Source organism: Streptomyces sp. NPDC059866 (genome assembly GCF_042731325.1).
GTDB lineage: Bacteria > Actinomycetota > Actinomycetes > Streptomycetales > Streptomycetaceae > Streptomyces > Streptomyces flavusporus.
Genome location: NZ_JBHWJT010000049.1, coordinates 1 through 44,421 on the forward strand (window position 1 = coordinate 1; position 44,421 = coordinate 44,421).

General features: G+C 70.2%; 46 protein-coding genes and 7 pseudogenes. 31 read left to right on the top strand and 22 right to left on the bottom strand.

Going from position 1 to position 44,421, the window contains the following annotated elements; translation table 11 throughout:
- On the top strand, positions 1–246 hold a 246-nt coding region (locus tag ACFV7R_RS41400; RefSeq protein ID WP_385274182.1), incomplete at its 5' end, for a glycoside hydrolase family 75 protein.
- Between the two features lie 7 nt (positions 247–253).
- Here the strand turns inward: ACFV7R_RS41400 and ACFV7R_RS41405 are convergent.
- Positions 254–1,015 carry an SDR family NAD(P)-dependent oxidoreductase gene (locus tag ACFV7R_RS41405; RefSeq protein ID WP_385274185.1) on the bottom strand — a complete coding sequence of 254 codons (762 nt, stop codon included), beginning with the start codon at positions 1,013–1,015 and terminating at the stop codon, positions 254–256.
- 132 nt (positions 1,016–1,147) lie between these two features.
- On the opposite strand from ACFV7R_RS41405, the gene ACFV7R_RS41410 reads away from it, so the two are divergent.
- Entirely contained in the window at positions 1,148–1,786 is a 639-nt protein-coding gene (locus ACFV7R_RS41410; RefSeq protein WP_385274188.1) for a TetR/AcrR family transcriptional regulator, read from the top strand.
- Positions 1,787–1,837: 51 nt separating this feature from the next.
- Here ACFV7R_RS41410 and ACFV7R_RS41415 read toward each other — a convergent pair whose 3' ends face one another.
- From ACFV7R_RS41415 to ACFV7R_RS41435, 5 genes and pseudogenes are all read right to left on the bottom strand, one after another.
- Positions 1,838–2,248 (bottom strand): PTS-dependent dihydroxyacetone kinase phosphotransferase subunit DhaM, encoded by a 411-nt coding sequence (locus ACFV7R_RS41415; RefSeq protein ID WP_129797676.1) that lies wholly within the window; start codon positions 2,246–2,248, stop codon positions 1,838–1,840.
- The gene (gene dhaL / locus ACFV7R_RS41420) at positions 2,241–2,840 is read right to left on the bottom strand and encodes a dihydroxyacetone kinase subunit DhaL (RefSeq protein ID WP_385274191.1); all 600 of its coding nucleotides are present in this window, start codon (positions 2,838–2,840) and stop codon (positions 2,241–2,243) included. Before dhaL ends, ACFV7R_RS41415 begins: the two co-directional genes overlap by 8 nt.
- 60 nt (positions 2,841–2,900) lie before the next feature.
- A complete protein-coding gene (dhaK, locus tag ACFV7R_RS41425) occupies positions 2,901–3,893 on the bottom strand; it encodes a dihydroxyacetone kinase subunit DhaK (protein WP_385274194.1) in 993 nt (330 codons plus the stop codon).
- Between the two features lie 594 nt (positions 3,894–4,487).
- A pseudogene (locus ACFV7R_RS41430) lies at positions 4,488–4,886 on the bottom strand (transposase family protein); the annotation flags it as partial.
- 16 nt (positions 4,887–4,902) lie between these two features.
- Positions 4,903–5,337 carry a transposase gene (locus tag ACFV7R_RS41435; RefSeq protein WP_385274197.1) on the bottom strand — a complete coding sequence of 145 codons (435 nt, stop codon included), beginning with the start codon at positions 5,335–5,337 and terminating at the stop codon, positions 4,903–4,905.
- Positions 5,338–5,477: 140 nt separating this feature from the next.
- Between ACFV7R_RS41435 and ACFV7R_RS41440 the strand changes: the two genes are divergently transcribed.
- From ACFV7R_RS41440 to ACFV7R_RS41460, 5 genes and pseudogenes are all read left to right on the top strand, one after another.
- Positions 5,478–5,894 (top strand): hypothetical protein, encoded by a 417-nt coding sequence (locus ACFV7R_RS41440; protein ID WP_385274200.1) that lies wholly within the window; start codon positions 5,478–5,480, stop codon positions 5,892–5,894.
- Between the two features lie 9 nt (positions 5,895–5,903).
- Positions 5,904–6,008, top strand: a pseudogene (locus ACFV7R_RS41445) (MerR family DNA-binding transcriptional regulator); the annotation flags it as partial.
- An 82-nt stretch (positions 6,009–6,090) separates the two neighbouring features.
- Positions 6,091–6,357, top strand: a complete 267-nt coding sequence (locus ACFV7R_RS41450; RefSeq protein ID WP_385274309.1) for a MerR family DNA-binding protein — start codon at positions 6,091–6,093, stop codon at positions 6,355–6,357.
- Positions 6,358–6,398: 41 nt separating this feature from the next.
- On the top strand, positions 6,399–6,701 hold the full coding sequence (locus tag ACFV7R_RS41455) for a DUF427 domain-containing protein (RefSeq protein WP_385274203.1): 303 nt from the start codon (positions 6,399–6,401) through the stop codon (positions 6,699–6,701).
- Positions 6,698–7,270, top strand: coding sequence for an SRPBCC family protein (locus ACFV7R_RS41460; RefSeq protein WP_385274206.1), 573 nt, complete (start codon positions 6,698–6,700; stop codon positions 7,268–7,270). The genes ACFV7R_RS41455 and ACFV7R_RS41460 overlap by 4 nt, the downstream gene beginning before the upstream one ends.
- Before the next feature lie 12 nt (positions 7,271–7,282).
- Here the strand turns inward: ACFV7R_RS41460 and ACFV7R_RS41465 are convergent, their stop codons facing one another.
- Entirely contained in the window at positions 7,283–7,882 is a 600-nt protein-coding gene (locus ACFV7R_RS41465; protein ID WP_385274209.1) for a TetR/AcrR family transcriptional regulator, read from the bottom strand.
- A gap of 139 nt (positions 7,883–8,021) precedes the next feature.
- Between ACFV7R_RS41465 and ACFV7R_RS41470 the strand changes: the two genes are divergently transcribed.
- The 8 genes from ACFV7R_RS41470 to ACFV7R_RS41505 all read left to right on the top strand — a co-directional run bounded on the left by ACFV7R_RS41470 (position 8,022) and on the right by ACFV7R_RS41505 (position 14,606).
- Positions 8,022–8,669, top strand: a complete 648-nt coding sequence (locus ACFV7R_RS41470) for a peroxiredoxin-like family protein (protein WP_385274212.1) — start codon at positions 8,022–8,024, stop codon at positions 8,667–8,669.
- 68 nt (positions 8,670–8,737) lie between these two features.
- Positions 8,738–9,178: a MauE/DoxX family redox-associated membrane protein gene (locus tag ACFV7R_RS41475; protein WP_385274215.1), complete on the top strand. Its 441-nt coding sequence runs from the start codon at positions 8,738–8,740 to the stop codon at positions 9,176–9,178.
- Positions 9,175–10,746: a radical SAM protein gene (locus tag ACFV7R_RS41480; RefSeq protein ID WP_385274218.1), complete on the top strand. Its 1,572-nt coding sequence runs from the start codon at positions 9,175–9,177 to the stop codon at positions 10,744–10,746. The genes ACFV7R_RS41475 and ACFV7R_RS41480 overlap by 4 nt, the downstream gene beginning before the upstream one ends.
- Positions 10,743–11,531, top strand: coding sequence for a methyltransferase domain-containing protein (locus ACFV7R_RS41485; RefSeq protein WP_385274221.1), 789 nt, complete (start codon positions 10,743–10,745; stop codon positions 11,529–11,531). The genes ACFV7R_RS41480 and ACFV7R_RS41485 overlap by 4 nt, the downstream gene beginning before the upstream one ends.
- Before the next feature lie 111 nt (positions 11,532–11,642).
- Positions 11,643–12,128: a hypothetical protein gene (locus ACFV7R_RS41490; protein WP_385274224.1), complete on the top strand. Its 486-nt coding sequence runs from the start codon at positions 11,643–11,645 to the stop codon at positions 12,126–12,128.
- A gap of 86 nt (positions 12,129–12,214) precedes the next feature.
- Positions 12,215–13,033: a Crp/Fnr family transcriptional regulator gene (locus ACFV7R_RS41495; RefSeq protein WP_385274227.1), complete on the top strand. Its 819-nt coding sequence runs from the start codon at positions 12,215–12,217 to the stop codon at positions 13,031–13,033.
- A 98-nt stretch (positions 13,034–13,131) separates the two neighbouring features.
- Positions 13,132–13,713 carry a redoxin domain-containing protein gene (locus ACFV7R_RS41500; protein WP_385274230.1) on the top strand — a complete coding sequence of 194 codons (582 nt, stop codon included), beginning with the start codon at positions 13,132–13,134 and terminating at the stop codon, positions 13,711–13,713.
- Positions 13,714–13,718: 5 nt separating this feature from the next.
- Positions 13,719–14,606: a cytochrome c biogenesis CcdA family protein gene (locus ACFV7R_RS41505; RefSeq protein ID WP_385274233.1), complete on the top strand. Its 888-nt coding sequence runs from the start codon at positions 13,719–13,721 to the stop codon at positions 14,604–14,606.
- 105 nt (positions 14,607–14,711) lie between these two features.
- On the opposite strand, the gene ACFV7R_RS41510 is transcribed toward ACFV7R_RS41505, so the two are convergent.
- The gene (locus ACFV7R_RS41510; RefSeq protein ID WP_385274236.1) at positions 14,712–15,170 is read right to left on the bottom strand and encodes a CBS domain-containing protein; all 459 of its coding nucleotides are present in this window, start codon (positions 15,168–15,170) and stop codon (positions 14,712–14,714) included.
- The gene (locus ACFV7R_RS41515; protein WP_385274239.1) at positions 15,157–16,392 is read right to left on the bottom strand and encodes a cation:proton antiporter; all 1,236 of its coding nucleotides are present in this window, start codon (positions 16,390–16,392) and stop codon (positions 15,157–15,159) included. Before ACFV7R_RS41515 ends, ACFV7R_RS41510 begins: the two co-directional genes overlap by 14 nt.
- A 307-nt stretch (positions 16,393–16,699) precedes the next feature.
- Between ACFV7R_RS41515 and ACFV7R_RS41520 the strand changes: the two genes are divergently transcribed.
- Entirely contained in the window at positions 16,700–17,116 is a 417-nt protein-coding gene (locus ACFV7R_RS41520; RefSeq protein ID WP_385274242.1) for an STAS domain-containing protein, read from the top strand.
- Between the two features lie 9 nt (positions 17,117–17,125).
- Here the strand turns inward: ACFV7R_RS41520 and ACFV7R_RS41525 are convergent.
- Both ACFV7R_RS41525 and ACFV7R_RS41530 read right to left on the bottom strand, forming a co-directional pair.
- A pseudogene (locus ACFV7R_RS41525) lies at positions 17,126–17,580 on the bottom strand (CBS domain-containing protein).
- A gap of 120 nt (positions 17,581–17,700) precedes the next feature.
- On the bottom strand, positions 17,701–18,114 hold the full coding sequence (locus tag ACFV7R_RS41530) for a hypothetical protein (protein WP_385274245.1): 414 nt from the start codon (positions 18,112–18,114) through the stop codon (positions 17,701–17,703).
- A gap of 104 nt (positions 18,115–18,218) precedes the next feature.
- On the opposite strand from ACFV7R_RS41530, the gene ACFV7R_RS41535 reads away from it, so the two are divergent.
- Positions 18,219–18,530 (top strand): hypothetical protein, encoded by a 312-nt coding sequence (locus ACFV7R_RS41535; protein ID WP_385274248.1) that lies wholly within the window; start codon positions 18,219–18,221, stop codon positions 18,528–18,530.
- Between the two features lie 67 nt (positions 18,531–18,597).
- Here ACFV7R_RS41535 and ACFV7R_RS41540 read toward each other — a convergent pair whose 3' ends face one another.
- Entirely contained in the window at positions 18,598–19,320 is a 723-nt protein-coding gene (locus ACFV7R_RS41540; RefSeq protein WP_385274251.1) for a potassium channel family protein, read from the bottom strand.
- Entirely contained in the window at positions 19,313–20,692 is a 1,380-nt protein-coding gene (locus ACFV7R_RS41545; protein ID WP_385274253.1) for a TrkH family potassium uptake protein, read from the bottom strand. Before ACFV7R_RS41545 ends, ACFV7R_RS41540 begins: the two co-directional genes overlap by 8 nt.
- Positions 20,693–21,223: 531 nt before the next feature.
- On the opposite strand from ACFV7R_RS41545, the pseudogene ACFV7R_RS41550 reads away from it, so the two are divergent.
- Positions 21,224–21,703 (top strand): annotated as a pseudogene (locus ACFV7R_RS41550) (IS110 family transposase); the annotation flags it as partial.
- 1,068 nt (positions 21,704–22,771) lie between these two features.
- Positions 22,772–23,461: a DUF899 family protein gene (locus ACFV7R_RS41555; RefSeq protein ID WP_385274255.1), complete on the top strand. Its 690-nt coding sequence runs from the start codon at positions 22,772–22,774 to the stop codon at positions 23,459–23,461.
- Positions 23,462–23,552: 91 nt separating this feature from the next.
- Here the strand turns inward: ACFV7R_RS41555 and ACFV7R_RS41560 are convergent, their stop codons facing one another.
- The 3 genes and pseudogenes from ACFV7R_RS41560 to ACFV7R_RS41570 all read right to left on the bottom strand — a co-directional run.
- On the bottom strand, positions 23,553–25,271 hold the full coding sequence (locus ACFV7R_RS41560) for a VanW family protein (RefSeq protein WP_385274257.1): 1,719 nt from the start codon (positions 25,269–25,271) through the stop codon (positions 23,553–23,555).
- A 237-nt stretch (positions 25,272–25,508) separates the two neighbouring features.
- Complete coding sequence (locus ACFV7R_RS41565) at positions 25,509–25,901, bottom strand: nuclear transport factor 2 family protein (protein WP_385274260.1); 393 nt, start codon at positions 25,899–25,901, stop codon at positions 25,509–25,511.
- A 116-nt stretch (positions 25,902–26,017) separates the two neighbouring features.
- Positions 26,018–26,966: pseudogene (locus ACFV7R_RS41570) on the bottom strand (hemin ABC transporter substrate-binding protein); the annotation flags it as partial.
- Here ACFV7R_RS41570 and ACFV7R_RS41575 point away from each other — a divergent pair.
- A complete protein-coding gene (locus tag ACFV7R_RS41575; RefSeq protein ID WP_385274263.1) occupies positions 26,939–27,487 on the top strand; it encodes a YncE family protein in 549 nt (182 codons plus the stop codon). The pseudogene ACFV7R_RS41570 and the gene ACFV7R_RS41575 overlap by 28 nt on opposite strands.
- 129 nt (positions 27,488–27,616) lie before the next feature.
- Positions 27,617–28,609 carry a hypothetical protein gene (locus ACFV7R_RS41580; RefSeq protein WP_385274265.1) on the top strand — a complete coding sequence of 331 codons (993 nt, stop codon included), beginning with the start codon at positions 27,617–27,619 and terminating at the stop codon, positions 28,607–28,609.
- Positions 28,610–28,779: 170 nt separating this feature from the next.
- Here ACFV7R_RS41580 and ACFV7R_RS41585 read toward each other — a convergent pair whose 3' ends face one another.
- Complete coding sequence (locus ACFV7R_RS41585; RefSeq protein ID WP_385274268.1) at positions 28,780–29,310, bottom strand: DUF6069 family protein; 531 nt, start codon at positions 29,308–29,310, stop codon at positions 28,780–28,782.
- A 200-nt stretch (positions 29,311–29,510) separates the two neighbouring features.
- Here ACFV7R_RS41585 and ACFV7R_RS41590 point away from each other — a divergent pair, with 200 nt between their 5' ends.
- From ACFV7R_RS41590 to ACFV7R_RS41625, 8 genes are all read left to right on the top strand, one after another.
- The gene (locus tag ACFV7R_RS41590) at positions 29,511–30,704 is read left to right on the top strand and encodes an MFS transporter (RefSeq protein WP_385274271.1); all 1,194 of its coding nucleotides are present in this window, start codon (positions 29,511–29,513) and stop codon (positions 30,702–30,704) included.
- 27 nt (positions 30,705–30,731) lie between these two features.
- Positions 30,732–32,489, top strand: coding sequence for a beta-galactosidase family protein (locus tag ACFV7R_RS41595; RefSeq protein WP_385274274.1), 1,758 nt, complete (start codon positions 30,732–30,734; stop codon positions 32,487–32,489).
- A gap of 189 nt (positions 32,490–32,678) precedes the next feature.
- The gene (locus ACFV7R_RS41600) at positions 32,679–33,743 is read left to right on the top strand and encodes a LacI family DNA-binding transcriptional regulator (protein ID WP_385274277.1); all 1,065 of its coding nucleotides are present in this window, start codon (positions 32,679–32,681) and stop codon (positions 33,741–33,743) included.
- A 129-nt stretch (positions 33,744–33,872) separates the two neighbouring features.
- Entirely contained in the window at positions 33,873–34,280 is a 408-nt protein-coding gene (locus ACFV7R_RS41605; protein ID WP_385274280.1) for a luciferase family protein, read from the top strand.
- 132 nt (positions 34,281–34,412) lie between these two features.
- Positions 34,413–36,782 carry a glycoside hydrolase family 65 protein gene (locus ACFV7R_RS41610; protein WP_385274283.1) on the top strand — a complete coding sequence of 790 codons (2,370 nt, stop codon included), beginning with the start codon at positions 34,413–34,415 and terminating at the stop codon, positions 36,780–36,782.
- 63 nt (positions 36,783–36,845) lie between these two features.
- Entirely contained in the window at positions 36,846–37,748 is a 903-nt protein-coding gene (locus ACFV7R_RS41615; RefSeq protein WP_385274286.1) for an NAD(P)-dependent oxidoreductase, read from the top strand.
- Between the two features lie 50 nt (positions 37,749–37,798).
- Complete coding sequence (locus tag ACFV7R_RS41620; RefSeq protein WP_385274289.1) at positions 37,799–38,221, top strand: PPOX class F420-dependent oxidoreductase; 423 nt, start codon at positions 37,799–37,801, stop codon at positions 38,219–38,221.
- Positions 38,222–38,257: 36 nt separating this feature from the next.
- Positions 38,258–38,713, top strand: coding sequence for an RpiB/LacA/LacB family sugar-phosphate isomerase (locus tag ACFV7R_RS41625; RefSeq protein ID WP_385274292.1), 456 nt, complete (start codon positions 38,258–38,260; stop codon positions 38,711–38,713).
- Between the two features lie 20 nt (positions 38,714–38,733).
- On the opposite strand, the gene ACFV7R_RS41630 is transcribed toward ACFV7R_RS41625, so the two are convergent.
- Positions 38,734–39,084, bottom strand: coding sequence for a hypothetical protein (locus tag ACFV7R_RS41630; RefSeq protein WP_385274295.1), 351 nt, complete (start codon positions 39,082–39,084; stop codon positions 38,734–38,736).
- 45 nt (positions 39,085–39,129) lie between these two features.
- Positions 39,130–39,495, bottom strand: coding sequence for a DUF6479 family protein (locus ACFV7R_RS41635; RefSeq protein ID WP_385274298.1), 366 nt, complete (start codon positions 39,493–39,495; stop codon positions 39,130–39,132).
- Between the two features lie 162 nt (positions 39,496–39,657).
- On the opposite strand from ACFV7R_RS41635, the gene ACFV7R_RS41640 reads away from it, so the two are divergent.
- Positions 39,658–40,026: a ferredoxin gene (locus tag ACFV7R_RS41640; RefSeq protein ID WP_385274301.1), complete on the top strand. Its 369-nt coding sequence runs from the start codon at positions 39,658–39,660 to the stop codon at positions 40,024–40,026.
- 102 nt (positions 40,027–40,128) lie between these two features.
- A complete protein-coding gene (locus ACFV7R_RS41645; RefSeq protein ID WP_385274304.1) occupies positions 40,129–41,307 on the top strand; it encodes an acyl-CoA dehydrogenase family protein in 1,179 nt (392 codons plus the stop codon).
- Positions 41,308–41,437: 130 nt separating this feature from the next.
- On the opposite strand, the pseudogene ACFV7R_RS41650 reads toward ACFV7R_RS41645, so the two are convergent.
- The 3 genes and pseudogenes from ACFV7R_RS41650 to ACFV7R_RS41660 form a co-directional block, all read right to left on the bottom strand.
- Positions 41,438–43,336 (bottom strand): annotated as a pseudogene (locus ACFV7R_RS41650) (TniQ family protein); the annotation flags it as partial.
- Positions 43,337–43,379: 43 nt separating this feature from the next.
- Positions 43,380–43,538, bottom strand: coding sequence for a hypothetical protein (locus tag ACFV7R_RS41655; protein ID WP_385274307.1), 159 nt, complete (start codon positions 43,536–43,538; stop codon positions 43,380–43,382).
- A 480-nt stretch (positions 43,539–44,018) separates the two neighbouring features.
- Positions 44,019–44,345, bottom strand: a pseudogene (locus ACFV7R_RS41660) (beta-galactosidase); the annotation flags it as partial.
- Positions 44,346–44,421 lie beyond the last annotated feature (76 nt).

Below are 44,421 nucleotides of genomic sequence, written 5' to 3' on the forward strand. Positions count from 1 at the left end.
GTCGTCTACCGCGACCAGGTGCAGTACGCGGTCGTCGGTGACACCGGGCCGGCCGACATCATCGGCGAGGCGTCGTACGCCACCGCCGCGGCGCTCGGCATCCCGCCCGACCCGCGGGCCGGCGGCACGGACTCCGGTGTCACCTACATCGTCTTCAAGGACTCCCAGGCCTCGCCCATCGAGAGCCACGAGGCTGCTGTCTCGGAAGGGGAGCGGCTGGCACGGCAGTTCGTCGGCGACTCCTGAGGTGCCGTCAGACAGCCGACCAGCCGTCGTCGACGGGCAGGACCGCCCCGTTGACGTTGCTCGCCGCGTCCGAGGCGAGGAACACGATCGCGGCGGCCTGCTCCTCGGGCTGGGCCAGACGGCCGACGTTGACGAAGTGCGGGCCCAGAGCCGCGGGCCCGTGGGCGTCGGCCTCGGCCTCCACGACGATGCCGGTCTGCGTGCCGCCCGGCGCGATGGCGTTCGCCCGGATGCCCTGCTTGCGGTACATCACGGCGAGGGACTTCGTCAGGCCCACCACCCCGTGCTTGGACGCCGTGTACGCGGCACCCGCGGCGCTGCCCCGCAGACCGGCCTCGGAGGCGGTGTTGACGATCGCGCCCCGGCCGGCCGCGAGCATGTGCGGCAGCACAGCCCGGGTGAGCAGGAAGGGCGCGGTGAGGTTGACCCGTATGACCCGCTCCCACTCCGCGTCGCCGACGTCCGCGAGTGCCGACATCCGGTCCATGATCCCGGCGTTGTTCACCAGGACGTCCACCCCGCCGAAGCGCTCGACCGCGGTCTGCGTGACCCGGTCCACCACGGCCTGCTCGCTCAGGTCGCCCGTGACGGCGACGGCCGTGCCGCCCGCCTGCTCGATCTCCTTGACGGTGGTGTCCGCGCCCTCGGCGTCGAGGTCCGCCACCACGACCCGGGCCCCTTCCCCGGCGAAGGCCAGGGCGGCGGCGCGCCCGATGCCCGAGCCCGCTCCGGTGACGATGACGCTGCGGCCGTCCAGTCCAGTGGTCATGGGTGTGCTCCTAAGGGGTGAAGGGAGGGGCGCCGGGCCCGGTGCGGTCCACCGTACGACTTATTGTCTGTGAGTGACATAAAATCGTGGTGGAGAATTCCGGAGGACCGATCACCGGCGCCGGAGGAACAGATGACTGCAGCCCGCGGACGGACGGGCCGACCGCCCCTGACCGAGGAACGCAAGGCCGAGATCCGGCTGGAGATCGCCCGGGCGGCGGTCGACCTGTTCGTGCGTCAGGGGGTCACCGCGACCACCGGCGAGCAGATCGGGCAGGCCGTCGGCGTCTCGGCGCGAACCGTGTGGCGGTACTTCCCGAGCAAGGAGAACTGCGTACGTCCCCTGTTCTCGGCCGGCATCGACCTGATCGCCGCATGCCTGCGCGACTGGCGGCCCGGGCAGCCCCTCGTGGCGGCCCTGGAGCGGGCGTTCAGCACCGAGCAGGAACGGGTGACCGGGACCGAAGGCACCACGCTGGGGGCGCTGGTACGCCTGACCCGGACGGAGCCGGGCCTGCGCGCGGTGTGGCTCCAGACCTACGACGAGGCCGAGCCGGCCTTCGCCCGCGCCCTCGCCGACCGGGCCGGGCTGCCCGCCGACGACCTGCGGCCGGCGATCCAGGCGGCGATGCTCAACGCCGCCCTGCGCGCCGCGGTCGAGCACCACGCCTGGCGCACCGCCGACGCGGCCGCCGACCGCCGCACGGCGCAGACCGAGCTGGCCGGCGCCGTGCGCTCGGCTGTTGCGCTGGCGGCGGAGGGGGTCACCTGACCGGCATGCCGGTCGATGGGGGAGGGGGCTGGCCCCCTGCGGGCGTGGGCGTCACACCTTCCGGTACGTGTACGCCTCCCCGGCCGCAGCCTCCACCGCGTCGAGGTCGGCTCCGGTGGCCGCTGTGACGACCGCGGCGATGGCACCCTCGACGAACGGCGCGTCCACCAGGCGGGCGCCGGTGGGGAGTTCGTCGCCCTCGGCGAGGAGCGCCTTCACGGTGAGGACGGCACTGCCGAGGTCGGCGAGGACGGCGACCCCGGCACCGCGGTCCACGGACGCGGCCGCGGCGGAGATCAGCTCCGCGCTGGTACCGAGCTCACCGCCCTCGGTGCCGCCCGCCGGGGCGACGGGCACCGCCGTGCCGCCGCCCGACAGCGCCTTCGCCAGCTCGGCAACGGACGCGGCCACCTGCGCGCTGTGCGACACCAGCACGATCCCGACCAGCTTCGCGTCACTCATCGGCGGCCTCCACGAGCCCCGCGATGAGCAGCGCCGACGAAGTGGCGCCCGGGTCCTGGTGCCCGATGCTCCGCTCGCCGAGATAGCTCGCCCGGCCCTTGCGGGCCTGCAACGGAGTCGTCGCCAGGGCGCCCTGCTCGGCGGCGGCCCGTGCCGCGCCGAAGGAGTCACCGAGCGCGTCCACCGCCGGCACCAGCGCATCGATCATCGTCTTGTCGCCGGGCACGGCGCCACCGAGCTGCATCACCGCGTCCACGCCCGCCCGCAGCGCCTCGGCGAGCTGTTCCTCGCCGACCTCGGCCGCGTCCCCGAGCGCCTTGCCGGTCCGCCGCAGCAGCGTGCCGTACAGCGGCCCGGAGGCACCGCCGACCGTCGAGATGAGCTGCCGCCCGGCCAGCATCAGGATCGCGCCGGGCGTGTCCGGGGCCTCCTTCTCCAGCGTCGCGATCACTGCGGTGAACCCGCGCTGGAGATTGCTGCCGTGGTCGGCGTCCCCGATGGGGGAGTCGAGGGCCGTGAGCCGTTCCGCCTCGCGGTCCACGGATGCGGCGGTCGCCGTCATCCAACGGCGGAAGAAGTCGGCGTCGAGCACTGGATCTCCTTGCATGGTAGGTACGGCGTGGTAGGTACGGTGATCGCCTGGACCGCCTCGTCACACACCCCACCGCAGGCCCGGCGTCCGCACCGGTGCGTCCCACAGTCGCAGCAGTTCCTCGTCGATCTGGCAGAGGGTGACCGAGGCACCCGCCATGTCGAGGGAGGTGACGTAGTTGCCGACGAGGGTGCGGGCGACGGCGACCCCGCGCTCGGCCAGCACCCGCTGCACCTCGGCGTTGAAGCCGTACAGCTCCAGCAGTGGTGTCGCCCCCATGCCGTTGACCAGGACCAGGACGGGATTGCGCGGCGCGAGGTCCTCCAGGACGGCGTGCACCGCGAAGTCGGCGATCTCCCGCGAGGTCATCATCGCCCGCCGCTCCCGCCCGGGCTCCCCGTGGATGCCGATGCCCAGCTCCAGCTCGCCGGGCGGCAGATCGAAGGTGGGGGTGCCCTTCGCGGGCGTCGTGCACGCGCTCAGCGCCACGCCGAAGCTGCGGGAGGCCTCGTTGACCTGCCGGGCGATCGCCTCGACCCGCTCCAGTGGCTGGCCCTCCTCGGCGGCGGCCCCGGCGATCTTCTCCACGAACAGCGTAGCGCCCGTCCCGCGCCGCCCGGCCGTGTAGAGGCTGTCGGTGACCGCCACGTCGTCGTTGACCAGCACCTTGGCGACCTGGATGCCCTCGTCCTCGGCGAGCTCGGCCGCCATGTCGAAGTTGAGCACGTCACCGGTGTAGTTCTTCACGACGAACAGCACCCCGGCCCCGCTGTCCACGGCCGCCGCCGCCCGCAGCATCTGGTCCGGCACCGGCGACGTGAAGACCTCCCCGGGGCAGGCCGCCGACAGCATGCCGGGCCCGACGAACCCGCCGTGCAGCGGCTCGTGCCCCGAGCCGCCGCCGGAGACGAGCGCCACCTTCCCGGAGACGGGCGCGTCCCGCCGTACGATCACCCGGTTCTCCACGTCGACGGTCAGCTCGGGATGCGCCGCCGCCAGGCCCCGCAGTGCGTCGGCGACGACGGTCTCCGGGACGTTGATGAGCATCTTCATGGGTACCTCCTGAAGAGATTAGCAGGCGGGCCCTGGACCTGTGTTTCCCGAGGTCAGAGCACATAAAGCCAGTTTTTGATCTTGGCGGTTCGTGACGGTCCGGGGCGGGTCCTGACGGTACTGATGCTGACCTGATGCTGACTTCGGTGACGGCCCGTCAGATCCTGCGGGTGATCGGTTGTCGGACGACTGCAGCTCCTGTTGACGGCAGTATCGGCCTTGCGGCAGCGAAGGTCACGCTGTCGGCTCCCGAGGAGCGGCAAGCTGTGCACAGGCAGGGAAGAGAAGATGACCACCACCGGCGGCTCGGCGCTGCCCAAGAACGGCATCGCCCACCAGAGGGAGAAGCCCTCAAGGGCAGCGCTGACGAGGTCCCGGCGGACGCCAGCAACGCGTCAGAGGGCGTGTTCACCGAGCTGAAGGGTGATGGCACCGCGGCGATTCGGCAGGCCAAGAAGAGGGCGGCCCAGAAGATCGGCACCCACTGCGGGAGAGGGTTGGTACCCGAGCCGGGTAGACCACCGGCGCTACCTCCGCGGCCAGGGAGGCGACGCACGGATCATTCGTGCCGGAACTCCAAGCCAGTGAGCCGTTTCAGCGTTGCCGCTCCAGGGTGAGGACGGCGGCGGAGATTGACGACATTCGATTCGGGCTGCACCGGGCCCTGCGGAAGATCCGCCACGACTTCAGCCGTGCGACCCCGAGCTCGACCGGCGCCCGTGCCGCGGACAGCGCGCGGTTGACGGAGCGCTGGGTCGGGGTGAGGTCGCGGCCCGGCGGGCGTCTGAGGGGTGTTGGCACCCAGGAGCCGGCTCCCATGTAGGCGCGGTCGGCGAGGACCGGGACGCCCTGGCGCTCGCAGATCCGGATGATCCGGTGGGTGCGGGCCGCAGTGAGATCGTGGGCGCGGCCGGGCAGTGCGGGCGAGATCCACAGCAGCCGCCCGGCCGGATCGGTCATCACCTGCACGTTCACGCCATGGCGGCGGTGCTTGATGCCCCTATGTTCGTCAAGCTGCGGTCCTCAGGGTCGCTGAAGTATCAGGCTGCTGGTGGCGCGTGATCATGTCGGCGCGGATCAGGCGGTACACCTCGCGGGCCGCGTAGCGTTTCAGGCAGCGCATGACCTCGCGTTTTCCCTTTCCTTCGGCGGTGCGTCGCTCCAGGTAGAGGCGGGTGCGCTCGTCTTGTCGCATGCGGGTGACCACGATGCGGTGCAGCGCGGCGTTGGCCTGCCTGTCTCCGCCGCGGTTGAGCCGACGGCGCCGGCTCTTCCCTGAGGACTTCTCGACAGGACCGACACCGCACAGGGCGGCGAAGGATGCCTCGCTGCCCAGCCGTTCCGGGTTGTCGCCTGCGGTGATCAGCAGGGCCGCCGCGTTGTCCGGTCCGATCCCGAGCTGCTCCAGCAGGCTGGGCGCGGTAGCCCGGACCGCTATGGTCATCCGCCTTCCGAGCTCGGTGGCTTCTTGCCGAAGCTGCACGACGCGCTGTGCCAGCAGTCGCAACGTGAAGACCGCCGTGTCGGCTGGGGCAGCAGACGGTCGAGGAATACGCGAAGCAGTGGCGACCCCGACAGCGCAAGATGACGGAGTATTCCACGGGCGAGCACGTCGACAGCTCGATCAATGTGCACATCGTTCCCCGCCTCGGATCGCGAAAGCTGAACTCCGTCACACCGATCGTGGTCGAGCGCTTCTTGGATGAATTGGAGACCGACGGGGGGCGCGGAAACCAGGCGAACATATTCCGCACCCTCAAGGCCATATTGCGAGATGCTTATGGCAAAGGGGCCATGGCGGATGACCCCGTGAAGGGCGTCCAAGAACCTGAGTACGTCCGGGAGAAGGTGGTCATCCCGTCCCTCACCTATGTGAAGAAGTCGCTGGCTGCCGCCGACGACGACCTCGCGCTTGAGATCGTCATGATGGTGGGCTGCGGCCTGCGAAACGGCGAGGCCCGAGCGGTGAACGTCACGAACGTCCTGCCCCGCAACAGCTAGCCTGGAGACATGCGTATCGGCGAGTTGGCCGTCGCGAGCGGGCTGAGCGCCAAGACGATCCGCTTCTACGAGGAGATCGGGCTGGTGCCGGAGCCGCCCCGCACGCCTGGCGGCTACCGCGACCACCCGGAGCAGACCCGGCGGCGACTGGCCTTCATCCGCGAAGCTCAGAGCGCCCGGCCTCACCCTCGCCGAGATCCGCTCCGTCCTCGCCCTCCGCGATGCCGGGGCCTCGCCGTGCGAGCACGTCACGGCCCTCATCGACCAGCATCTGGCCGACATCGACCGGCGTATCCGCGAGCTGCGCGCCACCCGGCAGGCCCTGCGTGACCTCGCCGAGCGGGCCGCGCGGACGGACCCGGCCGAGTGCACCGACACCGACATCTGCCGCATCCTCACCCACGCGAACGGTGAGCGCCGTCACGGAACCGCCGTAGGTGCCGCGCATAGCGTCACGTCGTAACACCCGGGGAATCCTTCCGGTGCATGTGGAGGAGCAAGATCATGTTGCGGGCCGTATGGAACGGAGTGGTGATCGCGGAAGCCCCGCGCACCGTGACCGTCGAGGGCAACCACTACTTCCCGTCCGAGGCGCTGCACCGCCAGTACTTCCGCGAGAGCCGGTCGAGGTCCCTGTGCCCCTGGAAGGGGCTCGCCCGGTATTACGACGTCACCGTGGGCGGGCGGACCAACCCGAAGGCCGCCTGGTACTACCCGCATCCGAGCCCCCTGGCACGCCGGATCAAGAACCATGTCGCGTTCTGGCAGGGCGTCACGGTCGAGGGCGAACCGGAGCCCTCCCGGTGACCGGCCGTCGTCTCGCGCATCTCACGGCCTGGGCGGCCGCGGCAGGGGCAGTCGCCGTCGGTGGCTGGGCGGGGCTGGTCTCGGGCGCCCTGCCCGCCGACCTCGGTGTGGGGCGGCGCATCCGGAAGCTCGGGCTTCAACCATTGGACATCGCCGCGCCCCGGGAGGTCATCTTCGACGTGATCGGCCAGCCGTACCTGGGGCGGACCACGCGGGCCATGCAGGAGAAGGTCCGTGTTCTGGAGCGGGGCGGCGACATGGTGCTTGCCGCCCACCACACGCCGCTCGGCGGCCGGTGGAAGGCCGTCACGGTGGAGACGGTGCGGTTCACCCGGCCCGAGCGGGTGGATTTCCGGCTGGTGCGCGGCCCGGTGCCGTACGTCGTCGAGTCCTTCACCCTCACCGAACGGGACGGGGCCACTCGGCTGCTGTACGAGGGAGAGTTGGGCACAGACCTCTGGCGTGCTGGGCAGTGGTGGGGCGAGAAGGTCGCCAAGCGGTGGGAGGCGACCGTCGCCGACTCGCTCGTCTCGGTCAAGGAGGAGGCCGAGCGGAGAGCGCGGGGCTGACGGGGTGCGCCGTCAGGGCGCCGCCCGGCCACCGATCGCGGTGAGGGCCGCCGTCACCGTCTCCTCCAGTTCGCGGACGTCCGCTCCGGCACGGGAGCGCACGTTGACGCCGTAGGCGAGCAGGGCCAGGAGCTCGGCCGTGGCGCCGAGGTCGGCCTCGGGTCGAAGTTGGCCGTTGTCCTGCGCGATCGTCAGCGCCGCGTACATCGCGTCCCGTAGGTGCCGATGGTGCCCGTCGAGGAGGGCACGGACCTTCGGGTCGCCGTTCTCCGCACCGGCGTGCGCGTTGGCGACCATGCAGCCCCACCGCGCGTACTCCCCTGAACAGCGCACGTCGATGAGCGCGGCGAAGAACTCGGCGATGGCGGGCAGGCCCCGTTCGTCCTGTGCGAGGCGGCGGAACGCCGGCTGCGAACGGCTCTCGATGTAGCGGCGCAGCGCGGTGCGGTAGAGATCCTGCTTGCTGCCGAAGGTGGCGTAGAGGCTGGAGCGGTTGAGCCCGGTCTCCGTCACGATGTCCTGGATGCCGGTCGAGACCATGCCCTGCCGCCAGAACAGCCGCACCACCGTCTCCAGTGCAGTGTCCGGGTCGAAGTGCTTGATGTCCGGCACTGCCCTCACCTCCTGGCACTCCCGCGATCCTGAAACGGGAGTTCCAAGATACCGCCCCCTCCACTATCTTGAAACAGTCATTCCAAGTTGGAGGTTCGGCGCTGTCCCGACCCTGTCCCAGCCCCAGGAGGACCCTTCCATGACCCTCAACGCCGAGCTGCGCGCCTTCTACGAAGCCCGCCAGCAGCAGATCCCCGCCGAGATACGGGAGATCATGAACCGCGCCGCCCAGGACCTCGCCGACTCCGGCCGGGCCACCCGCGCCCTGACCGTCGGCGACCGGGCCCCGCACTTCAGCCTGCCGTCGGCGACCGGCCAGACGGTGGCGCTGGAGGATCTGCTCGTTACCGGCCCGGTCGTCCTGACCTTCTACCGCGGCGCCTGGTGCCCGTACTGCAACATTGCACTGCGCTCCCTTCAGCGTCACCACGACGACATCACCGCACGCGGCGCCCGACTCGTCGCCGTCTCCCCGCAGATCCCCGACGAGTCCCTCTCCCTGACCGAGAAGCATCACCTCGCCTTCGACGTCCTCAGTGACCTCGGCTCCGACACCACCAAGCAGTACGGCCTCGCCTTCGACCTCCCCGACGACCTTGCCGCCGTCTACGACAAGCTCGGCTTCGAGCTTCAGCGCGTCAACGGAGGCCACCCACGTACGCTCCCGCTGCCCGCGACGTACGTCATCGACCGCGACGGCATCATCCGCTGGGCCTTCGTCGACACCGACTACACCCGCCGCGCCGAACCAACCGACATCCTCGCCGCGCTCGACGCCCTGGCCTGAGTCAGCTGTGTGCCGTCGGTGAGCGCGCTTACAGATCCCCGCCTCACCTGGGGCATAGCGTGCAGCGCATGGTGCTGCGGAGCGTGCTGGGCGCGCTTTTCGTCGCGATGGCGGTCGGACAGCTCGTGTCCTTCCGTCAGATGCCCGGGATTTTGGATGCCTATGGGCTCGTCTCCGGGCCGGGGGCGCCTGCGCTCGCCGCAGCACTCATCGCGGGCGAGCTGGTGTGCGGGGTGTGGTTCCTTGCCCGCCCGCGGTCGAAGGCGATCGCCCCCGTGTGGGTCTACACGGCCGTGTCGGGGGCATGGGCACTGCCGGCCGTACAGGCCTACGCCCGCGGCCTCACGGTGACCAACTGCGGCTGCTTCGGCAGATATCTCGCCCAGCGACTGAGCTGGTTCGTCCTCGTGCAGGACGCACTGCTGCTGTGCTACGCGGTCCTGCTGTTCCGCGGGGCACGCAAGGCATCCGGCCCATCCGGCCCCACCGCGAAGAGAGGATCGAGATGACCCAGGCATCCGCGCCCCGGCGCAAGGTGGACCGCGACGAGATGTTCGTGGAGTTCACCAAGTCGATCTGCCCGTTGTGCAAGACTCCGGTCGACGCGCAGGTCAACATCCGGGACGGCAAGGTCTATCTGCGTAAACGCTGCCGCGACCATGGGCAGTTCGAGGCGTTGGTGTACGGCGATGCCGAGGAATACCTGTCCTCCGCGCGCTTCAACAAGCCGGGCACCGTTCCGCTCACCTTCCAGACCGAGGTGAAGGACGGCTGCCCGAGCGACTGCGGGCTCTGCCCGGAGCACAAGCAGCACGCCTGCCTGGGCATCATCGAGGTCAACACCGGCTGCAACCTGGACTGCCCGATCTGCTTCGCCGACTCCGGCCACCAACCCGACGGCTACTCCATCACCCACGAGCAGTGCGCAACCATGCTTGACGCCTTCGTGGAATCCGAGGGTGATGCGGAGGTGGTGATGTTGTCCGGCGGCGAGCCCACCGTCCACAAGCACATCCTCGACTTCATCGACCTCGCCCAGGCCCGCCCGATCAAGAACGTCACCCTCAACACCAACGGCATCCGCCTCGCCTCCGACCGGACCTTCGTCGCCGAGCTCGGCAAGCGCAACCAGGTGCCGGGCCGGTCGGTGAACATCTACCTCCAGTTCGACGGCTTCGACGAACGCACCCACCTGGAGATCCGGGGGCGGGACCTGCGGATGTTCAAGCAGCGGGCGCTGGACAACTGCGCGGAGGCGGGGCTGACCGTCACTCTCGTCGCGGCGGTCGAGCGGGGCCTGAACGAGCACGAACTCGGGGCGATCATCGAGTACGGCATCGACCATCCCGCCGTACGGTCCGTGGCGTTCCAGCCCGTCACGCACTCCGGCCGGCACGTGGAGTTCGACCCGCTTCAGCGGCTCACCAACCCCGACGTCATCCGGCTGATCAACGAACAGCGGCCGGGCTGGTTCCAGAAGGGCGACTTCTTCCCCGTGCCGTGCTGCTTCCCGACCTGCCGGTCCATCACCTACCTGCTGATGGACGGGGAACCGGGCAACCGCACGGTGGTGCCGATCCCGCGGCTGCTGAACGTGGAGGACTACCTCGACTACGTCACCAACCGCGTCATGCCCGACGTCGGCATCCGCGAGGCCCTGGAGAAGCTGTGGTCGGCCTCGGCGTTCATGGGGACGGAGACGACCGAGGAGAAGCTGCGGGCCACCGCCGAGGCCCTGGACTGCGCGGACGCCTGCGGCATCGACCTGCCGGAAGCGGTGCGGGACCTGAACGACAAGGCGTTCATGATCGTGGTGCAGGACTTCCAGGACCCCTACACCCTCAACGTCAAGCAGCTGATGAAGTGCTGCGTCGAGGAGATCACCCCCGACGGGCGGCTCATCCCGTTCTGCGCGTACAACTCCGTCGGCTACCGCGAACAGGTCCGCGCGCAGATGTCCGGCGTCCCCGTCGCCGACGTCGTGCCCAACGCGCTGCCGCTCGCCGATCGGCTCACCTCCACGCCGTACGGCTCGAAGACCGCGCGCAATGACGCAGCAGAGGAGCGCCGGCCGTGAACCACGACGAGATCAAGACCTGCTGCGCCGACGCCTACGCGAAGGACGCTGTCGCCCTGCTGCTCGGCGACTCCTACCACCCCGGCGGCCTCACCCTGACCCGCCACCTCGCCGACCACCTGCAGCTGGCCGGCGACGCCCGCGTCCTGGACGTGGCCTCCGGCCGCGGCACCACCGCCCTCCTCCTCGCCGACGTCTACGGCGCACGCGTGGACGGCGTCGACTACGCGCCCGCCAACACCGCTCTCGCCCAGGGAGCCGCGCAGGCGGCCGGGATGGCCGAGCGGGCAGTGTTCGTCACCGGCGACGCCGAGCACCTGCCGTACGAGGGCGGAGTGTTCGACGCGGTGGTGTGCGAGTGCGCGCTGTGCACCTTTCCGGACAAGGCGCGGGCCGCCGCCGAGTTCGCCCGCGTCCTTGGACCGGGCGGGCGCGTGGGCATCACCGACGTCACCGCCGACCCCGACCGACTTCCACCCGAACTGAGCGGACTGGGTGCCCGTATCGCCTGCGTGGCCGACGCCCGCCCGCTGCCCGAGTACGCCGACATCCTGGCCGCGGCCGGTCTGCACACCCGTCACACCGAGCGGCACGACACAGCAATGCTGCGCATGATCGACCAGATCGAGGCGCGTCTGAACCTACTGCGCCTCACGGGCCCGGCCCGCCTCGCCGAAGCCGGCGTGGACCTGGCCGCGGCCACCGACATCCTGGCCGCGGCCCGCACGGCCGTCGCCGACGGCCTTCTCGGCTACGCCCTGCTGATCGCGGTGAAGTCACCATGACCATCCAGCGGTCTACTCCCGGGTACGTAAGCGCCCTCACATACCTGCATGCGCCCTGCGTTCTAGCGTCGGCATCGTGAGCGGAACATCAGCATCGGGAGGACGATCACCATGGCCACCACCGTGCAGATATCCCCGAAGACCGCCACGATTCCGGTCCATGCGGTGTGGGGTGCCGCGGCCGGGCTGGTCGGCGGTGTCGGGATGGGCATCTGGATGTCGGTGTCCCGGCCGATGATGGACACGGCGATGATCACCATGGTCGCCGGGCTGCTCGGATCCACCAACGCCTTCGTGGGCTGGCTGATCCATCTGTCCATCGCGCTCTTCGCCGGGACCGGCTTCGGCGTGCTGCTCGGGCAGTACGCCCGGCATGTTGCCCCCGCCGCTGTTCTCGGCCTCGTCTACGGCGCTGTCTGGTGGGCCCTCGGGGCCCTGTGGATCATGCCCGCGAACATGGGCATGCCCGTCTTCGAGTGGAACGACGTCACCTCCTCAAGCCTGGGCGCCCACCTCGTGTTCGGGCTGCTCGCCGGAGTGGCCTTCGCCTTCATCGCCCAGACGATGGGCAGGAGCAACGGTCCGGCCCGAGGATGAGCTCCCTACCGCCCACGTCAACCCCCGCCACCGGTGCAACACCACCGGGGGCGGGGCCGCGTCGGACAGGCTTCGGAGGTGTCGTGGTGCCGTACTGTCTGGCCCAGGGCGCCGAGGTGTTGGCCAGCCCGGCATGGGGCGCCGCGCCCCCGCCGTGGGCACCGGGACGACGCGAGGAGACGCACACCATGGCCGACGCCGCAGCAGATGACGACGCCGAGCGGACCTGGTGCCTGGCCGAGGTCGACATCTTCTGCGACCTGTCCGAGCGGGAGATGGCCGCCATCGCGGAGGCGGCGCCGATGAAGACGTACAACGCGGGCGAGATCCTCTACTCGCCGACCCAGCCGTCCGAGGTGCTGTTCATCCTCAAACGCGGCCGGGTGCGCGTCTTCCGGGTCTCCGCGGACGGCCGGGCGCTGACCACCGCCATCATCACGCCGGGCACCATCTTCGGGGAGATGGTCCTGCTCGGGCAGCACATGTACGACAACTTCGCCGAGGCCCTCGACGACACCGTCGTGTGCGTGATGAGCCGCGCGGACGTGCACAAGTACTTGCTGTCCGACGCCCGGATCGCCGCCCGGATCACGGCGATCCTCGGCCGCCGCCTGTCCGACCTCGAACAACGCCTGTCCGACAGCGTGTTCAAGACCGTCGCCCAGCGCATCGCCACGACCCTCACCACTCTGACCACCGCCCAGCCCTCGGCAAGTCCGCTGCGGCCGGTCGGACGCCACCCGCAGATCGCCCTCACCCACGAGCAGCTCGCCGCCCTGGCCGGCACGTCTCGCGAAACGTGCACGAAGGTGTTGCACGACTACGCCGACCACGGCCTGCTGCGCCTCGCCCGCGGCCGCATCACCGTCCTCGACACCCAGCGCCTCAAGGAGGCCGCGGGCTGACGTCACCGAACCGTAAGGCCGCCACAGCCCGCCCGCGGGGCCCGGCGGCTCTACGCTCACACCCGGTCCCCGCACACAGGAGTCACTCGGAGTCGTCCATGCGCGTTCGCACCCTGCTTCCTGCCGCTCTGGCCGCCACGTTGCTCACCGTCGCCGGGTGCGGAACCGAAGGCGGCTCCGACGCCGATGGCGACGCGGGCGCCTCGCCGTCGAAAACGTCCTCGCCCGCCCAGTCGCCCACCACCTCGGACGCCGGTGACGCCGGGGCCGCTGTGCCCGAGGCGCTGCAGTTCACCGGCACCACCGTGGACGGCAAGCCGTTCGACGCGAAGACCCTCGCGGGCAAGCCGACCGTGCTCTGGTTCTGGGCGCCCTGGTGCCCCAAGTGCCGCGCCCAGGCCACAGAGACCGCGAAGGTCGCCGCCGACTACCAGGGCAAGGCCAACGTCCTGGGCGTTGCCGGGCTCGACACCAGCGCCGCCATGAAGGACTTCGTCGCCGATACCGGAACCGACAGCTTCCCCCACCTGTCCGACGAGGCGGGCGACGTGTGGAAGCGGTTCGAGATCACCGAGCAGAGCCACTACGTCATCCTCGACAAGAACGGCACGACCGTCTACGAGGGCGTCCTGCCCGGTGGGCAGGGACTGGCTGAGAAGGTCGCCGGGCTCACCGGCTGAGCACCATGGCCGACCTGCCCCTCGCCCTCGCGCTCACCGCGGGGATGCTTGCTGCCGTCAACCCGTGCGGCTTCGCCCTGCTCCCGGCCTACCTGTCGCTGCTGGTCCTCGGCGACGACTCGCCCAGCCGGACGGTCGCGGTCGGCCGGGCCCTGGCCGCCACTGCCGCGATGACCGTCGGATTCGCCGCGCTCTTCGGCGTCTTCGGCCTGGCCGTCCAGCCCGTCGCCGGGCAGGTGCAGCGGCATCTGCCCTGGTTCACCATTGCGTTCGGGCTGCTCATGGCCGTGGCCGGTGCCTGGCTGCTGGCCGGCCGCCAACTCCCCGTCCTGGCCCCGAAAGTGCGCCGCGCCCCCACGGTCACCCGCTCCATCCCTTCTATGGCGCTGTTCGGCATGGCATACGCCACCGCCTCCCTCGGCTGCACCATCGCCCCGTTCCTCGCCATCGTCGTCTCCGCCTTCCGCAGCGGATCCACCGGCGAGGGCATCGCCCTGTTCGCCGCCTACGCCGCCGGAATGGGCCTGGTCGTCGGCGCCGCCTCCCTGACTGTCGCCCTGACCCGCACCACCGCGGTGACCCGGCTGCGCCGCTTTGGCGCCCTCGCACCCCGTCTCGGCGGCGGCCTGCTGCTCCTCGTCGGGGCCTACGTGGCGTACTACGGCTGGTACGAGATCCGCGTCCAGCACGACCCGGCCACCACCGACCCGGTCATCAATGGGGCGGGCGCGGCCCAGCGGGCCATCGCCGACACGCTGGACGGTGCCGGCCCGGCTGGGATCGCCGCCCTCTGCGCGGCACTGCTCGTCGTTGCCATGCTGATCAGTAAGCGGCGACGAACCCACCAGTCTGCGCGTACAGAACTCGGAGCACCACCAGCTGATCGCAGGTGACCAGTCCGGTCTTCTCCAGAACGCGATGTGGTCAAAGGATTTGGGTGCGGCTCTTCTTGAGTGAGATCGCCGGTCAGGCCGAGAGCTGGTATTTGTGCCAGTCGTTCACGATCCTCCGACGAGTCGTTCCATCAGGCGGGCGGCCGTGATGGCCCCTGCCAGGCGGACCTGGTCGCCGTCGCGTTCGACGACGGCGACCAGTGGCGTGTGGGTGCGGGCCATCAGGGCCGCGATGTGCATGACGTTCGCGTCCGGGCCGACCGTCGGTGGCTGGAACCTGCGGCGCGGCAGCCATTCGGCCACGCTGAGCCCGGCGAGCTTGTCGGGCACCTCGTCGAGGTCCCGGTCGTCGATGACGGCCGGGAGCAGCGGGTCCTCCAGGGCGTACTCGGGGACGAGCTGTCCGATGAGCTGGGAGCCGGGCACGATGGCGTACGGCTGTCCGTCGCGGTCGACGACCAGGAGTGCGGGCAGCTTGTGTTCGGCCAGCAGCCGGGCGGCTGCGGTGGCGTCGTCGTCGGTGGACACCTGCGGGTAGGGCTCGGCGAGTTCACGTGCCGACATGGTCGGACTCCTTGGCGGTACGGGGAGCAGGGGTGCCTCCGGTGACACCGGCGATGTCCTCGACGTGGAAGAGGCGGGCTATCGGCACGTCGGTGGAGCTGTGCGCGACGATCGAGAAGGCGATGCACACGGCGATGAGGGTGAACGCCTCCTCGCCCTGCGGGATCCCGGCCTGCAGCACCAGCAGCCCGTACACCACCGAGGCGAAGCCCTTCGGCCCGAACCAGGCAGCCACCAGCTTCTCCTTGCGGGACAGACTCGTGCCGATCAGCGAGATCAGCAGCGAGGCCGGACGGATCAGGACGATCGCCAGGACGACCGCAACATAACCGCCGAACGACAAGTCACCGAACAGCTGCGGTGTCAGCAGTGCGCCGAAGATCAGCAGGGCCGCGAACTTCGCGAGCTCCGCCAGCGCCTCGCCGAGCGGCTCGAAGGACTCCTTCGCCTCCGGCGACACGTGTGCGATGACCGCGCCTGCCGAGAAGGCGGCGAGGTACGGGTTGGCGTGGGTGAGGTGGCAGGCTGCGTACAGGATGATCCCGGTCGCCAGTGGGAGCAGCGGCTGCAGCTTCGGCTCCGCGCCCAGCAGCCGGAAGCGTACGAGCCAGTTCACCAGCAGCGGCAGCGCGAAACCGAAGACGATGCCGAGCACCAGCTCCAGGGCGATCTTGGAGCCGGAGGCTTCCGCGCTGTCGGCGGTCGGGCCCGCGGCGGCGATCAGGATGAGGACGATCGGTAGCGCGAGCCCGTCGTTGATACCGCTCTCCACGTTCAGCAACTGCCGCAGCTTCGCCGGGACTTCCCTCCGGCCCACGATCGCCGAGGCGAACACCGGGTCGGTCGGAGCGAGGACGGCCCCAACGAGGAACGACGTCGTCCAGTCCAGGCCCACCAGGAAGTGCGTGACCAGCGCCATGAATACGAACGCGAGGGGCATGCCCAGGCCCAGGGCACGCGCCGGGTTCCTCCAGTTGGCGCGCAGCTTGAGCAGGGAGACGTGCATGCCGTCGGTGAACAGCACCGCGAACAGCGCCAGATCGGCCGTCACGGACACCATCTCGCTGTCCGGCGTGATGTGGATCAGACCGAGGAAGCCATCGCTGACGAGCGCTCCGCCCACCAGGAAGAGAAAGGACGTGGAGAGCACCGTCCGCGCCGCCAGGCCCGACAACAAAACCGCCACCAGCAGCGCGGTACCGAACACCGCCACGAGCACCATGACGGGCCACCCACGATCGGAAGAGAGATTCGTCCTCTGCTCGCCGACCAGGCTTCCCGGCACACCGCTGGGAACCTTCCCCGTTCTTGATGCGTCTTTGACAGATCACTAACGCGCACTTCGAAGGGCATGACGTTGCCGGAATCCGGCAACACTCAGGGCGGGCACGCCCTGCTGCCCCCGCCATCCGATCAGCCGAGTCGCAGAACGGCACAAGCGGCACACGGATCGCGCGGCGATTAGGCTCAGCGGCAGGCGCGCCGGGAAGTCTGGTCGGCAGTCGGTCCATCCTGTCCTGGAGCCGCGGATGCCAGACGCTTCCCCCACCGAGGAGTTCCACCGGGACCACGGACTACGCAGGGTCGGAAACCGCCTGCTCCATCCGTTCCGCCGTCAGGAGCACCAGGTCGGCGAGTCCGCTCCCGGTCACATCGTGGTCCGGCTCTCCGGAGAGATCACTTCTGAGAACGCCGCGCGCATCGGTGCGCAGCTGCAGGACGTTCTGCGCTCGCATCCCGACGTCCTCGAGCTCGACCTTCGCCGGCTGAGCCACCTCAGCAGTGATGGAGGAACGGCGTTCTTCATGACAGTGCGGGCAGCGAGGGCGCACAGTACGCGTGTGATCGTCACCCACACGGGGCACCAGTCGCGCGGCGTGCTGCATCAGCTGGGCCTGGGCCGGGTGCTCGAGGTGTACGGCGAGGACGGCTCTGAAGCTCCGTGATTCCCCTTCTCAGACCGCGGCGAGGAGTCGGTCCAGCAGATGGGCGGCGGTGATGACGCCCAGGAGCCGTATGCCGGCCTTGTCCTTCTCGACGACCGCCACCAGCGGGCTACGTACCCGCGCCCTCTGCGCGGCGTCAAGGGCAGTGTCGTCCGGCGCGGCGACCGGCGGCTCAGGCACCCTCTTGGACAGGCAGTCGCGAACGGTGCGGCCCTCCATCGCCCGGCACAACCGGTCGGCGTGCCGCTCGTCGACCACGGTGGCCAGTGTCGGGTCTTCGATGACGTACTCCGGCACGAGAATCTTGATCGTCCGGGACGCGGGCAGGATGGCCTTGGGCGCACCGTTCTCGTCGATCACCAGCAAGGCGGGAAGCTTGTCCCGGCCATCAGGCGTGCTGCCTCCATGGCGTCGGTGTCGACGCCGACCGTCTCGTACTCCACTGCCAGATCACGTGCTCGCACGATCGGCTCCCGTTCCGTTCTTTGTCGTCCTACAAGGCAGCATCACGCGGAGGTGGTCCGCCTGCCAGCCACGGCGAGGTGGTTCTTGTGGCATTCCGGTGCAACTGACCGTGCGCGCTCTCAGGGCGGGCCGTCACCAGGTGTGGTGCGGTGATGTGCGCCAACCGCATTGATGAGCCGCGCGACGAGCGTGCCGAGGACTGCGGCGGTGAGGAGGAGGCCCATCCGGGCTGCGTCCGGATGCCCCTGCCAGGTGAGTTCACCGCGTGGCGTGATCAGGAAGCCGTTGAGGAACAGCCAGCACACGAGGGCGGTTCCGGGTGCCGCGGTGAAGGGGGCAGGCAGGCCCAGCAGCGCCGCGAACCCGCAGAGAACCGCAAGGGCGACGGACGGAGCAGACGGGCCGCTGAGCGTACTGAGTACGACCGCAAGGACGAACGCTCCCGCGCAAGCCGCCGCCCAGACGAACGGCGTGGCCATAGGCTCGGGCACGGGCCGGAGGGCGGCGGTACGCAAAAGGCGCCACTCCACCATGGGCCGATCCCTCCTTCAACAGCGCGCACCCGCGAGTGCGGCTTCTTCCAGACAACGCGGATGAGACCGTACGTCGAGACGCGCGCCGACGTTCTTGACGAACCATGTACGACACATTGACGCATCCCGTATGCCGGCTGATCTGCGCGGCTCAGAGTCGCCGGGCGCGAGAGGACGGCGTCGAACCGGCACGGGACGCCGCCGGCATCGGAATCCTCACCTATGCCGCCCACACCTTCGCCGGGCAACTCGGCGCGGACTGGGCCGCGTACCTCTCGCCCTTCCACTACTACATCGGCGGCGAGCCGCTGAAGCATGGCATGCAGTGGGCCGACGCGGGCATCCTTGCCGGGGCCTCCGCGGTGCTGGTGGCCGCGGGGACGTACCGCTTCAACCACCGCGACCTCAACGGCTGACCGGCGGGTCTGCCGAAGCCAAGCGCCCGATAACCTCTGTGATCACCGGCCCTGGCCAGGCCGGTGATCAGCTGAGCTCGGCGAACGCCTCCACCGCGTGCGTTTTGCCGGTGACGACGATGACATCGCCCTTCTGGATGACGGTCTCGGCGGTGGCGTACGTGAAGTCCTCGCCGTGGCGTTTGATGCCGACGACCGTGACGCCGTACCGGCTGCGGACCTGGCTCTGACCGAGCGGGACGCCGGTGGCGATGTCCGGGGCGACGGTCTTCACGAGGGCGTAGTCGTCGTCGAACTCGATGAAGTCCAGCATCCGGCCGGTGACGAGGTGGGCGACGCGTTCGCCCATTTCGTGCTCGGGAAGGACGACGTGGTGGACGCCGAGGCGTTCGAGGATCTGGCCGTGCTGGCGGCTGATGGCCTTGGCCCAGACGTTGGGTACTTCGGCTTCCAGCAGGTTGGCGCTGACCAGGATGCTCGCCTCGATGTCGGTCCCGATGCCGACCACGGCGCTGGTGAACTCGTGGACGCCGAGCTGGCGCAGCACCTCCGGGTCGGTGCAGTCGGCGACCGCCGAATGTGTCAGCCCGTCGCTGTACTTCTGGACCAGGCGGGCGTCCGTGTCGATGCCAAGGACGTCCCAGCCGCGGCGCATCAGCTCGCTGGCGAGGGACGAGCCGAAGCGGCCCAGGCCGATCACGGCCACGCGCTGGTCCGTCGCCCCATGGGCGCGAGTCTCGGCGAGGCGCTTGCGGCGGCGCATGCGCAGCTTGTGCAGGTAGTCAGCCAATGACGGGTCGCTCCTCGGGCAGTTCGTAGCGGCGCCTGCGCTCCCGCAGGGCGAGCGCAGAGACAAGGGTGATGGGGCCGATACGGCCGACGAACATCAGGCCGATCAGCAGAAGCTGGCCGGCCCCCGGCATGTCCGCGGTGATGCCGGTGGACAGTCCCACCGTCGCGAAGGCGGAGACGACCTCGAACAGCACAGCCTCCAGCCGCTCCTCGACCAGCGTAAGCAGAAGCAGAGTGGAGGCGATGACCAGGCCGACGCCCAGCAGCGCCACGGTCAGGGCCTGGCGCAGTACGTGCGGGGCGAGACGGCGTCCCAGCACCCCCGAGATGGGCTCGCCGCGCACCTCCGCGATGATCGCGACGAGCAGGACCGCGAACGTGGTCACCTTGATGCCGCCCGCGGTCCCGGCGCTGCCACCGCCGATGAACATCAGTACGCACGTCATCAGCAGTGTGGAGGACTCCATCGCCCCGATGTCGACCGCGTTGAAGCCGGCGGTGCGCGCCATGGCGGAGTGGAAGAAGCTGTTGAGGATCTTGTCCGCCGTCGAGTGCGGGCCCAGGGTGCCGGCGTTGGTCCACTCCAGCAGGCCGGTCAGCACGGTGCCGGCGATCAGGAGGACGGCTGTGGTGATCAGCGTCAGCTTGGTGTGCAGGGTCCAGTTGCGGCGCCCGGTCGTACGCCGCCGGTTGCGGTGGCGCAGCAGCTCCAGCAGGACGGGGAAGCCGAGACCGCCCAGGATCACGGCGACGGCGACCGGCAGCATCACCCACGTGTCTCCGGCGTAGCGGGTGATGCTGTCGGCGTGCAGCCCGAACCCGGCGTTGTTGAACGCCGACACCGCGTGGAAGAAACCGAGGTACACGGCGCTGCCGATGCTCTCGCCGTACCCGTACCGGAACCGCAGCGCCAGTACGGCCCCCACCGCGAGCTCCACGATCAGCGTGGTCCCGGCGACCCCGAGCAGCACGCGGCGGACATCCCCGATGCCCAGGCTCTTGGTCTCCGCCTGCGCGGTCAGCTGCATGCGCAGCCGCAGTCGGCCCGACACCAGCAGCGCCAACAGCGATGCCATCGTCATGATCCCGAAGCCGCCGACCTGGATCAGCACGAGGATGACACCCTCGCCGAAGCCGCTCCAGTACGTGCCCGTGTCGACGACGGCGAGTCCGGTGACGCACACGGCGGATGTAGAAGTGAACAGCGCCGTCAGGAAACTGGCCCCCGCCCGTTCCTCGGTGGCGATCGGCAGCACAAGCAGCACCGCACCGGCGAGGACCACGGCGGCGAAGGCCAGGACGACCGCGCGAGCGGGGTGTGCGGCCAGCACCAATGACAGCGACCGCAACTGTGTCACCAATCCTGCCACCCGTTGCCTCTTTCCCCCGTCTGCCTCGACAGTCGTAGCCCTCATTGGCCTACGTCAAGGCCTCGTCAAGATCCCGGCCGCACACCCTGCCCGGGGGCCGGCCGGGTGAGCGGACCATCGCGGAGTCGGAGTCTCGGTATGAGCAGGCGCTGGATGTACAGGGAATCCAGACGCCACGGCGTGCCGCGCTACTACTTCGGGGGAAAGCTTAGGTTCAAGGTGGCGGACCTGGACAACTGGGCGCAGCAGCAGAGGGTGCATTGAGGGGGGCGGGAATCATCCCGCCCCCCGAGTTACCTTCTTCGTGGCCTCGCAAGGAGGCTCCCGGCCTTCGGCCCCGGCATGACTTCGCCCCCTAGTCGATGATGATCGAAAAAGTGGTGTCACCGGGATCGAAGGCATTGGCAGACCGCTGATTAGAGGCCGAGCACCGATCCCGGACTGGGGGGAGGCAGTCTCTTCGTAACGTGGATGCCGGCACGCTGATGCCGCAAGTGAGGCCGGGAAGAATGCGAGCACAGGAGCAAGCACGTGACCGGTGACGGCGACATCGACGTCTACCTCGGCCTGGACGTCGGCAAGGGCGAACACCACGCCACGGCCCTGACTCCGGCCGGCAAGAAGGTCTTCGACAAGCGGCTGCCCAACACCGAACCGAAGCTTCGTGACGTGTTCACCAGACTCCAGGCTAAGCACGGCACCGTTCTCGTGGTGGTCGACCAGCCCGCCTCCATAGGCGCACTGCCTCTGGCCGTGGCCCGCGACGCGGGCTGCCGCGTCGCCTATCTGCCCGGCCTGACAATGCGGCGGATCGCCGACCTCTACCCGGGAGAGGCCAAGACCGACGCCCGCGACGCGCACGTCATCGCGGACGCAGCCCGCACCATGCCGCACACGCTGCGGGCCGTCGAACCGGCCGACGAGACCGTGGCCGAGCTGGAGATGCTCACTGGGTTCGACGACGACCTGGCCACCGAGGCGACGCGGAGCCCGTCGGTGCTGACGGCCTTGAGCGCGTGTATCTCGTCGAGAGTCGGAATGGTGATCTTGCGCGGGATGTACTCAGGCGGGACGACGCCTTCGAACGGGTCCTCGGTGATGCCACCGCGACGGCGTGCGTCGAGCAGGATCTTCCGGAGGGCGTCGAAGGCGTTCTGCTGAGCAGCCAGCCCCACGGAGCGTTCCTCCATCGACATGATGAAGTCGTCGACCACCGTCGACGTGAACGTGTTGATCCGACGTGACGCGAGGACGGGGAGGATCTGGCTGTTGAGGACCTGGTTGACCGTGCGAATGCTGCCCGGTGCGTAGTGGCGCTGCCTGGTGAGCCACGTCGAAGCGTAGTATCCGAAGCGCTGTTTGCCGATCTGGCGCTTGAGCTCGGCCCTTTGGGGCGAGGTGTTGCGCTTCTCCTCGTAGACTTGCGTCAGTCGGTCGAGGGCCGACTGCTGCGTCGCATACCCCGTCTCCTCGCGCTGACGGTCGGCCGCATCGCGATAGCGAATGACGTAGGGGTGGGGGCATCGGCTCTGCCGAGCGCAGGCGCAGCTCTTGAAGAAGCTGCCCATCCCGCGTACGAGCTGGGTCGCCAACGTGCACGTCTCCTGACTCATGCTGGGAGTTTGCTGACCAACGGCCTCCGAGCATGGGCCTGACCTGCGGCCGCGCCAAACTACGGGACGTTGATGAGCATCTTCACGGGTGCCTCCTGTGGATCTTGGCAGTCGGACCCCCGACCTGCGTTTTAGCTGGTCAGTGGGGGTGACCTCAGTTGTTGATCTGGGCGGTTCCTGGCGCTCGGAAGCAGGTTCTGACGGTGGTGAGCCGACGTGGGCCGGCTGGGTGCCACTGTCCGCAGTATCGACCTTGCGGCAGCGAAGGTCACGTGTGCCCACCACAGGGGTGCAATCGCCGTACGCGCGTGGCGAGGCCGGGGCTGTCCTATGGATTCTGGTTGATCCATAGGAGTGCACGGACCAGGTCCTTGTCATTTCGCTGTCTGACGGCTCTGTGGTGGGTCATACGGTGGTGTGCCAGAGCAGATGTGGCCACCAGACAGCAGCCAGGCCGGGAGTAGCGATGCGTCCAACCAATCTCACCGGGGAGTCGGCCGAATACGTCAGCGCCCGCGAGGAACTGCGGCAAGCCGAGATCGAGCTGATGCGCCATCGTGAACGCGTCGCCGACCTGCGTCGCCGGTTGCCGCTGGGCCCGGTCGTCGATGACTACGAGTTCGAGGAGGGGCCTGCTGATCTGCAGGCCGGTGACGCGCCGGCGCAGACTGTGCGCCTGGGCGAACTGTTCACTCGGCCCGGGCGTGACCTGGTCGTCTACCACCTCATGTATGGCAAGAAGCAGACCGAGCCGTGCCCCATGTGCACGATGTGGTGCGACGGGTTCAACGGAGTGGCCCACCACATCGCGCAGAACGTCGACCTCGCGATCGTCGCCGCAGCCGACCTGCCCGCGCTCCGCGCACACGCCCGAAACCGGAGGTGGACGAATCTGCGTCTGCTCAGCGCCGGGTCCAGCACCTTCAAATACGACCTGGGCAGCGAGGACGCCGAGGGCAACCAGGACTCGACGGTGTCGGTGTTCACCCGCGACGACAACGGGTCGGTGCGCCACTTCTACTCGGCGCACCCCCGGATGTCCGACGACATCGACCAGCGAGGCATCGACTTGCTCAGCCCGGTATGGCACATCCTCGACCTGACCCGCCAAGGCCGGGACGACTGGCTCGCCGCACTCGACTACCAGAGGCCGTGAGGTCCGGCATACGTGCTGGGGCCGCTGGCGGCCGGGAACTGCCCGTATGCGCCGGGCCACGGTGGGGTCGGGGCGGCTGTGGAGCTCGGGCTCACTCGCAGGTGATCTCGTCCCGCGGGGTGTATCGGGTGCGGAACGGTTCCCGGTTCACTTCCCGGCCGTCGTTGTAGAAGACCCGCTCCACGGTGACGTCGAAGCCCTCGAGCGGGGTCTGCGGCACGCATTCCTTGTCGGTGCTCACCTTGTGCGCCGGCTGTTTCACGCTGGTGCGCGGCCCCTTGACCGACTTGATCTCGTCGTACTTCTTCGTGCCGAGGAAGGTGACGGTCACGGAGGTGTCCGTGGACTCGGCCTGGATGTACATGGCATTGCCGGAGTCGTTGGTGAACCTGAGGTCGAGGCTGCCCCAGGCGACCGTCGCCTCGCGGCCCTCGGGGTAGCGCTCGATGTAGAAGGAGTGGGCGCCGTACTCCACGGGCTCGACCCCGGCGAAGAACATCGCGTTGAAGACGGTCGTGGCCACGGCGGAGACACCGCCGCCGGACGCCTTGGTGAACTGGTCGTTGAGGATCATGATGCCCTCGACGAAGCCGTTGGCCTCGGTGCGTTCGCCGACGGTCCGGTTGAAGCTCCAGGTCTCGCCCGGCAGGACGACGGAGCCGTTGATGAGTTCCACGGCCCGGCCGACGTTCTTCGTGCGGTAGGCGGCCGGTTCGAAGTTGACGGTGAAGGAGGACATCTTCTCCGTCAGTCCCAGCTGCGCCGCGTTCTCGCGCGTCACCTCCGGCTGGGTCCTGCGGGTGGCCACTTCGCCGGTGCGGGCGGTGCCCGACTTGGTGAGCAGCGGCAGCACGGCCTTGCTCAGCGCCTTGTCGGTGACCTCCAGGCCGGGCCTGGCGTCGTCGGCCACTACGACCTTGTCGCCGTCGAGGCGCAGCCTGGCGTTCTCGGCCTTGCCGGTGATGCCGGAGATGGGGCCGGCCACCGCGGGGGCGGCGCGCAGGCCCTCGGCGTCGAGCTTCGGCGTCAGCCTGCCGGTGCCGTCCGGCCGCATCGTCAGGTGCTCGCCCAGGACGGCCGGGGTGATCGTGAACCGTTTGCCGCCCGCGGTGAGCGTGACGGGCGCCGACATGGCCGGCTGTGCGAACCCGCGCATCGCTCGCCGCACCTGCTCCGCGGTGACCTTCGGCTTGGTCTCACGGGCGGGCAGGGCCGTGACCGAGTCGGCCTTGCCGCGCAGGAAGGAGGTGCGCAGGGGGCCGACCGCGGCGTCCACGTCCAGCGCGTACCCGCTGCGCGGAGCGACCTGCTCGGCTTGGCCGTCCGCGAAGGTGATCGCGCCGTCGCGGACCTTCTGGTCGAGTGTCTTCGCCAGTTTCCCGAGGACGGCGCGGGCCTTGTCCTCGTCGACGCGTACGACCGGCTCGATGTCACCGCCCGTACGGAAGAGTCCGCCGATCATGCTGAAGGGATCGTTGCCGGTGCGCGCCGCCCGGTCAACGGTCTGCTGAGCGTCGAAGGTGAGTCCGGCCTGCTGCGGATCGACCGCGCCCGTGCGGTCGCCGACTTTCACGGCCAGCTCATGCGAGCCGGCCGCTGCCCAGTGCTTCTCCAGCTTCCTGGTGGCCTCTGCACGGCTCAGGCCCCCGATGTCCACACCGCGCACCGTCGTGCCCGCCTCGATCTCACCGCCTGTGAGCAGCAGCCCGGCGAGATACAGACCGCCGACGCCGAGGGTCAGCACACCGCCGGCCAGGGCGAGGGGCGGAACGGAGGCAATTCGCGGAACGGAGGTTATTCGGGGGCGCATGAGCCTCCTGGAAAGTCGTTGGGACGGTGCACCCGATGACGCAACGCTGTGTGCAGGGCAAGCACCCCAAGCTACCCGCAATCGGGTGATAAACGTGTATGTCCCGGGTCACGCCAGGCGTCGGAGGTGCTGCTCCTGGGGCGGGCAGCTCCAAAGGGGCCGCCCGCCTCCTCCGCTGCCCCGCCGTCGCGATCTCCCGGTCGACCGCGCTGCCGTCGAGGACGTGAGCGCGCCCCCTTACCGCCCCGCCGCCTCCCGGGCGATGTCCTCGAACCGAGCGCCCATCGCCGCGGCGAGGGCGTTGGCGGCCGACAGCGGGCGGACCATGACCATCAGGTCGTCGATCCTCCCGTCCTCGTCGACGTGCAGGAAGTCGCAGCCCTGGATCTGCTTTCCGGAGACCGTGGCGGTGAAGACGAGGGCGTGGTCGCGGCCGTCGGGGTGGGTGAATTCCCGTACATAGGTGAAGTCCTCGAAGACCTCGGACACGGCGCGCAGGATCGCGGCGGTGATCGCCTTGCCGGTGTACGGCTTGAAGACGACGGGGCTGGTGAAGACGACGCCGTCGGCCAGCAGCGCCTCCACGGCGTCGACGTCCTTGCTTTCGACCGCCTTGCGGAAGGGGTGCATGTGATCGCCTCTCTCGCGGACTAATGCAACTTGTTGCATAACTGAGCGTAGGGGAGTCACGGCATCTTCGGAAGGAGTCGGTGCACCGTGTGCCGGCCGGTTCGAGCGGTCCCGGGTCATCCCCGATGTACACGGTCCACCAGGATGTCGATCACCAGGGGAGTGCGCGGACCGAAGCTGAGGAGGACGCCGTCCTCGAGGGTGACGATGCGGCGGTTCATGCCGGCCGGGGTCTCGCGGATGCCGGGGACGTCGAGCAGGCCGTCGATGCCACCGACCGACTCCAGCCCCTTGCTCATCATCAGGATCACCCCGGGCTGGCCTTGACCAGGGCCTCGCTGGTCAGCGGAGTGAACGGCTTGTCCAGGCCGGACACGACGCCCGCATCCACCGCGCCCGCCGCCTCGATCAGCGAGTCGGCCCCCGAACCCTTCCCGCCCATGAGGTAGACGGCCGCGCTGCCGCGCAGGTAGAGGAAGGCCACTGTCGGACGGCTGCCCTCGGGGACGACCGCCCTGGCCGCCGCGAGGTCCTTGCCGATACGGGAGTTGAGGGCCTGGCCCGCCTCGGGGACGCCGAGGGCCGCGGCGATCCGGGTCGCCCGGGTGGAGACGTCGGCTAGTTCGGTGGCCGGATCGAGCACGACGACGGGGATGCCGGCGTCACAGATCTGGTCGATCGCCTCCTGCGGGCCCGTGTCGGTGTCGGCGAGGATGACGGTGGGGCGCAGGGAGAGCACGCTCTCCGCACTCACGTCGTGCGCCTTGGTGACAGGGGCAGGTCCTTCGCCTCCTCGAACGTGGCCGTGATGTCGCGCCTCACCGCCCGGTCGCCGAGCCCGAGGGTGAAGACGATCTCCGCCACGCCGCCGTTGAGCGGCAGGATCCGGGAGGCGTCCCTGACGGTGACCTTCCGTCCGTCGGAGGAGTCGACCGTGACGGGAAACTCCGGTGTGGGTGGCTCCCCTTCGAGCGGTACGAGGGAGTTCCCCGCGAGCTGCTTCTGCGCCGCCGCGGCCCGCTCGCTCGCGGAGGCCGGTGACGCGTCCGTCCCCGCGGAACCCGAGCCGCGGCGTCTGGTTCAACGGTGCGTCGTTCACCGGCGTCGGTCAGGACGCCGACCCCTCCACCGTTCTGGTCGCGGCGGGCCCCGAGCTGCGCCGCGTCGAGATCGCCACCGGTACCGTCAAGGACACGGTCACGCTCGAGGGCGGCAACCAGCTCGGCGTGGACGCCGCGCACGGCGCCGCCTGGTCCGTCGGCACTGCCGAGGGCAAGCCGGTGCTGCGCCGCGTCGACACCGGAACCTTCGAGGTGACTGCGACGGCCGGACTTCCCGCCGACTTCGTCTTCTTCGTCGAACCGGACCCGGCCACCGGCAACGTCTGGGTGGGCAGCGGGACTTCGGTGCTCGTCTTCGACAAGGACGGCAAGCTGCTGACCACCCTGACGGGTGCGGACCGGCCCACGGCGGCGGCCTTCGACAAGACCACCGGGCGGGCCTTCGTGCTGCGCGAGGACCTCTCCGACAGCGCCTCGGACAAGGACGGCTCCCTCCAGATCCTCGATGCCGCGACCTTCCGGTAGGCGGCCGAGCCGGTCGCCCTGCCGGGCAGCCTCGCGGGCGCCTACGCGGGCGTCGCCGTCGCCCCAGGCGCCACCTCCGTCTACCTCACCAACCAGGCGGAGAGCAAGGTTGTCAAGCTCGACCTCCGCATGTCCCCCAAGGTCACCCAGTCCCCGACCGACCAGTCCGTCGCCCCCGGCGACGAGGTCATGTTCGTCGCGGCGGCCGAGGGCACCCCGGAGCCGACGACCGTGCGCTGGCAGGTCAGCCCGGACGGCGGCCAGACCTGGTCCACGATCGAGGGCGCGACCGAGAACGCGTACTCCTTCACCGCCAAGGCGGGACAGGACGGCTACGAGTACCGCGCCGAGTTCAGGAACTCCGCGGGCACGACCCGCACTTCGCCGATCACGCTGACCGTCGACGAGTCCGGCGGTGACGGCGGCGGTACGGGGGGCGGCGGCGAGGACACCGAACCGTCGGGCACCAAGACCGTCACCGGCCCCGAGGGCCAGAAGCTCACCGTCACCCCGGTCAACAACCTCGCCACCGAGGACCAGAAACTCACCGTCACCGGCTCCGGCTACGACGTCGACAAGGGCATCTACGTCGCCCTGTGCGTCGACAACGGCGACGGCGAGCTGCTCACGCCGTGCATCGGCGGCGTCGACATGACCGGCGCCTCCCACTCCTCGGCGTGGATCTCCTCCAACCCGCCGGACTACGGCGAGGGCCTGGCGATCCCGTACGGCGACGGTGGCACCTTCGAGGTCGAGCTCACGGTGGACGCCGAGGACGAGTTCACCGACTGCTTCAAGGCGAAGTGCGTTCTCGCCACCCGTGCCGACCACACCCTGTCCGGCGACCGCTCCCAGGACGTCAAGGTCCCGGTCAGCTTCGTCGGCCAGGACCCCGTGGACACCGACGACGACACCGGCGACACGGGCGGCGCCTCGGGCGGCGGCACCTCGGGCACCGGTTCCACCACCGGCGGCACCGGTACGACCACGACCTCCGGAGGCAGCCTCGCCTCCATCGGGGTCACCGTCGGCACCACCGCCGCGCTGGCCGGGCTGCTCACGGCGACGGGCTGGTACGTCCACCGGCGCGCCCGGACCAGGGCTCTGGCCGACGCGGACTGACGGACCGACCGCACGAGGGGCTCCCCGCATCCGCCGGGGAGTCCTCGGGCGTGACGCGGCCGGGCCGCCCGTGCCGACCGGCCAATGGGCGGTCCGCTCGCGCCGATCGACGAGCTGGGTGACGAAGCAGCGGCCGACCCGCCCGCGGAGGGCGTACCGTCGCCGCCCGGTCAGGCGGCACGCCGGCCGGCTCCCCGGCAGACCGCGGACAGCAAGGACCCGATGGCGACGCCGATCGCGAGGCGGACGACGCCGGTGCCCACCTTGGCCTCGGTGCTCACCGACGACGTGAACGGCAGCAGCACCACTCCCGCCGTGATCAGGGCGACGATCCACGCGAAGAGCCGTCCCGCCTGCGCGGTGTTCAGCATGAGCAGGTGCAGTACGGCCGTCGCCGCCAGCGCGACCACCGCCGAACCGGCGGCCAGCAGCCCCGCCGAGGCGTCCCCCAGCGCGCCGTGGCCGTCGGGCGCGAGCACCGGGAAGCCCAGGACCCCCCGGACCAGCAGCACGGAGAACACGGCGATGAGTCCGGCGATCGCGGCGGTCATGATCCCGCCGGCCCACAACCGGGAAGCGTCGACCCGCGGCCCCGGCGGTCGGGCGCCCGAAGCGGGATCACCTCCGCTCTCCTTCGACGTCTCCTTCGAGGTCTGAGGCGACATCTGCGGCTGGCCCAAGGGCTGGTTCGGCGGCTGCACGATCGGACTCCTCGGTCTGGACGGTGCGACATCCGTACCCCCGGACCGTTGTGCCACTGCCGGACGTTGGCCCGTTCGGGGCAGGGACCGCCGCGGAAGCGTGCAGGGGAGCTTGACGGGCAGAATGTTACCGGTAACACTCGTCCTCGTCGCAGAGCCGCCTCCGCCCACGCCGTCATGGGCCCTTCCCTGGAGTCCGCGTGACCGAGCCAACGACCGGACCGCCCCGCGCAGGCGCCCGCAGCGTCCCCGAGGCCCCCGTCTTCAGCCCGCTCGCCGTCGTCGCGTCCTGCGCGGGCTTCGTGCTCATCGGGGCGCTCCAGGCCCTGTACGGGCCCGCGATCCCGGCGTTCCGACGGGAGTTCGGGCTGTCGCCGTCCGCCGCCGGTATGGGGCTCAGCGCCCACTTCGTCGGCGGTGTCGCCGGCGTGCTGCTCTTCGACCGCCTCTACGGGCGTCTCGGCAACCGGCAGATCCTCGGCAGCTCGTACCTCCTGATGGCCGTCGGCGCGGCAGGCGTCGCTCTGGCCCCCACCTGGCCGGCCGCACTGGCCGCGGCGCTGCTCGCCGGGCTCGGCTTCGGCGGCATCGACTACGGCCTGAACCAGCTCTTCGCCACCGGCTTCGGCCACCGGTCGACCGCGATGCTCAACGTCCTCAACGCCCACTTCGGCGTCGGCGCCATCCTCGGCCCGGCCCTCGTCGGCGTGGTCGGCGCCGACCGGTACCCGGCCGTCTTCCTCGGCTTCGCGCTGGCCAACCTGCCGCTGCTGCTGTGCCTGAAGGGCGTACGCGACCGATCGCCCCGGCCCGACGGCGGGGCCGGCACATCAGGTCCCGTCCTCGCCCGGAGCCTGGGCTCGGTACTGGCCGTGTTCGTCACGCTCTACGTCCTGCACGTCGGCATCGAGGCCGGCGTCGGCGGCTGGGAACCCACCCACCTGGAGAGCGTGGGATACGGCGCCGGAGCCGCCGCGACCGCCACCTCCGTGTACTGGCTGATGATGACGGTCGGCCGGTTCCTGGTCGTGCCGATCGCGCTGCGCTGCACCGCCCAGACCATCGTCACCGTCTCCTGCGCGGGAATGACGGTCTGCCTGCTGCTGGCCGCGGTGCCGGAGCTCGCCCCCTACGCGTACGCCGGTGTCGGCCTGTTCATCGCGCCGATCTTCCCGACCGGACTGCCCTGGCTCAACCGGGCCGCCCCACAGGCCCGTCGGGCAGGCGCCATCGTCATCGCCGCCTCCATGGTGGGCGGCGTCGCGGCCGGCCCCGCGCTCGGCAAGGCCATCGAACTGTCCGGCACGGGCGCGGTCCCGCTCCTGCTCAGCGGTGTCTCCGCCCTCTGCCTGGCCGCCACCCTCTGGCTGATCCGCACCACCCGCCCGTCCTGACCCGCTCCAGCTGAAGGGAAGTTCCGCATGCCCGCCCTGACCACCACGTCCGACGGTTTCCTGCTGCACGGCGAGCCGTTCCGGATCATCTCCGGAGCGATGCACTACTTCCGCATCCACCCCGGCCAGTGGGCCGACCGGCTGCGCAAGGCCCGGCTGATGGGCCTCAACACGGTGGAGACGTACGTGCCGTGGAACCTCCACCAGCCCGACCCCGACGGCCCCCTCGTCCTCGACGGCATCCTCGACCTGCCGCGCTACCTGAGCCTGGCCCGCACGGAGGGCCTCCACGTGCTGCTGCGCCCCGGCCCCTTCATCTGCGGCGAGTGGGACGGCGGCGGGCTGCCCTCGTGGCTCACCACCGACCCCGGCATCCGGCTGCGCAGCAGTGACCCGCGCTTCACGGACGCCGTGGACCGCTACCTCGACCTGCTGCTGCCCCCGCTGCTGCCGCACATGGCGGCCGCCGGCGGCCCGGTGATCGCCGTGCAGGTGGAGAACGAGTACGGCGCCTACGGCGACGACACCACGTACCTGAAGCACCTGCACCAGTCCCTGCGCTCGCGCGGCATCGAGGAGTTGCTCTTCACCTGCGAGCAGACCGACCCCGAACACCTGGCCGCCGGTTCGCTGCCCGGCACGCTCGTCACCGGCACCTTCGGCAGCAAGGTCGACCAGAACCTGACCCGGCTCCGCGCCCACCAGCCCGAAGGGCCCCTGATGTGCGCGGAGTTCTGGATCGGCTGGTTCGACCACTGGGGCGAACCGCACCACGTCCGCGCCGCGGCCGACGCCGCGGCCGACCTCGACCGGCTGCTGTCGGCCGGCGCGTCCGTCAACATCTACATGTTCCACGGCGGCACCAACTTCGGCTTCACCAACGGCGCCAACCACGACCACGCCTACGCCCCGATCGTCACGTCGTACGACTACGACGCCCCGCTGACGGAGTCCGGTGACCCCGGCCCGAAGTACCACGCCTTCCGTGAGGTGATCGCCCGCCACGCTCCCGTCCCCGACGAGCCCGCCCCGGCCCCGAGCCGCAAACTCGCGCCCACCGTGGTGGAGTTGGACCGGCAGGCACCGCTGCTGCCGCACGCGGCGAGGCAGGCCGAGCGGCCCGTGCGCACCGAGAGCCCGCTCACCCTGGACGAGCTCGGGCTGCGGTCCGGATACGCGCTGTACCGCACCACCGTCCCCGCCGCCGGCGACGGAGTGCTGCACTTCGCGGGCGGCGTGGGCGACCGGGCCCAGGTCTTCCTGGACGGTGCCCCCGTCGGCGTACTGGAACGCGAACGCCACGACGAGACCCTGCCCGTCCGCGTCCCGCGCGCCGGGGCCACGCTGGACGTCCTCGTGGAGAACATGGGCGGCGTCAACTACGGCCCCCGCATCGGCGCACCCAAGGGCCTGCTCGGCGCCGTCACCTTCGACGGCACGGCGCTGCACGGCTGGGACTGCGTCCCGCTGCCCCTGAACGACCTGAGCGGACCGACCTTCGAGGCCGGCACTGCCGCCGGACCCGCATTCCACCACGGCACCTTCGAGGTGACCGAACCGGCCGACACCTTCCTGTCGCTGCCCGGCTGGACCAAGGGCCAGGCCTGGATCAACGGCTTCCACCTCGGCCGCTACTGGAACCGCGGACCCCAAGGCACCCTGTACGTCCCCGCGCCCGTCCTGCGCCCCGGCAGCAATGACCTCGTCCTGCTCGAACTGCACGCCACCACCACCCCGCGCGCCCACCTCACCGACACCCCCGATCTCGGACCGGAGCAGCGCTGACGACCCGACCGCACCGCCTGCACGTCCCCGCGCCCGGCATGCCACCGCGGACCGGCCAAAGCCGGACCTGGCCGTCATCACGGGCTGACGCCCCTGGAAGCAGCCGCCCGCTCCTGCCCGGCCTATCCTGTGGATCCGCCGGGCGGGAAAGGACCGCCGGGAACGAGGCCGAAGGAAGCACCGCCCGCCATGACCCGAAGCACCGCCGACGGCCCCGCTCCCAGGGGGCGCAGCCGCCGCAGCTTCGCCGGGGCGCGCCCCGTGATGGACGACGTGGCCCGGCTGGCCGGTGTGTCCAAGCAGACCGTGTCCCGGGTGCTCAACGACCATCCCGCCGTACGCCCCGAGACCCGGGCCGCGGTGCTGGACGCCATGCGCACGCTCGGCTACCGGCCCAGCCGGAGCGCCCGCTCCCTGGCCAGCGGACGCACCCGCATGGTCGGCGTGATCTCCTTCGACGCCGCCCGCTACGGACCCGCCTCCATCCTGACCGCCATCAACACCGCGGCGCAGGGCGCCGGTTACCTGGTCAGCTCCATCGCCCTCGACACCGCCGAACGCGACACGGTGGTGAGGGCCGTCGACACGCTCTCGGCCGAGGGCGCGGACGGCGTGATCGCCATCGCCCCCCAGCGCCGGGTCGGTACGGCGCTGGCCGAGGCCCGCATCAACGCCCCCATGGTGGTGCTGGAGAACGACCTGGGCGGCCGTACCCCCCTGATCACCGCAGACTCCTGGGCCGGTGCCCGCGCGGCCACCGGCCACCTCCTGCGCCTCGGCCACACCACCGTCCACCACATCGCCGGGCCCATCGGCTGGACCTCCGCCGACGTCCGCACGGACAGCTGGCGCGAGACCCTGACCGTCGCCGGCGCCGAGGTCCCCGACGCCCTCGTCGGCGACTGGAGCGCCGACTCCGGATACGAACTGGGCCGTCGGCTGGCCCGACGCCCCGATGTCACCGCGGTGTTCGCCTCCAACGACCAGATGGCCCTCGGCCTGCTGCGCGCCCTGCACGAGGCCGGACGCCGGGTGCCCGACGACGTCAGCGTGGTCGGCTACGACGACATCCCCGAGGCCGCCCACCTGCTGCCGCCGCTGACCACCGTGCGCACCGACTTCGCCGAGATCGGCAGCCGCGCCCTGCGTCTCCTCCTGGACCGCATCGACGGTATCGACGAACCCCGCGTCGAGCCCGTCGTACCCGTCGAACTCGTCGTCCGCCGCAGCACGGGACCGGCCCCGGCCCGCTGACCTCACCGCACTGTCAGCCGCGCACAGGTTCCGCCCGGCCCGGCGCCTGCCCCCGTGAGGATCCTCACGCCTGGGTTACAAAAGGCTCAACCTCTGGTATCAGCGGGGTGATGCGGTGACGATGGGGTCATGACTCTGGCCCAGCGCGCCCTGGAGCAACTGGCAGCCTGGCCCGACCTCACGGCGGGACCGGCCAGTTGCGGGACAGGGCGGGCAATCAGCTCCGCCCACAGCGAGATCGCCCACTTCCACTCGGGCCACGACGTGGATCTGCATCTCACCCGCCGGGCCATCGGACGTTTCGCCGAGGACCTCAGGGAGTCCACGGCCATCCGCCTGGTGCCCGGCTCCCGGTGGGTCACCGTCCACCTCGACTGCGAAGGGGACCTCGACCTGCTGCTGAGCCTGGTGAGCGTCGCCCTCCAGGCCCACCAGGACCTGCCCCCGGCGGAGCTCGCACCCGCCGGCGGCTGCAACTTCCACCGGGTCACGGTGCTGCCCCGCGACCCGGCCGGAGTGGCACCCCCCGTACCGTAGGCCCGAGGCGTCCCCTCGTCCGCGGCGTGGGCCGCACTGCCCGGTCCGGCCCCGGGAGACACTGCTGGGGGACGGTGCCGGGATCCTCGTACGGGATCCCGGCGAGCCGCCTGCTGCGGGAGGAGTACCGAGGTGACGGGCTGGACCTGGGAGTACGAGGGCTACGAGGCCGCGGACGAGCGACTGCGGGAGTCGCTGTGCACACTGGGCAACGGCTACTTCGCCACCCGTGGCGCCCTGCCGGAGTGCGCCGCGGACGATGTGCACTACCCGGGGACGTATGTGGCGGGGTGCTACAACCGGCTCACCTCCGATGTGGCCGGCCGCATGGTCGAGAACGAGGACATGGTCAACGTGCCCAACTGGCTGCCGCTGCGCTTCCGCCTGCGCGGCCGCCCCTGGCTCACCCCCGACACCGCGACCGTGCTCGAACACCGCATGGTGCTGCACCTGTCCTCGGGCGTGCTGGAGCGCCTGACCCGATACGCGTTCGGCAACGGGCGGGCGCTGACCGTGCGGCAGCAGCGGCTGGTGCACATGGCCGACCCGCACCTGGCCGCACTGCGCACCGAGTTCACCGCCGACGGCTTCTCCGGCGAACTCCACGTCGAGGCCGCCCTCGACGGCGGTGTCACCAACGCCGGAGTGCCGCGCTACCAGGACCTGGACGGCCGCCACCTGACGCACCAGCAATCCGGAACCGCCGAACACGACACGGTCTGGCTGCGCTGTCGTACCCGCACCTCCGACATCCGCATCGGCATGGCCTCCCGCCTCACCGCCGACGGGCCCCTCTCGATCCGGCACGCCCGTCCGCGCACCACCCAGCGGACCCGGCTGCAGCTGGCGCCCGGCCGCACCGCCACCGTCGACAAGACCGTCGCCCTGCACACCTCCCGCGACCCGGCCATCAGCGACCCGCTGCACGCCGCCGTCGCCCGGGTCGGCCGGGCCCCCGGCTTCGACGACCTGCTCCGCTCCCACCGCACCGCCTGGGCGCAGCTGTGGCGCCGCGCCGACCTCGACGTCCCCGGTGAGGCGGGCCGCATCCTGCGGCTGCACCTCTTCCACGTCCTGCAGACGCTCTCCCCGCACACCGCCGACCTCGACGTCGGTGTGCCCGCCCGTGGACTGCACGGCGAGGCCTACCGCGGCCATGTCTTCTGGGACGAGCTGTTCGTCCTGCCCTACCTCAACCTGCACTTCCCCGAGGTCTCCCGCGCCCTCCTGCGCTACCGCCACCGCCGCCTCGAACAGGCCTGCACCGCCGCCCGCGACGTGGGCCGCAGGGGCGCGATGTACCCCTGGCAGAGCGGCAGCGACGGCCGGGAGGAGACCCAGGAACTGCACCTCAACCCGCGCTCGGGCCGCTGGCTGCCGGACCACTCCCGGCTTCAGTACCACGTCGGTTCGGCGATCGCGTACAACGTGTGGGAGTACTGCGAGGCGAGCGGCGACATCGAGTTCCTGCACACCAAGGCCGCCGAGATGCTGCTCCAGATCGCCCGCTTCTGGGCGGACGCCGCCGGCTACGACGAGGGACTCGGACGGCACCGCATCAAGGGCGTGGTAGGACCCGACGAGTACCACGACGCCTACCCCGACGCACAGCAGCCCGGACTCGACGACAACGCCTACACCAACGTCACCGCCTCCTGGGTGCTCAGCCGCACCCTGGAGCTGCTGGACGGCCTGCCCGAACCGCGGAGCCGTGAACTCGCCGAGCGCACCGGGCTCGACGACGACGAACTTCAGCGGTGGGAGGACGTCTCCCGCACCCTCCACGTGCCGTTCCACGACGGTGTCATCAGCCAGTTCGACGGCTACGGCGATCTCGCCGAACTCGACTGGCACCGCTACCGGCAGGAGTACGGCGACATCCGGCGGCTGGACCGGATCCTGGAGGCCGAGGGCGACACGGTCAACCGCTACCAGGCCTCCAAGCAGGCCGACGTCCTGATGCTCGGCTACCTGTTCTCACCGGCGGAACTGCAGGGAATGTTCCGCCGGTTGGGGCTGCGGCTGGACGAGGAGACCTGGCACCGCACCGTCGACTACTACCTGCACCGCACCAGCCACGGTTCCACCCTCAGCGGCCTCGTGCACGGCTGGATCCTGGCCCGCGCCCGGCGCGCCGAGGCCTGGCAGTTCTGCCAGGAGGCCCTGCGGGGCGACATCGCCGACGTGCAGGGCGGCACCACCGGCGAGGGCATCCACTTGGGCGCGATGGCCGGCACCCTCGACCTGGTCCAGCGCGGACTGACCGGCCTGGAGACCCGCGGCGGCGCGCTGTGGCTCGACCCCGTCCCGCTGCCCGAGCTGTCCTCCTACGGCTTCAACCTGCGCTACCAGGGCAACTGGGGAGTACGGGTGCGGCTCCGGCACGGCCAGCTCGAGATCACCGTGCCCTCCTCCGACACGGCCCCGGTCGACGTACGGTTGCCGGACCGCGCGGTACGTCTCGAGCCGGGCGAGACGGGCCGGCTGATGCTCCCGGAGTGAGCGCCGGCCGCCTTCCCCACCAGCGACAACCACCGCACCGCAGAACGACAGGAAGGTGACGTCATGACCGACACGCTCACCGTGAGTGTCCTGGGCACCGGGATCATGGGCGCCGCCATGGCCCGCAATCTGGCCAGGGCCGGACACACCGTCCGCGTCTGGAACCGCACCCCCGACAAGGCCGCACCGCTGGCCGCCGACGGCACGTACGTCGGGGCCACCCCCGCCGAGGCCGTCCAGGGCGCCGACGTCGTCCTGACGATGCTGTACGACGGTGCCTCCGCCCTGGAGGTCATGCGGGACGCGGCCCCGGCGCTGCGTCCCGGCACCGCATGGGTGCAGTCGACCACCGCCGGTATCGGGGCGATCGGCGATCTGGCCGCCTTCGCCCGCGACCACGGGCTGGTCTTCTACGACGCCCCGGTGCTCGGCACCCGCCAGCCCGCCGAGGCCGGACAGCTGCTGGTCCTCGCGGCAGGGCCGAGCGAGAGCCGGGAGACGGTCACGCCGGTCTTCAACGCCGTCGGCGCCCGGACCGTGTGGACCGGTGACGACGGGGCGGCCGGCACCGCCACCCGCCTCAAGCTGGTCGCCAACAGCTGGGTCATCGCCGCCACCAACGCGGTCGGCGAGGTCCTGGCCCTGTCGAAGGCGCTCGACGTGAACCCGCAGAGCTTCTTCGACGCCATCGACGGCGGCCCGCTCGACATGGGCTATCTGCGCGTCAAGGCGGGGATGATCCTGGACGACCGGCTGTCCCCGGCCCAGTTCGCGGTCGCGACCGCCGTCAAGGACGCCCGTCTGATCGTCGAGGCGGGGGAGCGGCACGGCATCCGCCTGGACGTGGCCGCCGCGAGCGCCGAACGCCTCGCCCGCGCCGCCGCCCAGGGACACGGCGACGAGGACATGGCCGCCGCCTACTTCGCCAGCTTCGACGGGGACTTCGAGGGAGATCAGTCCGCCTGAGTGCAGGGCTCCCGGAAACCAGCACGTCAGCACGTCACTGAGAGGTTCGGATGTCCAAGCCACCGCTGCCGCCCGAGGCCGACGCCCTGCTGCGCCGCGCCAACCCGTGTGTCATGGCCACCCTGCGCGCCGACGGCACGCCGGTCTCCACACCCACCTGGTACGTGTGGGACGACGGCCGGGTGCTGATCAGCCTGGACGAGGGCCGCGTCCGCCTGCAGCACCTGCGCCGCGACCCGCGGGTGACCCTGACCGTCCTCGACAAGGACAACTGGTACACGCACGTGACCCTCATCGGCCGCGCGACCGAACTGAAGGAGGACGAGGGACTGGCCGACATCGACCGCCTCTCCTGGCACTACACGGGCAGTCCCTACCCGGACCGGGTCCGCGCCAGGGTCAGCGCCTGGATCGAGGTCGACCGCTGGCACGGCTGGGGCGCGCTGAAGGACAGCGAACAGGCGTCCCCGTGACGACCGGCCCCTCAGGGTCGGCGTAGGCTCCGAGGCATGCGGATCTCCGTCTCCTCCGACATGGACGAACCCGTGGCGCGCCTGCTGGTCACGGAACTGCGCGGGCGCGGCCACGAGGTGCGCACACACGGGGCGTTGCGCGCCGACGACGACCCACAGTGGGCGGCGTGCTCGGCGGCGGCCGCGCAGGACGTGGCCGACGGGACGTCGGACCAGGCGGTCGTGTGCTGCTGGACCGGCACGGGCGCCTCGATCGCCGCGAACAAGGTGCCCGGTGTACGGGCCGCCCTGTGCACGGACGCCTGCACGGCCGACGGCGCCCGCCGCTGGAACGACGCCAACGTGCTGGCGCTGAGCCTGCGGCTGACCTCGGAGCCGCTGCTGAAGGAGATCCTCGACGCCTGGTTCGCCGGCGAGCCCAGCGAGGACGCCGACGACCGGGAGAACGTGGCCCGCATCGGCCGGATGGACAACCGCGGGGCCGGCCGCTGACGGCCGGCCCCGAAGGTGCCCTACGTGCGGTCGCCCTTCGGCTTGCCGCGCTGGTCGGGTGTGCCGTGCGGCGGTGGGCCGAACGGCTCGGGCGAGGTCGCGGGCGACACCGGCGAGCCGGTGCGGCCTTCGCCCTGCTCGGGACGCAGAGCCGCCGGGTCGCCGGACGTCGGCTCGGCGCCCGCCTTCAGCTGCTCGAGACGTGCGGTCAGCAGGTCGGTCACCGGCACACGATCCGCGTGCGTCCGCTCGTAGGCGAGGAGTTCCTCCACCTCCTCGGCGGTCAGTGAACGCACCCGGGCCTCCAGCCCGCCGATCGGCAGATGGTCGTAGTCGGGCAGCGGCAGGATGCTGCGGCCGGGGTCGGCCATGATCTTCCCCTCCTCGGGACGTCTCCTTCGTGCGTCCGCCGCGGCTCAGTGCGCCCCGAGACCTCCGCCGCCGAACGATCCGCTGCTGCCGCGGCTCCAGCGGGGCCGTTCCTTCGACGTGCTCGGCCGGGTCTGCATGTTGCTCAGCTCGTACGGCGTGAGCGGGCGACCGCCCTTGGGGATCCTGGGGACCTCGTCGGGCTCGCGGTTCTCCCGGATCTCGTGGACCGGGCCCTCCGGCGGCAGATGCGGCTGCTCCTCGGGGCGTGGGCGCGGGGGCTCGCGCAGCTTGATCCGGTTGCCGTACCAGAAGCTGCCCGCCAGCAGTGCCAGGACGGCGACAGCGATCACGAACAGCGCGAGACTGAGCAGGCCGCTCGGCGCGGCGATCTGCATCGATGCGTTACTCATATCGGACAAATACCCCCTAAAGCGGTGGTCAACCGGCCGGGCATCCGTTCCACCTCCCGGTCGTCCGTGCTCGGGTACGACGGGTTCCCGCGAGCAGGGGCGGAAACCGGACCAGCGTCCCGCGCCGGGTTTGGTGCGGTGTGTCACGGCTACCCGCGACATGTGACGACATCGCAGCAGGAGCTCTTCCGTTTCCTGGAGGACCGCTTCGCCTGCGCGCAGGCGTGCACGGAGTGTGCCCGGGTGTGCGCGCTGCGCGCGAGCCTGGTCGATCCGGACGGAACCGAGGAGCAGGAACTCGTACGACGTCAAGGAATCATGTGCGCGGAGGTGTGCGACGCGACCTGCCGGGTGCTGGCCGAGCAGAACCTCGTCGAAGAAGCCGGGATGCGCACCCAGCTGGAGTGGTGCCGGGCCCAGTGCCTGGAGTCCGCCCGCGTCTTCGACGGCCGGCCGGGCACCGAGGACGCCTCGGCGGCCTGCCGCGCCTGCGCCCGGGCCTGCACGGACTTCCTGAACACGCTGGGGTGAGGTGAGCCTCGAAGACTGCACGGTCCACCGCCATTCCCAATTACTGAAACACGTTCTACCGTGTGCGCCGTCAGGACCGGCCTTGGGGAGCCTGGAGGCGCCGTGCATCTCGACTACACGCCCGAGCAGCAGCGGCTGCGCACCGAACTGCGCGCCTACTTCGCCGAGCTGGTGCCGGACAACGCCCACCTGAGGCACGCCGACCGGGCCGCGCAGAAGCGGTTCTACCGCGAGACCGTCCGACGCCTCGGCGCGGACGGCTGGCTCGGCGTGGGCTGGCCCGAGGAGTACGGCGGGCGCGGGCTGACCCCGACGGAGCAGTTCATCTTCTTCGACGAGGCCGCGCAGGCGGGCGTACCGCTGCCGCTGATGGCGCTGAACACCGTCGGCCCGACGATCATGCAGTACGGCACGGAGGAGCAGAAGGCCTACTTCCTGCCGCGGATCCTCTCCGGCGAGATCGACTTCGCGATCGGCTACAGCGAGCCCGACGCCGGTACGGACCTGGCCTCGCTGAAGACGCGGGCCGTGCGGGACGGCGACCAGTACGTCGTCAACGGCCACAAGATCTGGACCACCAACGGCGACACCGCCGACTGGGTGTGGCTGGCCGTGCGCACCGACCCGAACGCCCCGGCGCACCGGGGCATCACCATGCTCCTGGTGCCGACCACCGACCCCGGCTACTCCTGCACCGTCATCCACACCCTCGCCGGGCACGACACCACGGCCAGCTACTACGAGAACATCCGCGTCCCCGTCTCCCGCCGGGTCGGCGAGGAGAACCAGGGCTGGCGGCTGATCACCAACCAGCTCAACCACGAACGCGTCACCCTGGCCGCGCACGGCACCATGGCCATCCGCTCCCTGCACGACGTCCGGCGCTGGGCCCGGCAGACCAAACTCACCGACGGCCGCCGGGTGATCGACCTGCCCTGGGTACGCCGGCGGCTGGCACAGACCCACACCCGACTGGACGCCCTGAAACTCCTCAACTGGCAGATGGTCAGCGCCCTCCAGCACGGCACCCTCACCCCGCAGGACGCCTCCGCGGTCAAGGTGTACGGCTCCGAGGCCCGCCGCGACGCCTACGCCTGGCTCATGGAGATCGTGGGCGCCACGGGAGCCCTCCAGGAGGGCTCGGCCGGTGCCGTCCTCCACGGCGAACTGGAGCGCGGCTACCGCTCCGCCGTCATCTTCACCTTCGGCGGCGGCAACAACGAGATCCAGCGGGAGATCATCTCGTGGATCGGTCTGGGGATGCCGCGGGTACGGCGCTAACCATGCTGTGACGAGGCTTTTTAGTTGGCATTAAAGCGGGATAGTTGGCACTGAGCGGAGCGCTTGGCCTGACGCGCGATGGGCTTGGCTTGTTGGCGTCTAGGCCCGCTGACCTGCTAATTGCTCAGGGTCAGCGCAACTGGGCCGTGCGGCGAGTACGAGTCTCTTCCTCGACGATCGCGCGCACGGAGACGCACAGGGGCCGATTCTGGTCGCAGGCTGCCGCGAGTTGCGTCGCGTAGAGGCTGAGGCGTTGGCGCAGGCGGAATCGTTCGCCGCGGCCGATGTCGGCTTCGTGGAGTGCGCTGGTGCGGGAGGTGAGCAGTCGGGCGTCTCCTCTGCCGTGCTCCTTCTTGACGATGGGGCCGTGCGGGGCTTCGGCCCGTGTGACGTCGCTCCAGACGATGATCGAGGCGATGCGGGGATCTGCCGTGGTACGCATGCGCGTGAGTCCAGGCAGCTCTTCGAAGAGGCGGGACCAGTGGGTGTCGCCCATACTCCAACGTGCCATTCTGCGGCGTCGGTTGGCATAGTTGGTCCGATGGGCCGAGGCGACGAGTCGCTCGGCGACTTGCTCGACGGCTCGGGTGAAGGCCGGCCCCAGTCGGTTCTCGGTGAGTCGGCGGCCCAGCGCGTGGAGCGTGTATCTCCCCACGCCGTTGCCGACGTCCAACACTTCCGTACACTCCGGCCACGTAAGCCCTGTGACCAGTTCGGCGAGGCGGAGCGACGCTCCGCGGCGGATAAGACGGTCGTCGCGGTACGTGGCGTCGGGGAGTTGAGTTCTGAGGTCGGTGAAGTGGTCCGAGAACCAGTCGAGAGGAAGGTACGGCGGGACTTCGTCGACGGTGAACCGGTAGGAGTACGGGGAGTCGCGGAGCCTGCCGCGCACGCGGAAACTAGGTGCACGAGTGGACGTAGCCACTCCGAGATTCGGGGAGATGCCGCCGTCGTTGAGCAGACGCTTCGTATATGTCTTTGCTCGATGGAAAGCATCGAATGCGATGGGCTCGATGCGTTCGGCCATGGTCCGGCGGTCTCGGTCGGCCAGGAGGTTGTCGGCGGCCAGGAGCAGCGCTCCGCATGCCATCGCATCAGCCGGAGCGTCTCGGCTTCCTTTGAGGGTGAGAGCTGCCGAGCCGCTGTCCCGGGCTGTGATCGCGGATACGAACGGTGCCGCGTGCGCGTCGATGGCGGCGGCCAGGGCATCGGACGGGACGAGCGCGCGGCCCACGGGCCAGCTCAGTTTGATCAAGTGGGTCGTGGTGATGAGGTCGGGGAAGTAGAAGGGATCTGACGGCTGCCGGATTTCTGAGTCTTCCTGGCGCGGGATCAAGTTTTGGTCGACGCGCTTTTGCAGAGCGAGGAGTTGCTTGAGGTCCGGTGCGGAAAGTGCGGCACTGGTGGGAGGTGGCTTTGCGTCGAGGCGTGCGCCACAAGGTGTTGGGGCTGCGAATCGGCCGTTCCTCTCGTCGGCCGCGGAGCGGTTGCGGCACCGCACGGGGTGCAGGCCGGCGGTGTTGGGGCGTTTGAGGAGCCCCGGGCGTCTCCCTTCCGGGCTGTTGAAGGGGAGGCCGCAGGTTGGGCATGTGTGCTCGAGAAGCCGTTCGTGACGAACGCAGGCGAAGGCGACCGGCAGGTGCCAGCGCAGGTTCCAGGCACCGCCGAAGATGTTCTGAACGGGGCTGTCGTTGCCGCGCAGACACTCTGGGCAGAAGCGGCTGGAGGGGGTCATGGCCCACTGGGCGAGTGCGGTTCCGCCGATCCGAGGGCTATCGGCGCGGACCTTGCGCAGGGCGGGGTATGTCTCCGCGAAGCGCTGCAGCGTGAGTGCGTGTGCCTCTTCCATACTCACGTGGGCGCGATGGGCGAACTGTTGGGCCAGCGCGGCGGGGAGGGTGCGCAGGTGCGCGTACGCGATGTTGTTGTGGCGCTGCCCCAGGCCGAGGAGCTCGGTGGTGCGTCGGGGGGAGCTCTCCAGTCGGTACGAGAGGCGCAAGAGGAAGCCGGGCAGGGACTCCTCCGGTAACGGGGCGAGGCTTCGGGCGAGTCGGCGATGCCGGTCGCCACAGCTACCCGCCGCGTCGCACGATGACCGTCACACCCGGCCGGAAGAGCGCCGCCGACAGCGCGTCCTGGAGATCCTTCACACCGACCCCGACTGCCACTGGCACCCGCGCGACCTTGCCCGCCACCTCGGCGACGTCACCCTGGGCACCCTGCGCAGACAACTCGACCGATGGGCCCGCAACGGCCATATCCACCAGACCGGCCCCGCCACCTACACCAGCCGATGCACCTGACAACCCCCTTGCTACCAGCGGAAATCCGTTAACTACCCGGCCTTGGGGCAAGGCCCCACTTGTAGGTAACCACGGACAAGGCCGCCACATCCTTTGCCCTCGCATGCGCCGGTGCAACGACCCATTCCACCGACAACGACAGCAGCACGTGCCACTGCTTCTGGGCCACCACCGGCACCTCGGACCTGGTCGATGCCCGGCTGACCCGGGCATCGCCCTGCCAGGGACACGGATGCTCTGCGCGTTCGAGGCTCAGGTGGTGCCAAGCAAGGCCCTGATGCTGACGATCGGCTGAAGCCGAGCACCCGGCCGGGCGCCCTCTTGCCTGGCCAGGGTCGCTAGGACAGAGCGCGGCAGGGACGTTGGGGTAGCGGGGTAGTGAGGTTTCCCGAGTCACCCCAAGACCGGATCGCTGGTCCGGATCCGCCCGGGCACCCACCAGGGCAGCCCGCCGTTGTCCCGCTCGGCGTAACTGTAGGGGCCGGGGCGGACGATCGCGTGGAGCCCGGCCCGTTTCGATTCGGTGAGGAAGGAGTCCAGTTCGTCGAGGCGGGTGAAGGCGCCGGCCCGGGGCTCGTGGTACTTCCAGGGGACGTAGGTCTCCACGGTGTTCAGTCCCATGGCGCGCAGCATCTCCAGTCGATGCCGCACCTGCCCCGGATGGACGCGGAAATAGGGCAGCGCCCCCGACAGGGAGCCTTTTCCAACTTGGTGGTCTAGAAGATCACTGAAAATCTTGGGTGTAGGGCGTCTGGCTGTCGGCCGGGCGCCCTCCCTTATGTGGTGGCCGGGGTGAGTGTCCAGGTGTCGT

Excerpts from the sequence above, each read along its gene's own strand:
- ACFV7R_RS41440 (WP_385274200.1), top strand. The coding sequence starts at position 5,478 with ATGACGGAGTATTCCACGGGCGAGCACGTCGACAGCTCGATCAATGTG.
- ACFV7R_RS41480 (WP_385274218.1), top strand. The coding sequence starts at position 9,175 with ATGACCCAGGCATCCGCGCCCCGGCGCAAGGTGGACCGCGACGAGATG.
- ACFV7R_RS41565 (WP_385274260.1), bottom strand. The coding sequence starts at position 25,901 with ATGCACCCCTTCCGCAAGGCGGTCGAAAGCAAGGACGTCGACGCCGTG.
- ACFV7R_RS41560 (WP_385274257.1), bottom strand. The coding sequence starts at position 25,271 with ATGCGCCCCCGAATAACCTCCGTTCCGCGAATTGCCTCCGTTCCGCCC.
- ACFV7R_RS41520 (WP_385274242.1), top strand. The coding sequence starts at position 16,700 with ATGCCAGACGCTTCCCCCACCGAGGAGTTCCACCGGGACCACGGACTA.
- ACFV7R_RS41555 (WP_385274255.1), top strand. The coding sequence starts at position 22,772 with ATGCGTCCAACCAATCTCACCGGGGAGTCGGCCGAATACGTCAGCGCC.
- ACFV7R_RS41510 (WP_385274236.1), bottom strand. The coding sequence starts at position 15,170 with ATGTCGGCACGTGAACTCGCCGAGCCCTACCCGCAGGTGTCCACCGAC.
- ACFV7R_RS41470 (WP_385274212.1), top strand. The coding sequence starts at position 8,022 with ATGACCCTCAACGCCGAGCTGCGCGCCTTCTACGAAGCCCGCCAGCAG.
- ACFV7R_RS41580 (WP_385274265.1), top strand. The coding sequence starts at position 27,617 with ATGTCCCCCAAGGTCACCCAGTCCCCGACCGACCAGTCCGTCGCCCCC.
- ACFV7R_RS41415 (WP_129797676.1), bottom strand. The coding sequence starts at position 2,248 with ATGAGTGACGCGAAGCTGGTCGGGATCGTGCTGGTGTCGCACAGCGCG.
- ACFV7R_RS41535 (WP_385274248.1), top strand. The coding sequence starts at position 18,219 with ATGTACGACACATTGACGCATCCCGTATGCCGGCTGATCTGCGCGGCT.
- ACFV7R_RS41505 (WP_385274233.1), top strand. The coding sequence starts at position 13,719 with ATGGCCGACCTGCCCCTCGCCCTCGCGCTCACCGCGGGGATGCTTGCT.
- ACFV7R_RS41600 (WP_385274277.1), top strand. The coding sequence starts at position 32,679 with ATGACCCGAAGCACCGCCGACGGCCCCGCTCCCAGGGGGCGCAGCCGC.
- ACFV7R_RS41500 (WP_385274230.1), top strand. The coding sequence starts at position 13,132 with ATGCGCGTTCGCACCCTGCTTCCTGCCGCTCTGGCCGCCACGTTGCTC.
- ACFV7R_RS41405 (WP_385274185.1), bottom strand. The coding sequence starts at position 1,015 with ATGACCACTGGACTGGACGGCCGCAGCGTCATCGTCACCGGAGCGGGC.
- ACFV7R_RS41605 (WP_385274280.1), top strand. The coding sequence starts at position 33,873 with ATGACTCTGGCCCAGCGCGCCCTGGAGCAACTGGCAGCCTGGCCCGAC.
- ACFV7R_RS41490 (WP_385274224.1), top strand. The coding sequence starts at position 11,643 with ATGGCCACCACCGTGCAGATATCCCCGAAGACCGCCACGATTCCGGTC.
- ACFV7R_RS41515 (WP_385274239.1), bottom strand. The coding sequence starts at position 16,392 with ATGGTGCTCGTGGCGGTGTTCGGTACCGCGCTGCTGGTGGCGGTTTTG.
- ACFV7R_RS41530 (WP_385274245.1), bottom strand. The coding sequence starts at position 18,114 with ATGGTGGAGTGGCGCCTTTTGCGTACCGCCGCCCTCCGGCCCGTGCCC.
- ACFV7R_RS41435 (WP_385274197.1), bottom strand. The coding sequence starts at position 5,337 with ATGACCATAGCGGTCCGGGCTACCGCGCCCAGCCTGCTGGAGCAGCTC.
- ACFV7R_RS41625 (WP_385274292.1), top strand. The coding sequence starts at position 38,258 with ATGCGGATCTCCGTCTCCTCCGACATGGACGAACCCGTGGCGCGCCTG.
- ACFV7R_RS41635 (WP_385274298.1), bottom strand. The coding sequence starts at position 39,495 with ATGAGTAACGCATCGATGCAGATCGCCGCGCCGAGCGGCCTGCTCAGT.
- dhaK (WP_385274194.1), bottom strand. The coding sequence starts at position 3,893 with ATGAAGATGCTCATCAACGTCCCGGAGACCGTCGTCGCCGACGCACTG.
- ACFV7R_RS41410 (WP_385274188.1), top strand. The coding sequence starts at position 1,148 with ATGACTGCAGCCCGCGGACGGACGGGCCGACCGCCCCTGACCGAGGAA.
- ACFV7R_RS41455 (WP_385274203.1), top strand. The coding sequence starts at position 6,399 with ATGTTGCGGGCCGTATGGAACGGAGTGGTGATCGCGGAAGCCCCGCGC.
- ACFV7R_RS41630 (WP_385274295.1), bottom strand. The coding sequence starts at position 39,084 with ATGGCCGACCCCGGCCGCAGCATCCTGCCGCTGCCCGACTACGACCAT.
- ACFV7R_RS41615 (WP_385274286.1), top strand. The coding sequence starts at position 36,846 with ATGACCGACACGCTCACCGTGAGTGTCCTGGGCACCGGGATCATGGGC.
- ACFV7R_RS41595 (WP_385274274.1), top strand. The coding sequence starts at position 30,732 with ATGCCCGCCCTGACCACCACGTCCGACGGTTTCCTGCTGCACGGCGAG.
- ACFV7R_RS41620 (WP_385274289.1), top strand. The coding sequence starts at position 37,799 with ATGTCCAAGCCACCGCTGCCGCCCGAGGCCGACGCCCTGCTGCGCCGC.
- ACFV7R_RS41475 (WP_385274215.1), top strand. The coding sequence starts at position 8,738 with ATGGTGCTGCGGAGCGTGCTGGGCGCGCTTTTCGTCGCGATGGCGGTC.